The sequence below is a fragment of the Anaerococcus faecalis genome (assembly GCF_013371425.1).
In the GTDB taxonomy this organism is placed as follows: Bacteria; Bacillota; Clostridia; order Tissierellales; family Peptoniphilaceae; genus Anaerococcus; species Anaerococcus porci.
On sequence record NZ_JABVBA010000002.1, the window covers coordinates 1 to 55,213 of the forward strand.

At 30.8% G+C, this 55,213-nt stretch carries 71 protein-coding genes, 12 tRNA genes, 1 rRNA gene and 1 pseudogene (1 of these 85 cut by a window edge); 76 read left to right on the forward strand and 9 right to left on the reverse strand.

Annotation, left to right across the window (positions count from 1 at the left end):
• Positions 1–10: 10 nt before the first annotated feature.
• The 12 genes from rrf (at position 11) to HV819_RS02035 (ending at position 1,732) form a co-directional block, all read left to right on the forward strand.
• A 5S ribosomal RNA gene (gene rrf, locus HV819_RS01980) occupies positions 11–127 on the forward strand.
• A gap of 135 nt (positions 128–262) precedes the next feature.
• Positions 263–337 (forward strand) — tRNA-Asn (locus HV819_RS01985).
• Between the two features lie 4 nt (positions 338–341).
• A tRNA-Met gene (locus HV819_RS01990) sits at positions 342–418 on the forward strand.
• 3 nt (positions 419–421) lie between these two features.
• Positions 422–498 (forward strand) — tRNA-Met (locus HV819_RS01995).
• 49 nt (positions 499–547) lie between these two features.
• Positions 548–622, forward strand: a tRNA-Glu gene (locus HV819_RS02000).
• A 111-nt stretch (positions 623–733) separates the two neighbouring features.
• Positions 734–808 (forward strand) — tRNA-Glu (locus HV819_RS02005).
• 198 nt (positions 809–1,006) lie between these two features.
• Positions 1,007–1,082: transfer RNA gene (locus tag HV819_RS02010), tRNA-Val, on the forward strand.
• A 66-nt stretch (positions 1,083–1,148) separates the two neighbouring features.
• Positions 1,149–1,225 (forward strand) — tRNA-Asp (locus HV819_RS02015).
• Between the two features lie 66 nt (positions 1,226–1,291).
• Positions 1,292–1,367, forward strand: a tRNA-Thr gene (locus HV819_RS02020).
• 113 nt (positions 1,368–1,480) lie between these two features.
• A tRNA-Gly gene (locus HV819_RS02025) sits at positions 1,481–1,555 on the forward strand.
• A 15-nt stretch (positions 1,556–1,570) separates the two neighbouring features.
• A tRNA-Gly gene (locus HV819_RS02030) sits at positions 1,571–1,644 on the forward strand.
• A gap of 11 nt (positions 1,645–1,655) precedes the next feature.
• Positions 1,656–1,732 (forward strand) — tRNA-Arg (locus tag HV819_RS02035).
• A 66-nt stretch (positions 1,733–1,798) separates the two neighbouring features.
• On the opposite strand, the gene HV819_RS02040 is transcribed toward HV819_RS02035, so the two are convergent.
• Positions 1,799–2,911, reverse strand: coding sequence for a site-specific integrase (locus HV819_RS02040; protein WP_176269406.1), 1,113 nt, complete (start codon positions 2,909–2,911; stop codon positions 1,799–1,801).
• Between the two features lie 97 nt (positions 2,912–3,008).
• Between HV819_RS02040 and HV819_RS02045 the strand changes: the two genes are divergently transcribed.
• A complete protein-coding gene (locus tag HV819_RS02045) occupies positions 3,009–3,206 on the forward strand; it encodes a hypothetical protein (protein ID WP_176269407.1) in 198 nt (65 codons plus the stop codon).
• Here the strand turns inward: HV819_RS02045 and HV819_RS02050 are convergent.
• The gene (locus HV819_RS02050) at positions 3,154–4,065 is read right to left on the reverse strand and encodes a DUF6414 family protein (RefSeq protein ID WP_176269408.1); all 912 of its coding nucleotides are present in this window, start codon (positions 4,063–4,065) and stop codon (positions 3,154–3,156) included. The two genes, HV819_RS02045 and HV819_RS02050, sit on opposite strands and share 53 nt — an antisense overlap.
• 12 nt (positions 4,066–4,077) lie before the next feature.
• Positions 4,078–4,722: a helix-turn-helix domain-containing protein gene (locus HV819_RS02055; protein ID WP_176269409.1), complete on the reverse strand. Its 645-nt coding sequence runs from the start codon at positions 4,720–4,722 to the stop codon at positions 4,078–4,080.
• 175 nt (positions 4,723–4,897) lie between these two features.
• On the opposite strand from HV819_RS02055, the gene HV819_RS11690 reads away from it, so the two are divergent.
• Positions 4,898–5,023 carry a hypothetical protein gene (locus HV819_RS11690; RefSeq protein WP_262359290.1) on the forward strand — a complete coding sequence of 42 codons (126 nt, stop codon included), beginning with the start codon at positions 4,898–4,900 and terminating at the stop codon, positions 5,021–5,023.
• 149 nt (positions 5,024–5,172) lie between these two features.
• Positions 5,173–5,469: a hypothetical protein gene (locus HV819_RS02060; protein ID WP_176269410.1), complete on the forward strand. Its 297-nt coding sequence runs from the start codon at positions 5,173–5,175 to the stop codon at positions 5,467–5,469.
• Here HV819_RS02060 and HV819_RS02065 read toward each other — a convergent pair.
• Complete coding sequence (locus HV819_RS02065) at positions 5,459–5,647, reverse strand: hypothetical protein (protein ID WP_176269411.1); 189 nt, start codon at positions 5,645–5,647, stop codon at positions 5,459–5,461. The two genes, HV819_RS02060 and HV819_RS02065, sit on opposite strands and share 11 nt — an antisense overlap.
• A 243-nt stretch (positions 5,648–5,890) precedes the next feature.
• On the reverse strand, positions 5,891–6,367 hold the full coding sequence (locus HV819_RS02070; protein ID WP_176269412.1) for a hypothetical protein: 477 nt from the start codon (positions 6,365–6,367) through the stop codon (positions 5,891–5,893).
• 62 nt (positions 6,368–6,429) lie between these two features.
• Here HV819_RS02070 and HV819_RS02075 point away from each other — a divergent pair, with 62 nt between their 5' ends.
• Entirely contained in the window at positions 6,430–6,621 is a 192-nt protein-coding gene (locus HV819_RS02075; protein ID WP_154539512.1) for a hypothetical protein, read from the forward strand.
• Here the strand turns inward: HV819_RS02075 and HV819_RS02080 are convergent.
• Positions 6,600–7,265: a DUF4145 domain-containing protein gene (locus HV819_RS02080; RefSeq protein ID WP_154539510.1), complete on the reverse strand. Its 666-nt coding sequence runs from the start codon at positions 7,263–7,265 to the stop codon at positions 6,600–6,602. The two genes, HV819_RS02075 and HV819_RS02080, sit on opposite strands and share 22 nt — an antisense overlap.
• A gap of 60 nt (positions 7,266–7,325) precedes the next feature.
• Between HV819_RS02080 and HV819_RS02085 the strand changes: the two genes are divergently transcribed.
• The 22 genes from HV819_RS02085 (at position 7,326) to HV819_RS11695 (ending at position 22,116) form a co-directional block, all read left to right on the forward strand.
• Positions 7,326–7,541: a helix-turn-helix transcriptional regulator gene (locus HV819_RS02085; protein WP_176269413.1), complete on the forward strand. Its 216-nt coding sequence runs from the start codon at positions 7,326–7,328 to the stop codon at positions 7,539–7,541.
• A 68-nt stretch (positions 7,542–7,609) separates the two neighbouring features.
• Entirely contained in the window at positions 7,610–8,392 is a 783-nt protein-coding gene (locus tag HV819_RS02090) for a phage antirepressor KilAC domain-containing protein (RefSeq protein ID WP_176269414.1), read from the forward strand.
• 9 nt (positions 8,393–8,401) lie between these two features.
• Entirely contained in the window at positions 8,402–8,707 is a 306-nt protein-coding gene (locus tag HV819_RS02095) for a hypothetical protein (RefSeq protein ID WP_154539500.1), read from the forward strand.
• A gap of 2 nt (positions 8,708–8,709) precedes the next feature.
• Positions 8,710–8,958, forward strand: a complete 249-nt coding sequence (locus HV819_RS02100) for a hypothetical protein (RefSeq protein WP_154539498.1) — start codon at positions 8,710–8,712, stop codon at positions 8,956–8,958.
• Positions 8,959–9,028: 70 nt separating this feature from the next.
• Complete coding sequence (locus tag HV819_RS02105) at positions 9,029–9,235, forward strand: hypothetical protein (RefSeq protein WP_176269415.1); 207 nt, start codon at positions 9,029–9,031, stop codon at positions 9,233–9,235.
• Positions 9,236–9,246: 11 nt separating this feature from the next.
• Positions 9,247–11,199 (forward strand): AAA family ATPase, encoded by a 1,953-nt coding sequence (locus HV819_RS02110; RefSeq protein WP_154539494.1) that lies wholly within the window; start codon positions 9,247–9,249, stop codon positions 11,197–11,199.
• A gap of 10 nt (positions 11,200–11,209) precedes the next feature.
• Positions 11,210–12,169, forward strand: coding sequence for a RecT family recombinase (locus tag HV819_RS02115; RefSeq protein ID WP_176269416.1), 960 nt, complete (start codon positions 11,210–11,212; stop codon positions 12,167–12,169).
• Complete coding sequence (locus HV819_RS02120) at positions 12,169–12,894, forward strand: MBL fold metallo-hydrolase (RefSeq protein WP_154539490.1); 726 nt, start codon at positions 12,169–12,171, stop codon at positions 12,892–12,894. The genes HV819_RS02115 and HV819_RS02120 overlap by 1 nt, the downstream gene beginning before the upstream one ends.
• Before the next feature lie 24 nt (positions 12,895–12,918).
• Positions 12,919–13,770 carry a phage replisome organizer N-terminal domain-containing protein gene (locus HV819_RS02125; protein WP_154539488.1) on the forward strand — a complete coding sequence of 284 codons (852 nt, stop codon included), beginning with the start codon at positions 12,919–12,921 and terminating at the stop codon, positions 13,768–13,770.
• 86 nt (positions 13,771–13,856) lie between these two features.
• A complete protein-coding gene (locus tag HV819_RS02130; protein ID WP_176269417.1) occupies positions 13,857–14,051 on the forward strand; it encodes a hypothetical protein in 195 nt (64 codons plus the stop codon).
• A gap of 3 nt (positions 14,052–14,054) precedes the next feature.
• Positions 14,055–14,426 carry a RusA family crossover junction endodeoxyribonuclease gene (locus HV819_RS02135; RefSeq protein WP_326831229.1) on the forward strand — a complete coding sequence of 124 codons (372 nt, stop codon included), beginning with the start codon at positions 14,055–14,057 and terminating at the stop codon, positions 14,424–14,426.
• A 313-nt stretch (positions 14,427–14,739) separates the two neighbouring features.
• A complete protein-coding gene (locus HV819_RS02140) occupies positions 14,740–15,213 on the forward strand; it encodes a hypothetical protein (RefSeq protein WP_176269418.1) in 474 nt (157 codons plus the stop codon).
• 349 nt (positions 15,214–15,562) lie between these two features.
• Positions 15,563–15,748: a hypothetical protein gene (locus tag HV819_RS02145; protein WP_154539482.1), complete on the forward strand. Its 186-nt coding sequence runs from the start codon at positions 15,563–15,565 to the stop codon at positions 15,746–15,748.
• Between the two features lie 153 nt (positions 15,749–15,901).
• Positions 15,902–16,129 carry a type II toxin-antitoxin system RelB family antitoxin gene (gene relB / locus HV819_RS02150; RefSeq protein ID WP_154539480.1) on the forward strand — a complete coding sequence of 76 codons (228 nt, stop codon included), beginning with the start codon at positions 15,902–15,904 and terminating at the stop codon, positions 16,127–16,129.
• Positions 16,119–16,385: a type II toxin-antitoxin system RelE family toxin gene (locus HV819_RS02155; protein WP_154539478.1), complete on the forward strand. Its 267-nt coding sequence runs from the start codon at positions 16,119–16,121 to the stop codon at positions 16,383–16,385. The genes relB (HV819_RS02150) and HV819_RS02155 overlap by 11 nt, the downstream gene beginning before the upstream one ends.
• Before the next feature lie 225 nt (positions 16,386–16,610).
• Entirely contained in the window at positions 16,611–17,117 is a 507-nt protein-coding gene (locus HV819_RS02160; protein WP_154539476.1) for a terminase small subunit, read from the forward strand.
• Complete coding sequence (locus HV819_RS02165) at positions 17,104–18,423, forward strand: PBSX family phage terminase large subunit (protein WP_154539474.1); 1,320 nt, start codon at positions 17,104–17,106, stop codon at positions 18,421–18,423. Before HV819_RS02160 ends, HV819_RS02165 begins: the two co-directional genes overlap by 14 nt.
• Before the next feature lie 8 nt (positions 18,424–18,431).
• Positions 18,432–19,787, forward strand: coding sequence for a phage portal protein (locus HV819_RS02170; protein WP_154539472.1), 1,356 nt, complete (start codon positions 18,432–18,434; stop codon positions 19,785–19,787).
• Entirely contained in the window at positions 19,787–21,388 is a 1,602-nt protein-coding gene (locus HV819_RS02175) for a phage minor capsid protein (RefSeq protein ID WP_154539470.1), read from the forward strand. The genes HV819_RS02170 and HV819_RS02175 overlap by 1 nt, the downstream gene beginning before the upstream one ends.
• Positions 21,385–21,600, forward strand: a complete 216-nt coding sequence (locus tag HV819_RS02180; protein ID WP_154539468.1) for a hypothetical protein — start codon at positions 21,385–21,387, stop codon at positions 21,598–21,600. The genes HV819_RS02175 and HV819_RS02180 overlap by 4 nt, the downstream gene beginning before the upstream one ends.
• A 1-nt stretch (position 21,601) precedes the next feature.
• On the forward strand, positions 21,602–21,928 hold the full coding sequence (locus HV819_RS02185) for a YjcQ family protein (protein ID WP_154539466.1): 327 nt from the start codon (positions 21,602–21,604) through the stop codon (positions 21,926–21,928).
• 62 nt (positions 21,929–21,990) lie between these two features.
• Complete coding sequence (locus tag HV819_RS11695) at positions 21,991–22,116, forward strand: hypothetical protein (protein ID WP_268234515.1); 126 nt, start codon at positions 21,991–21,993, stop codon at positions 22,114–22,116.
• On the opposite strand, the gene HV819_RS02190 is transcribed toward HV819_RS11695, so the two are convergent.
• Positions 22,082–22,441 carry a hypothetical protein gene (locus HV819_RS02190; protein ID WP_154539464.1) on the reverse strand — a complete coding sequence of 120 codons (360 nt, stop codon included), beginning with the start codon at positions 22,439–22,441 and terminating at the stop codon, positions 22,082–22,084. The genes HV819_RS11695 and HV819_RS02190 overlap by 35 nt on opposite strands.
• 143 nt (positions 22,442–22,584) lie before the next feature.
• Between HV819_RS02190 and HV819_RS02195 the strand changes: the two genes are divergently transcribed.
• The 32 genes and pseudogenes from HV819_RS02195 to HV819_RS02350 all read left to right on the forward strand — a co-directional run bounded on the left by HV819_RS02195 (position 22,585) and on the right by HV819_RS02350 (position 46,554).
• Positions 22,585–22,725 carry a protein phosphatase gene (locus HV819_RS02195; RefSeq protein WP_154539462.1) on the forward strand — a complete coding sequence of 47 codons (141 nt, stop codon included), beginning with the start codon at positions 22,585–22,587 and terminating at the stop codon, positions 22,723–22,725.
• Positions 22,726–22,817: 92 nt separating this feature from the next.
• Positions 22,818–23,015: a hypothetical protein gene (locus HV819_RS02200; protein ID WP_154539460.1), complete on the forward strand. Its 198-nt coding sequence runs from the start codon at positions 22,818–22,820 to the stop codon at positions 23,013–23,015.
• 97 nt (positions 23,016–23,112) lie between these two features.
• A complete protein-coding gene (locus tag HV819_RS02205) occupies positions 23,113–24,039 on the forward strand; it encodes a BRO-N domain-containing protein (RefSeq protein WP_154539458.1) in 927 nt (308 codons plus the stop codon).
• A 45-nt stretch (positions 24,040–24,084) separates the two neighbouring features.
• Positions 24,085–24,168: transfer RNA gene (locus HV819_RS02210), tRNA-Tyr, on the forward strand.
• A gap of 81 nt (positions 24,169–24,249) precedes the next feature.
• Positions 24,250–24,816, forward strand: coding sequence for a phage scaffolding protein (locus tag HV819_RS02215; RefSeq protein ID WP_154539052.1), 567 nt, complete (start codon positions 24,250–24,252; stop codon positions 24,814–24,816).
• A gap of 10 nt (positions 24,817–24,826) precedes the next feature.
• Positions 24,827–25,876, forward strand: a complete 1,050-nt coding sequence (locus HV819_RS02220) for a phage coat protein (RefSeq protein ID WP_154539456.1) — start codon at positions 24,827–24,829, stop codon at positions 25,874–25,876.
• Between the two features lie 19 nt (positions 25,877–25,895).
• Positions 25,896–26,297, forward strand: coding sequence for a head-tail connector protein (locus HV819_RS02225; protein ID WP_154539454.1), 402 nt, complete (start codon positions 25,896–25,898; stop codon positions 26,295–26,297).
• Positions 26,287–26,643: a hypothetical protein gene (locus HV819_RS02230; protein WP_154539452.1), complete on the forward strand. Its 357-nt coding sequence runs from the start codon at positions 26,287–26,289 to the stop codon at positions 26,641–26,643. The genes HV819_RS02225 and HV819_RS02230 overlap by 11 nt, the downstream gene beginning before the upstream one ends.
• The gene (locus tag HV819_RS02235) at positions 26,643–26,993 is read left to right on the forward strand and encodes a minor capsid protein (protein WP_154539450.1); all 351 of its coding nucleotides are present in this window, start codon (positions 26,643–26,645) and stop codon (positions 26,991–26,993) included. The genes HV819_RS02230 and HV819_RS02235 overlap by 1 nt, the downstream gene beginning before the upstream one ends.
• On the forward strand, positions 26,990–27,415 hold the full coding sequence (locus tag HV819_RS02240) for a hypothetical protein (RefSeq protein WP_154539448.1): 426 nt from the start codon (positions 26,990–26,992) through the stop codon (positions 27,413–27,415). Before HV819_RS02235 ends, HV819_RS02240 begins: the two co-directional genes overlap by 4 nt.
• Positions 27,415–27,975, forward strand: a complete 561-nt coding sequence (locus HV819_RS02245; RefSeq protein ID WP_154539446.1) for a hypothetical protein — start codon at positions 27,415–27,417, stop codon at positions 27,973–27,975. The genes HV819_RS02240 and HV819_RS02245 overlap by 1 nt, the downstream gene beginning before the upstream one ends.
• Positions 27,976–28,053: 78 nt before the next feature.
• Entirely contained in the window at positions 28,054–28,431 is a 378-nt protein-coding gene (locus HV819_RS02250) for a hypothetical protein (protein WP_154539444.1), read from the forward strand.
• Positions 28,415–29,029: a Gp15 family bacteriophage protein gene (locus HV819_RS02255; protein WP_154539442.1), complete on the forward strand. Its 615-nt coding sequence runs from the start codon at positions 28,415–28,417 to the stop codon at positions 29,027–29,029. Before HV819_RS02250 ends, HV819_RS02255 begins: the two co-directional genes overlap by 17 nt.
• 17 nt (positions 29,030–29,046) lie before the next feature.
• Positions 29,047–29,739, forward strand: a complete 693-nt coding sequence (locus HV819_RS02260) for a phage tail tape measure protein (RefSeq protein ID WP_235942754.1) — start codon at positions 29,047–29,049, stop codon at positions 29,737–29,739.
• Positions 29,740–30,235: 496 nt separating this feature from the next.
• Positions 30,236–34,204, forward strand: a pseudogene (locus HV819_RS02265) (phage tail tape measure protein); the annotation flags it as partial.
• A complete protein-coding gene (locus tag HV819_RS02270) occupies positions 34,201–34,869 on the forward strand; it encodes a hypothetical protein (protein WP_154539440.1) in 669 nt (222 codons plus the stop codon). The pseudogene HV819_RS02265 and the gene HV819_RS02270, both read left to right, overlap by 4 nt.
• Entirely contained in the window at positions 34,863–38,717 is a 3,855-nt protein-coding gene (locus HV819_RS02275) for a phage tail spike protein (RefSeq protein WP_154539438.1), read from the forward strand. Before HV819_RS02270 ends, HV819_RS02275 begins: the two co-directional genes overlap by 7 nt.
• The gene (locus HV819_RS02280) at positions 38,717–38,932 is read left to right on the forward strand and encodes a hypothetical protein (protein WP_154539436.1); all 216 of its coding nucleotides are present in this window, start codon (positions 38,717–38,719) and stop codon (positions 38,930–38,932) included. The genes HV819_RS02275 and HV819_RS02280 overlap by 1 nt, the downstream gene beginning before the upstream one ends.
• On the forward strand, positions 38,925–39,347 hold the full coding sequence (locus HV819_RS02285) for a hypothetical protein (protein ID WP_176269419.1): 423 nt from the start codon (positions 38,925–38,927) through the stop codon (positions 39,345–39,347). Before HV819_RS02280 ends, HV819_RS02285 begins: the two co-directional genes overlap by 8 nt.
• On the forward strand, positions 39,344–39,565 hold the full coding sequence (locus HV819_RS02290; RefSeq protein WP_154539432.1) for a hypothetical protein: 222 nt from the start codon (positions 39,344–39,346) through the stop codon (positions 39,563–39,565). The genes HV819_RS02285 and HV819_RS02290 overlap by 4 nt, the downstream gene beginning before the upstream one ends.
• 134 nt (positions 39,566–39,699) lie before the next feature.
• Complete coding sequence (gene relB / locus HV819_RS02295; protein WP_154539430.1) at positions 39,700–39,924, forward strand: type II toxin-antitoxin system RelB family antitoxin; 225 nt, start codon at positions 39,700–39,702, stop codon at positions 39,922–39,924.
• Positions 39,917–40,180, forward strand: a complete 264-nt coding sequence (locus HV819_RS02300) for a type II toxin-antitoxin system RelE family toxin (protein WP_176269420.1) — start codon at positions 39,917–39,919, stop codon at positions 40,178–40,180. Before relB (HV819_RS02295) ends, HV819_RS02300 begins: the two co-directional genes overlap by 8 nt.
• Positions 40,181–40,256: 76 nt before the next feature.
• Positions 40,257–40,769, forward strand: a complete 513-nt coding sequence (locus tag HV819_RS02305) for a hypothetical protein (RefSeq protein ID WP_176269421.1) — start codon at positions 40,257–40,259, stop codon at positions 40,767–40,769.
• Between the two features lie 56 nt (positions 40,770–40,825).
• Positions 40,826–41,581, forward strand: coding sequence for a peptidoglycan amidohydrolase family protein (locus tag HV819_RS02310; RefSeq protein WP_176269422.1), 756 nt, complete (start codon positions 40,826–40,828; stop codon positions 41,579–41,581).
• Positions 41,582–41,791: 210 nt separating this feature from the next.
• Positions 41,792–42,127, forward strand: a complete 336-nt coding sequence (locus tag HV819_RS02315; RefSeq protein WP_216629203.1) for a toxin-antitoxin system HicB family antitoxin — start codon at positions 41,792–41,794, stop codon at positions 42,125–42,127.
• Positions 42,128–42,246: 119 nt separating this feature from the next.
• Positions 42,247–42,441: a type II toxin-antitoxin system HicA family toxin gene (locus tag HV819_RS02320; RefSeq protein ID WP_154539422.1), complete on the forward strand. Its 195-nt coding sequence runs from the start codon at positions 42,247–42,249 to the stop codon at positions 42,439–42,441.
• Between the two features lie 32 nt (positions 42,442–42,473).
• A complete protein-coding gene (locus HV819_RS02325) occupies positions 42,474–42,911 on the forward strand; it encodes a type II toxin-antitoxin system HicB family antitoxin (protein ID WP_154539420.1) in 438 nt (145 codons plus the stop codon).
• 77 nt (positions 42,912–42,988) lie between these two features.
• A complete protein-coding gene (locus HV819_RS02330) occupies positions 42,989–43,369 on the forward strand; it encodes a hypothetical protein (RefSeq protein WP_154539418.1) in 381 nt (126 codons plus the stop codon).
• Between the two features lie 698 nt (positions 43,370–44,067).
• On the forward strand, positions 44,068–44,250 hold the full coding sequence (locus HV819_RS02335) for a hypothetical protein (protein ID WP_154539416.1): 183 nt from the start codon (positions 44,068–44,070) through the stop codon (positions 44,248–44,250).
• A 111-nt stretch (positions 44,251–44,361) separates the two neighbouring features.
• Positions 44,362–45,276 (forward strand): ORF6N domain-containing protein, encoded by a 915-nt coding sequence (locus HV819_RS02340; RefSeq protein ID WP_154539414.1) that lies wholly within the window; start codon positions 44,362–44,364, stop codon positions 45,274–45,276.
• A gap of 367 nt (positions 45,277–45,643) precedes the next feature.
• Positions 45,644–45,829 (forward strand): hypothetical protein, encoded by a 186-nt coding sequence (locus tag HV819_RS02345; RefSeq protein ID WP_154539412.1) that lies wholly within the window; start codon positions 45,644–45,646, stop codon positions 45,827–45,829.
• Positions 45,830–46,362: 533 nt separating this feature from the next.
• On the forward strand, positions 46,363–46,554 hold the full coding sequence (locus tag HV819_RS02350; RefSeq protein ID WP_154539410.1) for a hypothetical protein: 192 nt from the start codon (positions 46,363–46,365) through the stop codon (positions 46,552–46,554).
• 485 nt (positions 46,555–47,039) lie between these two features.
• On the opposite strand, the gene HV819_RS02355 is transcribed toward HV819_RS02350, so the two are convergent.
• Complete coding sequence (locus HV819_RS02355; RefSeq protein WP_154539408.1) at positions 47,040–47,312, reverse strand: hypothetical protein; 273 nt, start codon at positions 47,310–47,312, stop codon at positions 47,040–47,042.
• Positions 47,305–47,592 (reverse strand): DUF2089 family protein, encoded by a 288-nt coding sequence (locus tag HV819_RS02360; protein WP_154539406.1) that lies wholly within the window; start codon positions 47,590–47,592, stop codon positions 47,305–47,307. The genes HV819_RS02355 and HV819_RS02360 overlap by 8 nt, the downstream gene beginning before the upstream one ends.
• A 554-nt stretch (positions 47,593–48,146) precedes the next feature.
• Here HV819_RS02360 and ispE point away from each other — a divergent pair.
• The 6 genes from ispE to murJ form a co-directional block, all read left to right on the forward strand.
• Positions 48,147–48,983: a 4-(cytidine 5'-diphospho)-2-C-methyl-D-erythritol kinase gene (ispE, locus tag HV819_RS02365; protein ID WP_154539404.1), complete on the forward strand. Its 837-nt coding sequence runs from the start codon at positions 48,147–48,149 to the stop codon at positions 48,981–48,983.
• The gene (gene murI / locus HV819_RS02370; RefSeq protein WP_154539402.1) at positions 48,976–49,725 is read left to right on the forward strand and encodes a glutamate racemase; all 750 of its coding nucleotides are present in this window, start codon (positions 48,976–48,978) and stop codon (positions 49,723–49,725) included. Before ispE ends, murI begins: the two co-directional genes overlap by 8 nt.
• 54 nt (positions 49,726–49,779) lie before the next feature.
• Positions 49,780–50,685, forward strand: coding sequence for a Ppx/GppA phosphatase family protein (locus HV819_RS02375; protein ID WP_176269423.1), 906 nt, complete (start codon positions 49,780–49,782; stop codon positions 50,683–50,685).
• A gap of 4 nt (positions 50,686–50,689) precedes the next feature.
• Entirely contained in the window at positions 50,690–52,861 is a 2,172-nt protein-coding gene (locus HV819_RS02380) for an RNA degradosome polyphosphate kinase (protein ID WP_154539398.1), read from the forward strand.
• Between the two features lie 233 nt (positions 52,862–53,094).
• Complete coding sequence (locus tag HV819_RS02385) at positions 53,095–54,093, forward strand: M15 family metallopeptidase (RefSeq protein ID WP_154539396.1); 999 nt, start codon at positions 53,095–53,097, stop codon at positions 54,091–54,093.
• A gap of 115 nt (positions 54,094–54,208) precedes the next feature.
• On the forward strand, positions 54,209–55,213 hold the 5' portion of the coding sequence (murJ, locus tag HV819_RS02390; RefSeq protein ID WP_154539394.1) for a murein biosynthesis integral membrane protein MurJ. The gene runs 522 nt beyond the window's last position; 1,005 of the gene's 1,527 nt are visible here — the first part of the coding sequence; the start codon lies at positions 54,209–54,211; its stop codon lies beyond the right edge, outside the window.

Genomic DNA, 55,213 nt, shown 5'->3' on the forward strand with positions numbered 1-55,213 from the left:
GTAAAGAAAATATGGTGACAAAAGCAGAAGGGATACACCTGTATCCATACCGAACACAGAAGTTAAGCCTTCTAACGCCGATGGTACTCGGAGGGAGACCTCCCGGGAGATTAGGAAGTTGCCAAACTTATTAAATATCTCCTATTTATTATAAATAGGAGGTATTTATATAAGAATGTATTTAGTATTTGACTTAGATAGTAACCTCTTACATAGGAGACTTATCATAGAATAACAAAATATTTATAAATTTAATAAGAGTGCTTAGGTAGCTCAATGGTGGAGCACCCGGCTGTTAACCGGTAGGTTGTGGGTTCGAGCCCCACCCTGAGCGCCAATATCGCGGGATGGAGCAGCTTGGTGGCTCGTCGGGCTCATAACCCGGAGGTCGTAGGTTCAAATCCTACTCCCGCAACCATGTGGCGAAGTAGCTCAGTTGGCTAGAGCATTCGGTTCATACCCGGAGTGTCAAGAGTTCAAGTCTCTTCTTCGCTACCAGATTATTGTTAGGCCTTAGGGCCTAACAAAATTTTATTTATAATGATAAGGCCCTATGGTCAAGCGGTTAAGACACCACCCTTTCACGGTGGTATCCCGGGTTCGAATCCCGGTAGGGTCACCACTTTTAACTAACTTATTTATTGTAATAAACTATAAATTTACTTATATTTTTAAATTGATTTATATATTGATATAATTGATGAAATAGACTATTTTCTATAGCCTAATTTATGGCTCTATGGTCAAGTGGTTAAGACATCGCCCTCTCACGGCGGTATCCCGGGTTCGAATCCCGGTGGAGTCACCAAGTTATGTATAATATTATTATATATTTAATACTTCGTATAAGAGGATACATCCGTTTTTACGACAGTATAGTTTTCTGGATTCGCCATTTGGCTCATCTCAGAAATTTCAAATTCATAGAATTTGAAACTCTATAAGGGATAGGATTACGAATCCTGGTGGATTTACTACTTTTTTATAATACTAATATAATTTTTTTGGAAGTATAGCTCAGTTGGGAGAGCATCTGCCTTACAAGCAGGGGGTCACAGGTTCGAGCCCTGTTACTTCCACCATTAAACAAGCCGTCCGGTTCTGAGAAGATTCGAGCGGAGTACAAATTTAGCAAAGCTAGATTTTCTGGCTTAGTAGTTCAGCTGGTTAGAATGCCGCCCTGTCACGGCGGAGGTCGTGGGTTCGAGTCCCATCTAAGTCGCCAAAAGTCCTTTAAGCATTTATTGCTACAAAAGGATAAAGCCTTTGGATTTCAAAAGAGATCCAATGTGCTGATGTAGCTCAATTGGTAGAGCAATTGATTTGTAATCAATAGGTTGTAGGTTCAAGTCCTATCATCAGCTCCAATTTTATTGTGATTCAATAAAATAAAAAAATGGAAATAGACTTTTGAATTTCCTCAATGATAGTTATCATAATTGTTTTCGGTTATTTAAATATTACTATTTCAAAGATATATGCGGAAGTGGCTCAGTGGTAGAGTATCGCCTTGCCAAGGCGAGGGTCGCGGGTTCGAATCCCGTCTTCCGCTCCAAAATTCAATTTATGTGCGGGTGTAGCTCAGTGGTAGAGCCCCAGCCTTCCAAGCTGGTTGCGAGGGTCCGATTCCCTTCACCCGCTCCATTTTTTTATGTGCGGTATTAGCTCAGCTGGATAGAGCGACTGGCTACGGACCAGTAGGCCTGGGGTTCGAATCCTCAATGCCGCGCCATTTTTTGCAAGATAGCTTATTTTAAATGTTTATAGGCTGTCTTATTTTTTATTGTTACGTTTTTTGTTACGTTAGCATGAATTTTTGGAATTTTTCGGCGCTTTTTTCTTCTTGGGATTTAGTTACGTGGACATATATATTCATGGTTGTGTTTGTTGTACTATGTCCTAGTCGATGTTGTACGTCTTTGATAGTCATTCCTGCTTCGAAGCATAAGCTTGCGTGGGTGTGTCTTAGTGAGTGGAGTTTTATTTTTCTTAGTTTGTATTTTTTGATTACTTTTTCAAATCTTTTTCTTGGACTGTTTAGGTTTATTAAATCCCCTGATTGTGTCGTAAAGATATATTGTTTTATATTTACTATTCCAGTTTCTGATTGTTCTGTATGCCATTGTTTTAAATTATTTAGGGTATCTTTATCTATTGATATTGTTCTATAGGAGCTTTTGGTTTTTGGGCTTGTTATTGCCTTTTTGCTTTCTTTTGTTTTTGATAGGTTTTTGTTTACTGTTAGTGTTTTATTTTTAAAGTCTATATCTTTCCATGTTAGGGCAAGGATTTCACCTTTTCTTAGTCCAGTATATGTTGATATTCTAAAAAATAGATACCACATTGTGGTTAGTTCTATTTTTGCTTTTTCTAGAAATTCTTTTAGTTCGTCTTTAGTCCAGTATTCTATTTCTTCTTTTTTAGGTTTTGTGTTGTTTGTAGGATAGATTATATTGGTACATGGGTTAAAGTCTGTGTAGCCTTGATTTATGGCGAATTTATATAGGATATTTAGATACATGTTTACTAGTTTAAAGTCTACTAATATTTTTGATTTTTGGTTTATTAGTTTTTGGACTGTGGGTGTTGTTATTTTGTCTATCTTTTTGTTGCCTAGGTATGGTAGTATATGATTTTTAAAGATTCCTTTTACTCTTGTAAGGCTTGTGTATTTTACTGTTGTTTCATATAGTGGAAGCCATTGTTTGTATATATCGTTTATGGTGTGGGTTGATATTGATTTTATGCCTCTTTTTTTAAGTCTAGCGTATTCTATTTGGGCTTGTTTTTTACTTGTAAAGCCTTGTCTATTGGTTCTTATTTCTTTGTTTGTTAGGGGATCTTTCCCAAGGTATATATTAAATTTATAAAGGGTTTGTCCGTCTTTGTCTTTGTAACTTGTTATTTTCATTTTTTGTCCTTTCTGGTTAAAAAAAGGCAATAGTGGTCCATGTTCTTTTGAATACATGATTTTTAAGGGTATAAAAATACTAAGAGGGGGTATAGTCATGAATCGCAATAAATTATTAAAGCTTTTCAAACAAAATTTAAAAGAATCTTTGAAAGAATCTAAAGATATTAATAACAATATAAAATCTTTTAAGAAAGATTTCTATTCTAAAAAAAGCAAATCTGAAGATTTTTCTAAGGGTTCTAATAATCTTTTAAAGAGGTTTGAAGAGGAGTTTGAGAATACAAAACTATAGGTCTTAACAATATAGTGTCATTAGGATTTATTCCTAATGCATTAGTAAGTGTTTCTATAACTATGCTATTTATCATGGATTCAATTCCTGTAAATTCTCCTGCCTTAATATCAAAACTGTTTATTGAATTTAAATTTCCTATCACTTCACCTATAATATTTAAATCATTATTGAATTTATAAGAAATTTGTTTAGGGTCACATAATAGTTTTTGTGCATCTATAGGTATAAGTAAATTTTCAGTGTAGAACATTAAATCTGTAGGCATTATTTTTGTTAGAAATTCAAGCATTTCTACTAAATTTTTAAGAATGTTAAGTTCATTTGCTGAGTTTTGCTTTTTGTCCTTGCTTAATCTTCTACGCTCTTGTCTATTAAGTTTTTCTTTTATTTGGATGCCATTTATATCTGATTTCGCCTTTTCTTTGAAAAAGTCGTCACTCATAATGGTTTTTAGTTTTTTAAAGTCTATAAGGCTTAATTCTTTATTTATTAAAACAATGCTAGAATTTTGAAATTCATTTTCTTCTAAATGTATAGTTTCTATGAATTTATTTATCTTTGCGTAAGCGTCATATGTTTTTCTTATACTTTGACCACTTGATATAGAGCTTGCGTCTTTTAATGTGTCAGTAACACTTTCACTGCCTAAGTCTATTTTAGCTGATATTATAGGAAAGTTTGTTCCAAATTCTGTATTTCTGCTATTTTGTTGTAAGTTCTTTTCGTGTTCATTTGATTTGTTTGATGATTTATTTAAAATTAAACTTTCTATATCACCTTGAAAGATTTGTGATAGATATGAATTTATTAAATTTTCATCTATATATAAGTGCTTTTTTATTTGAATTTCTTTCATTTCCTCACCTTTCTATAGTATTACTGAGTATAACACTACTTTTCCTATTATTTCTATGTTTTCGTTTATGTCAAAGATTTTATCGTAGTAACAGTCTAGGGTTGAGCTGGGTTTGAAGATTAGTTTGTTTTTGATGTGGTAGAAGTATTTGACTGCAAAGTCGTTGTCTTTGGTTTTGTATACTACTATGTCACCGTTTTTAAGGTCATAGATGCTGTTGTAATCAAGTACTCCAATTATTGACCCGTTTGGTATTATTTTGTTCATTGATTCACCATTTACTTTTATGAATGATAGGTGCTTACTGCCTGCAAATTTGCCGAGGATTTCATCTGGGATATGTATGCGTGGTAGGTTTTGCATGCCATCTATGTTTACAGGACTGCCTGCTGAAATATAGTCGTCTATATAGGGATAGGTGTACATGCTTACTGCTCTTGCTAGGGGTTCTAGGTGGTCTTTTTGTTCGCCTAAAAGGTAGTCCACGCTAACATCAAAGAACTCAGAGTATTTTATTAGAGTTTCAGTAGTAGGTGTTCTTGCGTTGCTCTCAAACATGCCAATACTAGATCTACTTGTTTGTAATCTTTTAGCTAATTCTTCTTGACTAATGTTATAGTTTTTTCTTAAATTTTTAAGTGTATTACCAATTTTCATAACTCCTCCTATCACTAATTGTGACCTTTTATTTTTATTATATCACTATAAGTGATAAAGTAAATGGCTTTATAGTCACATTTAAGGACAAAAAACGAATAAAAACATATTATTTTCTTGACATTGTCACATATAGTGATATAATATAATTAACAAAGCAAGAAAGGGGGATTGAATGAGTAAAGAAGACAATAAAAAAGATGATCAACTCATAAAATTAGCATTAGCTACTGCGGTAATCAGTTTAATAGATAAGCTAATTGAGTTAATCATCAAAATAATAGATATAGTTAGGGCATAGCCCTACTATATCAATACTATACTCATTCCATAAGAAAAATGAAAGATGATAGAAAGAAACTTACAAATGTTTTAAAAATTATAATTGGTTTGAATGTTTTTAGTATTTTGTTAAGTTTGATTAATTTGTTTAGGTAGAAAGGGGAGATAATGGAAAAAAAGAAGATTAAAGAAATTGATAAAGATGTTAATGATTTTTTAGATTTTAGGAAAAAATTTACTAGGGCAGAATGGGACGAACTTAATCATGTTGTAAATTTAGTAGAAAATAAAAGAGCCAATCAAGTTAAGTTGACTGACTCTGATATTGAAGAAATAAAGGGTAGATTATTGGGTGATTTTATTTTTCATTCTTCAAGATTTGTCAGCACAACAGAAGATGAGAAATTTGATTTACTGATGGATGTTGTAGATAAATTAGATATTTGGAAGAAGTCTAAGTATTGAGGAGCTCTTCAATCTTTTCAATGTTTGGATATGTCTTTTTTATAGAGTTAATAGTTTGTTTGAATAGTTGAGCATCTTCTTTACTAACTACAGCTCCTTCTTTAGAGTAAGTAATGAGAAGAAGCAAAAGTTTTGTTGCTTGGTGTTCTGTAAGACTAAATTCAACTTTACTAGACATTGTTATAACCTCCTTTCTGATTTTATTATAGCAGATTGGAGATTATGGAGATTTAATTTGGTGGTGTAAAAATGTCAAAGAAAAAGATAAAAAAGAGCCTTTGCTGTTAGGCTAAGGCTCGGAAGTAAAATCTTGACTGGTAAAATTTATAAAATTGGTAGAAATTAATAAAATAGGAGATAATAATGGACATTTGTTTAATAACAATATTCGCCAATTTATGGTCTTTGTTAATAATATATGTTATTGATAATTTTGAATCTCGTTATAAAAAACTTGTGATATGTCTGCTAGCTTTAATTCTCGTGATAGTTGTGATGCTTCCAGTAATATTTCCTGAGTCATTTCTATGAATGTAGTATTAATTTTATCTTTAGCATTAGAATAAGCTTTATTTCCATTACAGTATTCAAAAAAGTCTAACATAGCTAAATAATAATCTATAGCTAGCAAGGAAGAATTCTTTCCTAGATATTCAATATTTTCTAAAGTAATAGAATTTATAGTTATTGCTACTTCGGAAGTGTTTATAGGATAGGGAAGTAGGGGGAAAGACCTTGCAAGCAACTGAATATATGGGATATATACAGTCTCATATCTTTTTTGTAAAGATTCTTTCTCTAGCTTTTTGTTACTTTTTTTCATACCTAAGTAATGTGAAATAAAAATCGATATTATTGACACTAATGGGGTTATCACATTTATAAATTTAAAAATCATATTCTCACCTCCTTGTATATATTATACATTGGAGATTGAGAAAGTTTAAAGGGGGTGGTTGTTTGAAAGAGTTTGATAAAAGGTTAGGGAATAAACTTATTCCTAAAGAAATAAAAGTTACTTCTGTTGTTGAAGTAACTTATGAGATAGAAAGTGATGTTGAAGTTTTTAATAGGGAGGTTAAGGACTACTACAAGGATAATGAGTTTGTGGGAAGAGTTGATCCTATGAATCAATTTGACAAGATACTTTGAGTACCATCTAGGTAGTTTATTTCAAAAGCTATTAGTAAGACAAGATTTTCAGTAAAGTTTCTCAAGTCATCAATATCTTTTGATGGGTGAAGCTTTATAGGGTGGGTTTGGTCATTGCCAAGGTAGGCACACATTCTGGCTAAATTTTCTAATTTCTTATTTTCGATTTTAGATATAGCTGAATTTAAGGTCAATTTTAGAATTTTTTCGGAATTGTCAGGGTCTTTATATATTAAAAAATCTTTGACAAGTATTTCTACAGATTTTCTATATCCCATACCTGCTATTTGTTTTAGGTCAAGCTGATAAGCTGTTTCAGATTGAATGTAGACTTCTTCAAAGTCTTCAGATATTTTTTTTATATTATCGGGAACATTTAAGTCTACAGTTGGGGAATAAGTATATGGAACTAAGGTTTGTTTAGGATTTTGCCTTGGGTTGTTATAAATATATTCAACAGCATAAAAACTTGAACATATATTGCATCTAAGTAAGATAGCAAATACCCTATTTTGACCATAAGTTTGAAGTTCAGATTTGCTAATTATTGTAGGAATCATTTCTTTGTGGCAATGTGGGCAGAGTTTTGGGACATCTAGTTCTAAATTATCATAGTATAAGATTGTTGTTGGTATATTCGTCATAGTTTTCTCCTTGGTGTTTTATTTATATTATACCATTGGAGATGTAGAAAGTTTAAGGGGGTGGTTGTTATTGAAAAGGTTAATAAAAGGTTAGGAAATAAGTTGAGAAGGTTGAGAGTCGGTGAAGGAAAAACCCAAGAAGAGTTAGCAAGGTTGCTGGGTATTTCTACTAGTTCCATTGGGATGTATGAAATAGGTACTAGAGTACCAAGCGATAAAGTAAAGAAACAATATTCTTTATATTTTGATAAGACAGTAGATGAAATATTTTTTTAAAATAAATTGTCACTATAAAGGACTAATAATATGAAAATCCGAATAAATTGTCACAAAAAGGAGGGAAAATGAATAATATTAAAATTTTTGAAAATAACGAATTTGGAAAGATTAGAACTATTATAGATAAAAATAATGAACCTTGGTTTGTTGGCAAAGATATAGCAGAAATTCTCGAGTACCGAAATGGTAGCCGAGATATAAATAGGCATGTAGATGAGCTTGATAGAAAAAAAGAAATGGTGCATGACGGAAACCAATTAAAAGAAACTATTCTTATTAACGAATCAGGTTTATACTCCCTAATCTTTTCATCAAAAATGGATAAGGCAAGAGAATTTAAAAGATGGGTAACAAGCGAAGTACTACCAAGCATAAGAAAACAAGGGATCTATATGACTGAGCAAAAGGCAAAAGATATCTTAGCAGATCCTGATTCAATAATTGAAATAGCTAATCAATGGAAAAAGGCAGAAGCAAGACTTGCCTTAGCTCAAACAAAGATTGAAGAAGATAAACCTAAAGTATTATTCGCCGATGCAGTATCAGCATCAAGTAAGTCATGCTTAATGGGAGAATTAGCTAAGTTAATAAGTCAAGAGGCTATTAGGCAAGGTAAGAGTGATAAGAAGATTGGTCAAAATAATTTGTTTAAGTGGATGAGGAATAAGGGCTATTTGTGCAAGGGTGGAGAAAGAAGGAATCAACCTAAGCAAGTGTTTATTGAGCAAGGATTGTTTGAGATGAAGAAGGGGTCTTATATAGATAGTAATGGGACTAATGTTGTGACTACTACTACAAAGATTACTGGTAAGGGTCAGGTTTATTTTGTTAATAAGTTCTTAGGATAGGAGACGAAAATGGAAGCAAGCAAATTAGTAGGTGCCGTTCTCGAGATTGAAAATGAGAATAAGGAGCTAATTGAGTTATGCAGGTGTCTATATAGGTACAGTTTGGATTGTAAGGACGGTATTACAGATGATAAGAAGAGTTTAAGAAATAAGGATTTCTTGAAGCAGACAGAAGTGTATGACTATTTGGGGATAGGAAATGAAACTTTGATGAAAATGAGGATTGATGGTTTACCTTGTTACAGGTTATCAGAACGTAATATTTATTATAGCAAGGAAGATATTAAGAGGTTTTTATTTGAAAGGGAGGAGTAGATATGGAAAATAGCAAAAGAAAGATTAGAAAAAGAAGTGATGTTTTTAAGATGTTGGATGGTCGTAAGGTTGATGATGTTTGCGTGAAGTTTACAGCAAAACCAGAAAAAGAAAGGATTAGGGATAAGGTTTTAGGACTATTTATTGTGGGGTTAATGATGTTGTTGGCTTTATGTGGTCCTAATGAGATAACAAGGACTGCCGGAATAGCGCTTATGTTTATAGGTTCTTGCATGGCATTTTTGGCATAAGAAAAGAGCCTATGTTTATAGGCTCAAACGAAATTTTAGATATTTGTATTATACCCAAAGGGAGAAGATTATGAAAGAGTACGAGGAAATTTTGATGGATAAAGACCAAGAAGAAAGACTTCGAGAGGGAGCTAGAAGCCTTAATATAGATAGTCTTACACTAATTATTGGACATTTAGATAAACAAGGCAAAACAAGGACAAACAGTGCAACATTAAGAATCTTAGATGATGAACTAGAAAGAAAGTTAAGGCAACAAGAATTTATGCTTAGGTGAAAGGGGTTAATATGGAGATTGAAATTATAAATTTAAAATTTAAAAACTTTAAAGGATTAAAAGATTACAGCTTAAATTTTAGCGAAAATGTAACAACAATTAGTGGAGAGAACGCAAGTGGTAAAACAACAATATTTGACGGATACTGCTGGCTTTTATATGGCAAAGATAGCTTTAATAGAAAGGACTGTGATATAAAGCCATATGACATTGATGGAGAAAATATACACAATGTAGAAACTAGTGTTGAAGGTGCATTTTTATTCAATGATAAAGAAGTAAAGCTAAAGAGAATATACAAGGAAATTTGGAAGAAAAAGAGGGGATCTAACACCAAAGAATTTTCAGGACATACAACAGATTTTTATATAAACGAAGTGCCAAAAAAGAAAAAAGAATATGAAGAATTTATTTCAGAATATATAAATGAAGAAGAGTTTAATCTTTTGTCAAACCCGCTATATTTTAATGAAATAATCGATAAAAGCGAAAGAAGAAATATACTTTTAAGCTTAGTAGATGATGTAAGTACAGATGATGTAGTAAAAGAAAATAAAGAGTTAAAAGAGCTTGATTTAGAGCAATACGCCATAGAAGAACTGCAAGCTATGTCAAAGTCTAAAACTAAAAAAATAAATGAAAAACTTAAAGAAATACCAGCAAGGATTGATGAACTCAACAGTACTAAAGTTGATGAAGATTTTAAAGAACTTGAAGATGAAAAAGAAAAGATTGTGAAAGAAATTGAAGATATAGATAGGGAACTTGCAGGCAACAAAAATGTATCAGAAGAACTTGATAAAAAATATAAAAGTATAGCAGAACTTAAAGAAGAATTTAACGCTATCAATAGTGATTATGAAGAAAGTAAAAAGAATAATATACAAAAATTCGAGAATAAACATACAGAAATACAAAGGAAAATTGATGCTTGTACTTTTGAAATAACAAACACTATAGACCGTATAAATTCGCTTGAAAATCGAATTGAAGAAAAAGAGAAGCTTATAAATGATGTCAATAAAGAACTTGAACAAATGAGAAAAGACTGGGTAGATATAAGCACAAAAAAATTTGATGGTAGTCTTAATTGTCCAACATGCGGAAGAGAATTTGAAGAAGATAAAAAGCAAGAAATACTTTCTAATTTCAACATTCATAAAAGCAACGAAATAGAAAAAATGGAGAAAAAGGGTTTTGAACGTAAAGACAAAATTGAATCTTACCAATCTAATATCAAAGAGTTTGAAACTGAAAAGGAAAATCTTCTAAGCCAAGAAAAGAAATTAAAAGATAAGAAAGAAAAGCTAAAAGAAGAAGAGCTTACAGTACTTGAAATAATTGAAAGAGCTAAGGCTTTAAAGATAATGCCAAGCCTTATAAAAAGACAAGAAGAAATTAAAAAAGAGATTGAAAGTATAGAAGAATCTATCAAAAATATAGATAAAAAAGACAATACCCAATTATTGGAGCAAAAAAGGGTCTTAAATCAAAAGTTAGATGAAATTAATACAAAAGTATTAGGTATAGGCTTTAATGTGAAAATAGATACAAAAATCGAAGAATATGAGCAAGAAGAAAAGAAGCTAAGTGCTGAGTATGAAGAAGCACAAAAAATCTTATATCTATGTGATGAATATACAAAGACTTATGTAGATCTAGTTAGTAGTAAAGTAAATAATTTCTTTACTTTTGTAAAGTTTAAGTTATTTGATACTCAAATAAACGGTGGAATTCAAGAAACTGCAGAAGCTACTTTCAAGGGAGTACCTTACGGAGTTTTAAACAATGCTGCAAAGATTAACGCAGGTCTTGATGTTATAAATGCTTTATCACAAAAATATGAAAAGCAAATTCCAATTTTTGTAGACAATGCAGAAGCAATAAATGAACTTACTGAAGTGGATAGTCAGTTAGTTAGGTTAGTAGTTAGTAAAGACGAAGAATTAATTGTTGAAGATTAAGGAGAAAAAAATGACAAATAGCTTACAAAATAAAAATACTAGTACAAGTGCAACTCTAATAGTTAATCAAGCTATTGATGAAGTTACAAAGATGTTGAAATCAGGTGTGTTTGATATGCCTGAAAATTATAGCTTTAAAAATGCTATACAACAATCTAGGTATTTGTTACAAGAACCTGATAAAAAAGGAAAAAGCATCATAGATAAATGTGATCCACAAAGCATATTGAATTCTGTTATGGAGATGGCACAAAAAGGATTGAATCCATCTAAAAAGCAATGTTATTTTATTCCTTATGGTGGAAAATGTACTCTATCTATCTCTTATCAAGGCAATGTTGCTATGGCAAAAAGAAGTGGTCAAGATATTGGAGATGTATATGGATATGCAATATACAAAGATGATGAATTTGAGCTTGGATACAACTTACAAAAAGGCATAACTGAAATAACAAAATATGTTCCCGACGTCACAAAATGGACGAAAAATAATATTGTTGGAGCTGTTGCTGTAATAACTGATTGCAAGGGCGTTGTCAAGTATACAGAATATATGACTATGGAGCAAATAAAAGATTCTTGGAATATGGGTTATGCAAAAGGCGATTCTAAAGCACATAACATGTTCCCTGATCAACAAGCTATAAAAACTGTTAAGAATAGAGCGGTTAAGTCTTTTGTTAATACTTCAGATGATGGCGAAATAATGAGTGAAGATGATAAGCTAACAGCCTATGTAGATGAAAGTTTTAATGAAGAAAAAGAAAGCGAAGCGAATTTATTAGAGCTTGACACTAATTCTCTTGAAAATAATGAAGAAGCACAATTTGAAGAAGTGAAATACGAAAAAAAGGAAATTCCAAGCAATGTCGATTCAGAAACTGGAGAAGTGCTTGAAGAAGATAATATTGAAGGGCAATCTGACTTCTTTGATAGTGACTTTGAAGCTTTAGATAAGGCACCATTTTAATGAATATAGAAGTTCTAGGCACAGGTTCTAGTGGTAATTGTTACAAAGTTTCTGATGGTGAGTCTACGCTCTTATTAGAGTGTGGACTACCTTATAAAATTATACAGAAAAAATTAAGGTTTAAAATGCACAGTTTAGACGCTTGTTTAGTCACTCACGAACATATGGATCACGCTAAGGCTTGTAAAGATATGCTAAAAAATGGAATAGACCTATATATGACTTATGGGACTAGTAAAGCTTTAGATTTAAAAGGTCATAGATTGCACAATTTTAGAGGGGTTAAAAAAGATGAGCTTGTATCTTATAAAGCTGAAAAAATAAAGACTTTTAAGGTATTAGCTTTTGAAACAATACACGATGCAGATGAGCCTGTAGGTTTTTATATAAAAAGCGTAAAAAATGGAGAGTCTTTGGTCTTTATAACTGATACGGCTTATATGAAATATAAGATTCCTGATTGTGATTATCTAATGGTTGAGTGCAATTATGTGAAAGATAGGCTTGATTATAACTTTAAACAAGGACTTATAAATATAAGTTTAAGAAATAGGATTGTGAAAAACCATTTATCATTAGAAACATTGCTTGAAGCCTTAGATATGAATAGGTTAAGCAAACTTAAAAAAATATATGTATTACATTTATCAGATGGAAATAGTGATGAAAAAGTTATTGAAGAGAGCTTAAAGGCTAAAACAGGAGTTTTGGTTTATATATGTTAGCAAAGAAAGGGGTTAAGAAACTAGATGGCAGGTATAAGCTGGATTAAGTTATCAGTTAATATCTTTGATGATGAGAAAATAAAACTTATAAGGTCTATGCCGGAGGGCGATGTCATTATACTGATTTGGATTCAGCTTTTATGCCTTGCTGGTAAGACTAATGATGGTGGTGAGGTTTATATAGGACAACACATGAATTATACGGATGAGATGTTAGCTACTATATGCAATCAACCGCTCAATACCGTAAGGCTTGCTCTTAAAACATTTGAACAGTTTGAGATGATAAATCTTGGCGATGATGGTCTTATAAGTATTGCTAATTGGGAGAAACACCAAAATATAGATGGTATGGAAAGGGTTAAAACTGGAAATGCTGAAAGACAAAAGCTTTATTATTGGAGAAAAAAACTTTTAAGTGTTGGTATTAACGCATATCAAGATGGTTTTACAGAAGATATAGATGAACTTAAGAAGATGTATGAGGATAAAAACCTAACGTTAGGTCTAACATCATCTCACAGACCAGATATAGATAAGAATAGAATAGATATAGATAAGATAAGAATAGATAAAGAATTAGACAATAATAATATAACTGGTTTATCCGAAGAGGAGAAGAGGACTATTATTTATTATTATCGTTTTATTAAAAATAATACTAGCACTAATGATTTAGGTATGATTGTAAACTCTGTTAAAGAGTATGGTTGGCAGGAGGTTATATATATTCTTTGGTATCTGAAAGAGGAGCAGAAGGCTAATATTACAAGTTTTAAGTATGTGAATACTGTTCTTAGGAGAAAAAAAGATTTAGATGAAGGAATAGTTGAGTTTATTTCTAAGAGAGAGCTTAAAATTGTTGAAGGGATATGATGAAGATGTTGTTTTAGAAAGTTATAGTAACTGTCAACTAATACTTGACTGTTACTATAATTATGATGGTGATTTAAGGGCTGATTGTGATGATAAAACAAAAATTTGACGTGAAGCTAGCAGTAGAAGATATAGATATAATTTTAGAATTGATTGATTGGATATATAAGCCTAATCAAAGTGATGTAAAATACAGCGATAAAAAAGCAAGGGCTTTGAATTTATACAAGTATTTAATGTGGACTAAGAACGAAATAAAAAGGGGTCAAGGAGGATGTTGAGAAGTGCAGCTGGTTTTGTATGGCAATCCTGCCACTAAGAAAAACTCTATGCAAATTTTTAGGAATAAAAAGACGGGGCAATCTTTTTTGTCTCAGTCTGCTAGGTACAAGGAATATGCAGAAGATTGTGGCAGACAAATTACGGGGAAATATAAGAAAGGGATTGATTATCCTATTAATCTTAAGTGTGTTTATTACAGGAAAACAAAACATAGGGTTGATCTTATAAATCTTTTGGCTGCTACTTGTGATATTTTGGCAGATTATGGGGTTATCAAGGATGATAATTGTAAAATTGTTGTTGGGCATGATGGTTCTAGGGTTTTGTATGATAAGAATAATCCTAGGGTGGAAATTGAAATAAAGAGGGTTTGAAGGCGAGGATAAGAAGGATTGAAGGAGGTGTTAGGTGAGGTTATGTTGTGTTTGTTTAAGTTTTGTTATATAGGTTTGCTTTTGTCTTTTGTAGGTTTGCTTTTAGCAAAGCTGGAGGAGAATAGGTATGTTGATTTTATGGTGGGGGTTGTTTTAGGTTTTGTTTTATCGATTTTTTTGATGTATGTAAGTGTTTATTCTTATTTGGGTTGATTTTGGAGGTATTTAAGGGGTAGGTGACGTTTATATGGTTTTGGCGATTGATTGGTCATCTATCTTTTTGATTCGCTTAGAGCTTGATTTAGGAGGTTTAATGGATTATAGAGGTAATTTTGAGAAGAGGAAGAATCGTTTTAGGGTTGATTTTGTAAAGGCGTTTTTGAAAGGGTATGGGTGGTCTTTGGAGGTTAGGGAGGAGATTAAGCAAGAGCTTGGTTGTAAGAAGGACAGGCTGGATATGCTTAGGACTGGTTGGTCTAGTTCTGTGCCGGTTCATGGTGGTGGGTCTAGTCAGGAGGATGCTATTTGTTTTATTCTCGATGAGGTTGGTGATTTGGAGGATGTTATGGAGGAGATTAAGGAGGTTTATAGACCGATAAGGCTTGCTATTAGGTCGCTTGATGATTGTATGCTTATTAATATTGTGCTTCGCTTGTGGGTGTATAAGGATGAGTCTTGTAGGTCTTTGGCTAAGAAGTATAAGGTTTCTAAGAGTGCTATATGGAACAAGAGTAATGTTGCTTTGTTGTGTATTTGGAGGTTTTTGGTTAATTATGATGAAGATTAGGGTGGTTTTTTCCACTCTTTTTTTATTTGATTTTTTTCAAAAAAAGTGTTGATTATTATATAAGTTGGTAGTATAATATAAGTATGAAAGGAGGAAAGTATAATGGTTAAGAAAAATAAAAAGAGCCTTAACGTCAAAGAATTCGAACTTGAGATAAGATTCTTTGGGTTAAGGCTCATAATCAAAATAGTTAGGGGTTAAGCCCCTAGCTTTTGATACCATTATACTAATAAAATTATGAAAATCAAAGTAGATTTATCTTGGGAAAAACCAAGCATTAGAGAAGTCTTTGAATCCTTAGCTATGATTGGAGCCATCGGATTAATAATTTATTTATTAAGGAGGTAGTATGACTGAGAACAAGACAAGTGATGCTCAACTTAGGGCTAGCAGAAAATGGGATGCTAAAAATCCTGATGTTAAGAAAAAGTCTAGAAACAAATCGGGTTGTAAGGCTTATATTAGGGATTGGGCAAATGAAGAGGATTTGCTTGAAGTTGAAGAATGGATTAGGCTAAGAAGAGAAAATTTATAAAAGGTGGACAAAAAAGGTTTTTTGTGGTATACTTTTTGTAGGATTAGAAGTGTATATTTTTTTTAAGGCGAACGAATGGGTTCGTCTTTTTTATAGCTTATTGACTTTCTTATCATGATGTATTACAATGTAAACAAAGATAAGGAGGATTTTATGAGTGTTGTATCATTAAGGTTAAATGAAGAAGAAAATAAGCTTTTTAAAACTTATTCTAAGCATACTGGTAAAAGTTTATCTGAACTTTTCAAGTCAGCTTTGGCTGAACAAATTGAAGATGAACTTGATTATGAAACGGGGATAAAGGCTTTAGAAAATTTCAAAGAAAATCCAAAGACTTATTCTATTGATGATTTGATTTCGGAACTTGAAAATGACTTATAGGCTTTTGATTTCTGATGATGTAAGGAAAAAGATTAAGAAGATGGATAAGCATTTAGGTCTTATGTTAGCTAGGGATATGAAGGCTAAACTAGATGGTCTTGAAAATCCTAGAAGTATTGGTAAGGCTCTTGTTGGTCAATATAATGGACTTTGGCGATATAGGATTGGTGCTTATAGGGTTATTTGCGATATTAGAGATGATGAACTTATTGTTGTTGCTATTGATATTGGACACAGAAAAAATATATACAAGTAAGGCGAGTTTAGGCTCGTCTTTTTTTATATAAATTTATGAGCTAAGCTGCCAAATGTTTCTCCTAAAATTATTATATTATTTTTTTAAAATGTGCGTTTGTATGTTTTTTTCATTTGTTTTTTGGCAGCCTAGTTGATGGATTTAAGAAATATTTAAATAACATTTTTAAGACAAGTTGTAAAAGGCTTGTCTTTTTTTGTACATAAAAGAAAGAGGTGATGTACTTTGAAGAAATTGACAATTAAACAAAAGAAGTTTGCTGATGAGTACATCAAGACTGGGAATGCTACTGAAGCATATAAGAAAGCTGGTTATAAGTATAGTAGCGATAATATGGCTAGCGTTGAGGCTCATAAATTACTAAGAAATCCTAAGGTAAAAGCTTATGTTGATAAAAAATTATCAGAGTTAGAAGCTGAGACCATCGCTGAATCAAAAGAAGTCCTGCAGTACCTAACTTCTGTTTTAAGAGGTGAAACCCACGATGAAGTTTATTATAAGACTGAGTTTGGAGGAGAAGCCTTGGGGCAAGTAAAGGTTCAGAACAAAGATAGGCTTAAAGCTGCTGAACTTCTAATGAGAAGATTTGGGCTTAATGATTCTGATCTTGAAAAAGAAAAACAAGAAATCCAAATTCAAAAGACTAAGACAGAAATTGAAATCATGAAAGGTATATCAGAAGAAGTTGAAGATTTAGACGATATAGATGGGATGATTTATGGAAAATATTAGAAAAAGAAAAACAATCCCTTTTAATTTTTCTGATAAGCATATTGATTATATAAGAAAGTGTGCAAGTAACACTTATAACATAGCAGAGGGGGCTGTAAGAGCGGGTAAGACTGTAGATAATATCTATGCTTTTGCACACGAATTACGAACTACAAAGGATAGAATCCACCTTGCCACAGGTTCTACTGGGGCTAATGCTAAGCTTAATATTGGTGATGCTAATGGTTTTGGTTTGGAGTATATTTTCCGAGGTCAGTGTAGATGGGGAAAGTATAAGGGGAATGAGGCTTTAATTGTTAAAGGACTTTTTACTAATTTTAGGGAAAGGGTAGTGATATTTGCGGGGGCAGCTAAGGCTGATTCATACAAGAAGATTCGTGGTAATTCGTTTGGTATGTGGATTGCTACGGAGATAAATTTACATCACAAAGATAGTATCAAGGAAGCTTTTAACCGTACTGCTGCAGCTAAAAAGCGTAAGTTTTTTTGGGATTTGAACCCGTCAAGTCCTAATCATTATATATATTTAGATTATATTGATAAATATCAAAATATGTTTGATGAAGGGGTTGATTTTGGTGGATATAATTATAAACATTTTACAATCGATGATAACATCAATATTTCAGACCAAAGAAAGAAGGAAATAAAGCTACAATATGACCCTAATTCTGTTTGGTACAAAAGAGATATATTGGGACTTAGGGTTGTAGCTGAAGGTCTAATTTATAAGCAGTTTGCTGATAGTCCTGATGATTATTTAATTGAAGAAAAACCTCACGAACTACAGATGATACAAATTGGAGTGGACTTTGGTGGTAATAATTCGAAGCACGCTTTTGTATGTACAGGTATAAGTCGAGGATTTAAAAAGGTATATGCGTTAAGGTCTGAGAGATTAGAACCTGATAAACCTACAGATCTATACAATCAATTAATAGATTTTGTAAGAGTTATCCAATCTACTTATGGTAATGTTGATCTTGTTTATGCTGATAGTGCTGAACAAGTTTTAATCAAGGGTATGCAAAAAGCTCTATTAGATGCAAATTTGAATATAAAGATTAAGAATTCTATCAAAAATCCAATCAATGACAGGGTAAGGCTTGTCAATACTTTGATTGCTTCTGATAGATTTTTTTATACAAAGAATTGTGAAAGCTTAGTAGATGCTTTATCTACTGCGGTTTGGAAGGAAGAGGAAATGGAAGATATAAGGCTTGATGATGGGACAAGTGATATAGATACACTTGATGCCTTTGAATATTCTATTGAGAAATTTATAAAAGTGTTGATGAATACATAGGAGTTTATATGTTAGATAGAGAAATTAGAGAAAGGCTGGGTAGTCTTTCTAATAACATTGACAATAATTATAAGATTTGGCTTGATTGCTATCATGGAGAGCCATATTGGTTAAAAAATGATTATGATATTGATAAGTCCCAATCTTTGAATTTGTGTGCATCTATATCAAGCGAGCTTGCAAGACTTGTAACAATGGAGCTTGAAACAAAGGTAGATGATGAGAGCATTGATTTGATTTATCAAAGATTTATAAGACATATTAGAAAGTTTACTGAATATGGATTAGCCTTAGGTGGAATTATCATAAAACCTTATGTAGAAGACTATTCAAAAAAGCTTATTGATATTGATATAGTACCTGCTAATAAGTTTATAATCTTAGGGTTTACAAGCTTTGGAGACATCAACCACATTGTTTTTATAGACAGGATTAAGAAAAAAGATAAGAAAGATAAAGATATATATTTTACAAGATTAGAAGAACATCAAATTGATGATAAATATATAATAACCAATACTGCCTATATGTCTAATACTGCTGAAACTTTGGGCGATAAGGTTAATTTAAACCTAATAGATGAGTGGGCAGATATGGCAGATGAAATGATTGTAGAATCGGATAGACCTTTATTTTCATATTTCAAAAATCCTCAGGCTAATAATTTAGATCTAGATTCTAATGAGGGTATATCTTGCTTTGCTAGAGCTTTATCTTTAATCCAAGATGCAGACGAGCAATATCAAAGGATAATGTGGGAGTATGAGGGCAGTGAGCTTGCAATAGATGCGGATATAACAGCCCTTAAAAATACTGATCAACTTCCAGTTGGAAAAGAAAGATTATTTAGAAATTTAGGATTAGATATGGGTTCAGGTAACAAAGATTTCTATAATGTATTTAGTCCTGCAATTAGGGATTCATCTCTTTTCAATGGTTTAAATGGAATAATTAGAAAGATTGAATTTATTTGTGGACTTGCCTATGGAACACTTTCTGATGTAGAATTTACTGCAAAAACAGCAACTGAAATTAATACAAGTCAGCAAAGATCATATTCCACAGTAAAAGATATACAAAATGAATTAGCAAGGTGTCTTGAAGATTTTGTTGATATATTAAAATATTGGTTTAAGGAATTATCAATTCCATTTAAGGATAATTGCCAAGTATCCTTTGATTTTGACGATAGTCTTGTAGTTGATTCTGAAACAGAACAAAAAATAAGGCTTCAAGAAGTGGCAGCAGGAATTCTTAAGCCTGAAGCATATCTTAAATGGAGATATGGTGTAACTGATGATGAGTTAGGGGAAATTCAGGCGAATGTTACTGAAAATAGAGATGATATAGCTGAGGAAGAATAATGCTTAGTCCAGAATATATGGGAAGAGTAACTGATAATTTAATAGAGTTATACCAAGATTTAGAAGATGAAATAATTGAAGATATAGCAAATAGGATAAGTAAGAATGGGTATTTAACGGCGACAGCCCAAAGGCAAGCAGAAGTTTTAATTCAGAATGGATATACTACAAGTGAAATTGAAAGTTTAATTGAAGATAGGCTTGAAGAAATTGATGGAGAGCTTAATAATATTATTGATATATCAGCTATTAAACACTATGAGGATGAACAAAAGGCTTATAGGTTAGCTAATAAAGAGATGGTGGATTATAGTAAGAATAGGAATGTTGAAAATACTGTAAATGTTGCTAGGGATAGGCTTATAGAAGGTAATGGGAATATTACTAAGTCGCTTGGGGTTGTAGTTAATGGTGAGGATATACTGTTAAATGATTTTTATCGAAAAACATTAAATCAAGCGGTTTTTAAGGTATCAAGTGGTGCTTTTAGTCGTGAGCAAGTGGTTAGAGGGTTAGTAAATGATATTTCTAATTCAGGTATTAAGTCTATTAATTATATGGGGAGTGGACGTAATTATACATTAGAATCAGCAAGTAAGATGATTGTAAGAACTACTTTAAATCAAATGACGGGTGAGATATCTATGGATAATGCAAAGGATATGGGGCAAGATTTGATGGAGATATCGGCTCATGCTGGAGCTAGACCAAGCCATGCGGTATGGCAAGGGCAAGTTGTTTCTATATCGGGTGAGAATAGTAAGTATTTAAGCTTAGATGATATTGGATATGGAGAAGTTACTGGATTTATGGGTGCAAATTGCAGGCATAATTGGTATCCATTCTTTGAGGGGATATCAGAAAAAGAGTGGACTAAAGAAATGCTTGACGATATAGATCCAGAGCCTTTTGAGTTTGATGGAAAGGAATATACTTATTATGAAGCAACCCAAAAGCAAAGACAGATTGAAAGAGCTATAAGAAAATATAAGCATAGGGTTATGATGTATGAAAGGCTTGGAGATGATGAAAGTAGGCTGATTGCACAAGTAAGGTTACAAAGGCAAAGACAACTTTATAAAGATTTTAATAAGGCTGGTAATTTAAGGGCTAAGCCTTATAATTTAGCTAAATATGGGTATAATAGGAGTAAGGCAAGTAAGGAAGTCTGGGCGGCTAAAAAAGCACAAAAGAAAGCCAACGAGATTTATAATCTAGGGTCTGATAAAAAGAATTTAGATATATACTTAAAAGATAGACCTCTTAGAAAATATATAAAAGAGAATAAAGACTTTGATAAATTAAAAGTCGGAAAACAAGAGAACCATTTAAATAATATGGAAAACATCAAAAAGAAGTCTCAATTTAAAAATACTATTGAAGAAATAGAATTAGTCTATAAAGAAAACAGGGGCAGTGGAGAATTTATTAGAAGAGATAAATCTCAATTGACTGAATTAATTGAGGATAATAGACTTGATGGATACTGTATTAATAGAGAAGGTAATGTAGTTACTACAATGAGGGCAATAATACATTATTCTAAAAATGGATATCATATAGTCCCAACATTAAGAGAATTCAAGGAATTAAGAAGATGAACAAATATACAGGATTAGAAAATCTTAAAAAATATTCTAATAAAAAAATAAGAGTTATTACTAAAAATCAAAATGTATTTACTGGAGTTTATTCTATATACACACCAGCAGGTGATAATGATCCTGAAATAGAAAGTATAAGCTTAGAAACCCCAAAAAGATATTACGATATTAATACACCTGATATCATAAATATAGAGGTGGTAGATTGATATGATTGAAAACTTTAAAATAATACTAAAAATTCTAACATCTTTAAATAAATCGCTTGACGAAGAATATTTTGATCCAGACTTAATATCAGCTAGTACACTAGGTATTACAGAAATCAGAAGAAACAATCTTCTTGAAATGTTATATGATGCTGGCTATATTAAAGGATTATCTATTAAATATTACGTGGACGGAGATTTTGTAGTTACTAATTTAGATAAAACTAAAATAACTTTAAAGGGTTTAGAATATTTAGAAACTAATACTATTTTTAAAAGAATTCAAAAAGCAGCTAAGGGAATTAATGAAATGATTCCTGGAGTATAGAAATATTAAATTAAGCACACTAGCAATTGTTAGATGTGCTTTTTAATTATAGGAGATATTATATGTATAAGGACGAAGAAAAAATCAAAGAGAGAATAGAAGAAATAGATGAGAATATAGTTATACCAATAGTGGTGTCAATTTTCACAAGCCTTATAACCAATGTCCTTCTGTTATATATTTTATAACAAAAGTAGTTAGAATTGTTGTTATAAAAGAAACTAGAATCGGGGTTAAGATTGAATGTTTGAAAAACTTAAACCTTTCGTAACGCTTAATATTTTCATAGTCTAAACCATATTTAGTGATTTTTACCATAAAGTCTCCAGATACGTATGGTTTGTATTTTATTAAGCCTAAATCATCAAGAAATTTAAGATTGATTAATAGTTCATTAATATCAAATGTGGATATTACTTTGTTTTTCAAGAATTTGTCTGAATGTATTATATCAGTAGTATTCATTTTCTTTAACTCTTTAAGAATCTTTTTAGAGTTTTTGGATAGGTACATAACTTTAACTCCTTTTTTAGTCTATTATACATTAATTAAAAGGAATATTTAATTATTTTCTTGACTTATGTGGGTACATAATGTATAATATAATTACAATAAGAAATTAACTTATTGAATACGAGCGAGAGAAAGGAGAAAATATGGACGAAGATATGAATACAAGCGAACTTCTAAAAGAGGTTGTGGAAGAAAATCAAACAAGAAAGATACTTGAAATTTTAAAAGAAAGTAAAAATCTTGAAGAAGCAATCAAAAAAATAGAAGCTTTACTAAATAAGTAAAACTTCTAAAACTTCTAAAGTACCAACGGGGACTCGCTCCCCTGTTGATACTTACATTTTACTTTAAGAGCGAGAGAAAGGCAAGGCATTATGTGAGTAAAGAAAAAAAGAAAATGGGTAGACCAATAGTTGGAGATGAACCTAAAGATATACAAATAAAATTCAGAATCTCAAAAACGGATAACGGAAAGTTGAAAAAAATATCTAAAATTACAAAGATGAATAAATCTGAAGTACTGAGAAATGGAATTGACATACAATATAACCAATTAGAAGATAAAAATAAGTAATAAAAAAGCCCCGTGGGCAAACACGGAGCAAAGTAGTGTAATAATAACCACTCATTGTTATTATACTACTTTAATATCAAAAATAAAGGAGTATAAAATGTTAAATTTAATGAAATATAATAGTAATGATGTTGAGATAATAAAATATAATGACAAAGTACTTTTTAATCCTTATGATGTTGGAAACTGTTTGGATATGAAAGAAGAAACAGTTAGATACCATATAAGAAATTTTAATGAAAATCAAGTTATAAAAATAAAAAAATCAGATGTTGGTTCAACAAACAATTTGAATATTCCACCATCTGGACGTAGTTTTTTAACTGAAAGTGGAGTATATAAATTATCTTTTAAATCTAGAAAACCAGAAGCAGAAAAATTCACTGATTGGGTAACTGATGAAGTGTTACCAAGTATAAGAAAGACTGGCAAATATGAAATAGATGGCGAACAACTAGAACTAGAACCTTATAAGCTAGAAAAGAAAACTTACAAGGGTAAACCTGTTATGACTGTAAGAGATATAGTTTATTTAACTGGACAAAGTAGAGATTCTTTAAATTGGACAATTAAAAGAGATGGTTTAGGTTTGTTACTTCAAGGTAGATCTCTTGAAGATTTTAGAGAAGAGAATAATTTTATTTCAAAAGCAACAAGAAGAATAAATATTCTTTATTATGATGATGTTTATGAGCTAACAAAAAAGCATAATATACCTGGGGAAATGAAATGTGAAATAGATGATTATTTTAATGATCCAAGTATTCCTATAGGAGAAAAGAAAATCAAAGTAAAGGATGTTGAAATTTTACAAAAGGTAGAAAGATTAAAATGTTTATATTTTCTCATTCAAAGAATGGGTATTGATGATAAGATGAAAGGCGACATGACTGAAATTATTTCTGAAAGATATGTTGAATTTGGATTTCTTAATAATAAGTGCAGAAGTTTAAGTATTAATAGTCTTGAGGGCTGGAATTTTGATTGTGTGTATGGAGATTTTAAAAGAATGATTAGAAATTAATTGAATAATATTAAATTAGGAAGCTTTCGGGCTTCCTTTTTTTATGGGAAGATACCGAAGTGGAAAACGGGACGGTCTGTAAAACCGTCAGCTTAGCTTTCGTGGGTTCGAATCCCACTCTTCCCACCATGGTCAAAGCAGACCTAAAATGCAAAAAAACAAATATCTAAGTCAGAGCAACGACTTAAAAAGCTTAAAAGGAGATGTTTTATGAAGACGGAAGAATTAAAAGAGATAGGTTTAAATGATGAACAGATAGCGGCAGTTTTTAAGTTAAGAGGAAAAGAAGTTGAAGATTATAACCAACTTAAAAATAACTTTGAAACTTTAAAAACTGAAAATGAAAATTTTAAAAATCAAGTTGCAAGTGCAAATGAGCAGATAGAAGCGTTTAAGGATATGGATATTGAATCAATTAAGGCAAGTGCTGAAGAATATAAAAACAAGTATGAACAGGCACAAATCAAAGCTAAAGAGGATATGGACAATATAACTTTAAATAATGCTATAGATTTAGGCTTGGTTAATGCTGGTAGTAGAAACTTAAAGGCAGCTAAGGCTTTACTTGATATTGATAGTCTAAAGGATTCTAAAAACTTAAATGATGATTTAAAGGCACAAATTGAGGGGCTAAAAGAAAGTGATTCATACCTATTTAAAACTGAGGAAGAACCAAAGCAAAGAAGCATGGGTAAGTCTGGATCTATAGGAGAAAAGGAATTAAAAGATATGACTTATGAGGAAATGCTTGAAGCTAACAAGAAAGGTATTTTATAGGAGGATTTAGATGCCTAAATTATTTGATAAGACATATTTTAATGCAGAAGTATTTGAAAAATACGTTGATACAATCGAAAGAGAAAGAACTAATGAATTACTTAATTCATCCGCAATTGTAGAAAGAGCAGATTTAAAAACTAGAATGGATGAACAAGTTGGGGGAAATATTATTGTTACTCCAATCGCTGGAATTCTTTCTGGAGATGCTGACAATTACGATGGACAAACAGATATTAAGTCTGATTCTACAAATACTTTTTATCAAAAAAGAGTTGTAATTGGTAGAGCTCACAGTTGGACTGAGAAAGATTTTGTGTTTGATATTACAGGTGGACATGATCCAATGAGAACTGTAGCTAATCAATTATTAGATTGGTGGGCGGATTTAAAACAAGATTCATTGTTAGCTATTATTGAGGGGATTTTTTCTATGACTGGGGGAGAAAATAAGAAGTTTGTTGATACACATACTTATAAAGAGGATGTGTTTGGTCAAGTTACTTTAAATAATGCTTTACAACAAGCTTTCGGGTCTAGGAAGAAGAGTTTTGCGGCGGCTATTATGAATTCGGCGGTATCAACTCAATTAGAGAATTTAAATTTAATTCAATATGCAAAATATACTGATTCTAGAGGAATTGAGAGACCTTTACAATTAGCTAATCTTAATGGTAGACCAATTATTATTGATGATTCACTACCTGTAAGCAAAGAGGGAGAATATACAACATATATCTTTGGTCAAGGTGCTTTTGAATATACAAAAGCAGGTGCTAAAGTACCATATGAAACTGATAGAAACCCAATGAAAAATGGTGGAGAAGATACTTTGTACACAAGAGACAGATTCTGCTTTGCACCAAGAGGAATTTCTTTTACTGAAAGCTCTATGGTTTCTCTATCACCAACTGATGAAGAATTAAAGAAAGGTGCTAATTGGGAAGTTGTTAAAAACGAAGATGGAGCTTTTCCACTTAAACAAATTCCAATAGCTAGAGTTATTACTAAGTTAGGGGCAGATAAAGCAGTTTCAACTACACCATCTGGGACTATTTAAAGTAGGAAGGGGTTAATGTATGTTAACCTATAAAGAGTTTAATGATAAATACCCTGAGATTGATGTATCTGAGGGTATTTTTTATTCACTTAATAGAAGAATAAGGACAAGGATAGATTTTTTTACATTTGAGAGAATTAAAGATGATGATGTGAGGTTACAAAAAAGAATTGATGATGTAGTTTGTGATATCATTTGTGAGCTTTATTTTAGCGATATAGGGATTAAAAAAGAAAAGGAAGGTAATTCCCTATCTAATATTAAATCTGAAAGCGTAGGCGAATATAGAGTCGAATATGGCAGTAAGAATGAATTAGATACAGATAAGAAGATTAATCTACAAGATAGATTGATTGATGATAGGATAAGGGAAGCTTTTATTCATACAGGTTTAATGTTTAGAGGATATTATGAGAACTAACGCAAGCGTGACAATTATTAAAAGAATGGTGGTAAATAGGCAGGATGTTTATTCGGAGTTGGGAACTTATCCTTGCCATTGGGAAGAAACAAGGGGGATAAATGCAAATCGTACTGGAAGAAGTAGAGACGATATTGATAAGATAACTTGTTATATTCCTAATCATTTATTAAGAATGGTTGATGTTGAAGATTTAATAATAAGAAATGATAATTTAAAAGAAATAAAGCAATTAAAAACATTTAAAGAGTATGAGAAAGAATATGGAGCTAGAAAAATAACAGTCTGTGATGTGTTTGATTTTGGCTCTAAAAATATGCAATATACAAGGATAGGGGCGAAGTGATGATAATATTTAATAGATTTGAATTTAATCAGGTGCAAGCCCTAAAGAAAAGAGATTTAGAAACGGGTGGAAAGGTGCAAAGCTTTATAGATAGCGAATGTATAAGATTAATGGCACCTTATACACCTATGGATATAGGAACTCTTATAGGTTCGGCGACTGCTCAGACTGCAATAGGAAGTGGGAAGATAGTACAACAAACGCCTTATGCCAAGAGATGGTATTATGAAAGAGCTAATTTCCAAGGTGCACCAATGAGAGGGAACAAGTGGTTTGAAAGGATGAAAGCAAGCCATAAAGATTCGATTTTAAGGGGTGCTGCAAGTATAGCAGGAGGTAGAGCAGGTTGAAAACAATAATCGAAAGTATAAGAGAGTATTTTTTAGAATGTCCATATTTAGAAGATGATGTAAGGCTAAATATAGATTTTTTAGGAGATAAGGCTCTTGAATATGGAATATACACTGAACCTATTAATCCTTTGATTAAAAGATATGTAGATGGCGATGAATTAAAGCAATTTGCTTTTATATTTGCCACTAAAAGCGTGATGAGTGGGGATTTAATTACACAGTTAGAAAATTCTGCTTTTTTTGATAATTTGATTGAATGGATTGAAGAACAAAATTATAAAAAAATATATCCTAAATTAGATGGAGAAAGATATCCTACTAAATTAGAGATTGTAACGAATGGATATTTGTCTAGTGCTGATGTAGGGACTGGACAGTATCAAATACAAATGCGATTAGTATATATGGAGGTTAATTAATGGCTACTAATACAAAAGAATTACAAAATTTAAAAGAATTTAAGGGGTTAGTTTTAAGGGCTGATGTGGTTTCTTTTATGGAAATTGGTGAAAATTACTATAGAATGAAAGGTTTTACAGATTTACCAACTTCAAAGGAAACTGAAGAATATTCGAGAAAATATGTAGATGAAAAATCAGAAAGAACTTCTGTAACTGGTATGACTTCAACTACTGATTTTACACTTGATAGATATAAAGACAATCCAGTACACAATAGAATACAAGAGGTTTTTGATAAAGAACAACTAGCAGATGACGCTACAGTTAATATTGTTACGGTTGATTTTTCGAAGAAATTAGCTGAGGGAAAATTTTATGCGATTAAGAGAAATCATACTATAGTGCCTGATTCAGCGGGAGATGGTACGGATGCATATCAATATTCTGGATCGTTTAAAGCAAATGGTGCACCTATTGATGGATATGCAGAACTAGGAGAAGGAGATAAGGATTGGTTAACTATTAAATTTACTGAAGGAAGTCCATCAGGTTCTGTTTCGGGAGTTGGATCACATTAGATAGGTAATAGTTAAAATTATAAGGGGGCGTAAGCTCCCTTTTTTATTGGAGAATTTAAGGAAAAAGGAAATATAGATATGGTATTTAAGAGAAAAAATAACAACATAAAGTTTGAGTTTGAATGTATAGATGGAGAGATTCTTAAATTTGAAACGATATTAAGTGAAGATTTAGCTAATAAGCTTATAGATATAGGGAAGATAGATTACAAAAATTTAAGTGATGAGGAATATAAAAATATTTTAATTAAGGCATATGATCAAATCCTTGGCAAGAATGCGATGGATGATATAAAAGAATTGGTTTTTGGTGGAGATGATTTAAGTTTAGTAGATATTATCGATATAGGGGTTTATATAGCTGGGGAAGTGAATAAATATAATGATAAAATAAATAACCTTCATGGTGTGTTAGATAAGTATAATGGTGAAAAAATGAATGCTTTATCTAAGTAGTGGTTTACCCACTTTTATTAAAGTTAATGATGTAGAAATAAACATAAATACAGATTTTAAAATTTGGATAGAATATGAAACTATAATGCTTGATAATGATATTAGTTCGATTGAGCAGATAGAAAAAGTTTTAGATTTATGTTTGAAAGATGATATACAGTTAGAAAGTTTAGGAGAACTTGAAGAATTGTTTAATGGTCTTTTATGGTTTTATGGTTGTGGAAAAGAAAGAAAAGAGAATAAGAAAGACAAAGATGATAAGGAATCTAATTCTAATAGTTCAAAAATGATTTATTCATATGAACATGATTGGTCTTATATTTATTCTGCTTTTAGAGAATGTTATAACATTAATTTATTTGAAGAAAATCTACATTGGTGGGAATTTAAATCACTTTTTGAATCTTTGAATGATAAGTGTTTATTTTCTAAAATTTTATCTTATAGGTCTATGACTATATCTTCTAAGATGAGTAAGGAAGAGAAGAAATTTTATAGGGAGATGAAAAAAATTTATGCTTTACCTGATATGCGAAGTGAGGAAGAAAAAGAATCTTCTTTTGCAAGGGCTATGATGGAAAGTATGAAAATTGAATAAGAAAGTGGGGTGAGAATATGGCTAGTGATGGTAAATTGCTATTTGATACTAAACTTGATACCTCAGGTTTTAAGTCGGGTTTATCTGCGTTATCAGCTATGGCGAATGCTGCTGGAAATGGTTTAAAGGATATAACAAGCAAAGCGGTAGGTGCGGTTAAAACAAGTATGAAGGCTGCTGGATTGGCTGTGGGTGCTTTTGGCGGATATTCTATAAAGGCTGGTATGGATTTTGATTCAGCAATGAGTCAAGTTGAATCTATTTCGGGAGCTTCGGGGAAGCAATTACAGGCTTTGAGAGATAAAGCTAAGGAAATGGGTGCTACTACTAAATTTTCTGCTACACAGTCGGCTGAGGCTTTAAAATATATGGGTATGGCTGGCTGGTCTAGTCAAGAAATGTTAGATGGGTTGCCTGGAGTTATGAATTTAGCGGCAGCAAGTGGCGAAGATTTGGGATTGGTTTCGGATATAGTTACGGATTCATTGACGGCTTTTGGGTTAACGGCGAAAGATACCAATAGGTATGTTGATATTTTGGCGGCAACTTCGACAGCATCAAATACTAATGTATCAATGCTGGGGGAGTCTTTTAAGTATGTAGCTCCATTGGCTGGGTCTTTAGGTTATAAGGCACAAGATGTTGCGGTTGCTTTAGGCTTGATGGCTAATGCTGGTATTAAAGGGTCGAGTGGCCCTGCTATTAAGTAATTAATAGAAAAACAAACCTTTTGAATTCGGGGAAAGCTAAGTTATATAATGGATAATGCAGGAATTAAGAGTATAATATACTATATAGAAAGGCATTATCTAATGAAAAAATTAACTCACGCAGAAGTGCAATCTAGAATAGATGAAGCACATGGAAAAAATAAATATATATTATTAGAAGAATATAAAAACAGGAGAACTAAAATCTTAACTAAACACACAGAATGCGGTTATACTTATCGAATCTATAATATATTATATAATAAGCTAATCCCGAGCTAAGCCTAGTAGAAATACTAGGAAAGTGTAACGACTAGATTAAGTAAGCTAAGTAAACTAACACGATGAAAGTCGTGTTTTTTATATGCAGAAATATCCACGAGCGGAAGGCACCGTACTATTAAATTAGCGGTGAAGATATAGTCTGAACTTATAGGAAACTATAAGAAGTAAAAGATAAAGAACTTTTACGATAACATAAGCACAAGCTGGTACTTCCTTAAAGGCGGCTTTAGCAAGGCTTGCAGATCCGACTAAACAAGTGCAAGAGCAAATGAATGCTTTGGGGATTTCGATTACTGATTCAAATGGGAAAATAAAACCATTTAACCAATTGATGAGGGAAATGCGTACGAGTTTCCAAGGGTTAAGTGAGGATCAAAAAATTCAGGCGGCGTCAACGTTGTTTGGTAAAGAGGCTATGGCTGGAATGTTAGCTATTTTAAATGTTAGTGATGAAGATTTTGATAGCTTAACTAATTCTATTAATAATTCGGCTGGTGCAGCTGAAAGAATGGCTAAGACTATGAATGATAACCTAAAGGGGGATATAACAATACTTATATCTGCTTTAGAGGGTCTAGGTATAGCTTTATTTGAGAATGTAGATACACCTTTTAGAGAGGTTGTACAATCAGTAACTAAACAGGTTGATAGGCTTAATACAGTTGTACAAAGAGATATAAGTCAATTGCCTAAAGTACTTGGGGATATGATAGCTGAGGGTGCGGTTTATATAGCTGAAAAAGCACCTAAATTTATTGAGGCTGGAAAAGGTATAATTTTATCTTTTTTACAAGGATTGCAAGATAATTCGAGTAAATTGGCAGATAGTGCAACTAAAATAATAACAAGTCTTGCGTCAGCTTTTATGGAAGTGGGGGCAAAGCTTTTTGAAGTTGGAGGAGAAATTCTTGTAAAATTAGGCGAGGGTTTAATAGATAATGCACCTATATTAGTACCAAAGGCTATAGAAATATTAGGAAAACTTGCTGAAACTTTTAATAGAAATGCGGTTAAACTTTTAAAAGTGGGGATAGATTTATTAAAAGCTATAGCACAAGGAATAGTTAATAATCCTGATGTGGTTGTTAAGGCGGTTCCTCAAATTTTAATGGCTTTATCTATTGCTTTTGCAGCTTTCAAAGGTCCACAAGTAGCTAAAAAGATGATGGCTTCGCTAGTTAAAGGGCTATTAGGGGAAAAGCCTGCTGTAAGTAAAGCTTCTGATGGGATTATGGATACTTTATATAGGAGTTTTACGACTAAAGGAAATGAGCTTAATGAGGCTGGTGGAAAGTTAATATCTAAATTAATTGATGGTATTAATGCTAAAAAAATACCAATGATGAATGCTGGAGCAAAAGTTATTGGTCCACTTATAGATGGAGTATCTAAGGGGGCTGGTAAGCTTAATGCGACTGGTGGAAAGATTATTGATATTTTATCTGCGGGAATGAGTAAAGTTGGTGGCTCGAAGTTTATTACTATTGGTAGTGGAATAATAAGCAAACTAATTGGTGGTATGACGAGTGGATTTGGTGCTATAGCTGGTGTTGTGGCAAAGATAATACCATTAATAGCGGGATTGTTGTCTAATCCGGTTGGGCTTGTAATTGTAGGAACGATTTTAATTGGTGCTATTATAAAAGGGTTTAATGTTGACATAAATAAGTTGGCAAATAGTGCTGGTAAGATAGTAGGTTCTATCGCTAATAAAGTTAAGCAAGGGGCTTCTAAACTTATTGATGTGGGAAAATCATTAGTTGGTAAAATTGGTGATGGAATCAATGCTGCAAAAGGTTTATTCGCAGAAATACAAGCTAAAGGCTTAATAGGAGTGTTAGGAGATAAGCTTAAGGCTGGAATTAATAAGCTAAAGTCTATTGGTAAAAGTTTTATTGAAGGTATTAAAGAGGGCTGGGACGAAAATGAAAATAAAGTTTCGGACAAGGCTAAAGAATTGCCTGAAAAAGTTAATAGCGAAGTAGATGGGTCAAAAACAAAACCAACTGGCGAAAATATGGTTGGTGGAGTGGTTGATGGACTTAAAGATGGAACTACAGATATATCAACCGCCTATAAAGATTTGATTAATAATGGAATATCAGATACGGATGCTAGAGCTATTTTAAGACAAGAAGGCAAGGCGAGTGTAGATGAATATGCTCAAGCGGTTTATGAGGGTTCAGGAAATGTAAGAAGTGCATATACAGCTATAAGAACATCAGGTCTTGATACTATGGAAGCTGCTGAAAAGTTTTTTGAAATTGCAGGTCTAAATATTGATGGATATGTAAATGGAACTGAAGAAGGTGGGCAAACATATAGAGAAAAGCTAAAAGAGTTGATGGACGGTGGAATGAGTGAAATCGAAGCCGTTGAAGAAATGACCAATATAGCTAAGAAGAATATGGATGGCTACAAAGCTGGAGCTTCTGAAAGTGGTACAAGTATAGTTGATGAATATAAGACTATGATTGATATGGGTCTTAATGAACTTGAAGCTTTTGATGAAATGTTTGTAAAAGGTCAAATAAATGTTGATGCTTTTGGTCGTGGTTCTTCCGCTGGAAAAGAAGCTGTAATAGGAATATACCAACAATTAAGAGAATCTGGACTAACACAATTACAAGCTATTGAAGCACTACAAAATATAGGTCTTTTAAATATGAAAGGCTTTGGAGCTGGAACTAATGCTGGAAAAGTAAATGCTGAACAAGCTTATCAATCTTTAAAGCAATTAGGATTAGATGAATCAAATATAGCTGAAATATTAAGAGGTATAGGCTTTGCAAATGCTGATGCTTTTAGTCAAGGTATAAGTTCTGGTCAAGGTAATGTTTCAACTGCTTATACTAATACATTTTCTAATCCTTTAGAAGCAAGGTCAAGTATGTTAACAGGAACTGCTAATGCTCAAGGTTTTAATACTGGTACTTCGTATGCTGATGGTATAGAATCAACGACTATGGATGTAACGTCTAGGTCTCAAATGCTAGGGGCTAGTGCGGTTAACAATCTTAAAGGTGGCGAAGGTGTAGCAAATTCAAAAGGTCAAGAAGTAGGTGCTGAATATGCGACTGGTATTGGGCAATCAAAAGCGGGAGTTGATACAACAGCCATTGGGGTTGGACAAAGTGCGGCGACACAATTAAATAATCAACAACAAGCTTTTGCTAATGCTGGTAATGAATCTATGGATAGTTACCAAAATGCTATAAGTGTAGGTGCTAATAAAGTTACTAATGATATAGGTGTGATGGGAAATAATATTACATCTTCTTTAAGCAATACTACTAATGCAGTTAGAGCAAGTGCTAATTTGATGATGAATAGCTTAGTTTCATCAGTTTCTAGTGGAGCTAGTAGAGTAGATACTGTGTTTAGAAGTTTAGGAAATAATGTAGGTTCTACTTTTACAAACTTAACATCTAAGGTATCAAGTCAATCAAGGCAAATGATGAATAACTTTACTAACGCAGTTACTCAAGGAACTAATAAAGTTAGAAATTTATTTGAAGCTATGACTAATAACATGAAGTCAAAGATGAATAGTACTTCAAGCCAAGTTAAAAGCCAGGCTAGATCTATGATGAATGGTTTAGTATCAAGTGTTAGGAGTGGGGCAAGTCAGGCAAGGTCTACGATTTCTTCTATGTGTTCAAACATGGTTGGTATTGTAAATTCCTATAGTGGCTCATTCTCTTCTGCTGGATATAATCTTATGGCTGGATTAAGAAATGGTATTTATGGGGGTAGGTCTGGAGTAATATCCGCTGCTATTTCCGTAATGAGGTCGGCTGTAGCTGCTGCAAAAAGAGCTGCAAGTATACATTCACCTTCCAGAGTTTGGAGAGATGAAGTCGGTGCAATGTTAACTAGAGGTCTAGGAATTGGTATAGAAGATGAGGAAGGTTTTGTAGTTGATAAAATAAAATCCACTATGGAAGCTATAAGGAATAAGGCTAAAAATGCAGTTTTATTTGATAATAATAAAATGGGAGCAAATTTAGCATATAGTTTTGCTGGTGGTTATATACAAAATAAACAAGAAGTTGAAGTACAAGTTACTAATGGAGCTATAACAAGCGTTATAAACCTAGATTCTAGAGAAATCGGAAAGGCTGTAGCTCCAATCGTAAGCCAAGAAATAAGTAAGGATGGAAGACGTAGGAGAGTATGAAATCAATTAACTTAATAAGAGATTTAAAGATATATAATGCTCATGTTTTAGCCTATCCTGAGATAGGGAATACAGAGATTGAGCGTGATACATTTGAATCGGATACAGGCTTAATATTTTATAGTGAAAAGAGGTTGGCATTTACGCCAGTCTCTTTTGTTATAGAGTTTAAAGGTGGTAAAGATGAAATAAGGAAAAATAGAAATAAGTTATCTAAAGAGTTAGAATTAGCTAAAGTAACGTTTAATGATGAGGTGTACTATAAAGGCAGGTTTTTAGCAGAAAGTGTAGATACAAGATATTATTTTCAAAATGTAACTTATAAAGGTAAGGCAATAGCAATGTTGAATGTGCAAGAAATTGTTGTACCTATTAATAAGACTATAAAGATTTATAATAATGGGAATCTACCCACACCTTGTAGGTTATGTTTGAATGGAAGTGGTGATAATATAAATATTAAAGGATTTGATGATGATATAAATATAAAAAAATTATTAAATGAGATTATAATCGATTCTGAGAGAGGGGTTTATAGCTTAGAGGGTAATAGTTTTATTGATATAAAAAGCTTTCCTTATATTGAGGATAAGGTGGAAATATTGGTATCAGGTAGTGGGGATTTTATTTGTGTAATTGAGTTTGAGGGTAGGGTTTTATGTTAGTTTATGAAAATAAAACAAAGAATAGAAGTTTTTTTTCTTTTTTTAAACATTTAAAAATAAAAAGTGAAATAAATGAACTTGACCGACTTATATTTGAAATACCTAAAGAATATAGATACCTTTTTAATGTTGAAGCTTATGTATTGGAAAATAAACAATATTATGATATCAAAAATATTGAACCATATTATGATGGATATAAGGTTGAGTGTGAGCAAAAGATATTAGAGTTTAAAGAAAAGTTTAATAAAAGTATTAATTTCTCTTATAAGACAATAGAAGATGTTTTAAAGGCAATTGTAGTATCTCTAGGATATACTTATAAGATTATAGGTAAAATAGATAAAAAAAGAGTTATAACGGGAGATCACAAAAGTAGTTGGGAAATTTTTCGAGAAGCTATAAAAAAATATGGTGTTGAGTATAGGGTTGATAATTATAATAAGGTTATAACTATAGCGGAAAAATTAGGAAATGATAAGGGAGCATACTTTATAGATGATTTTAATATAGATGATAAAGATATATCTGTAGAATCGTTTGACTTTGCTACAAGAATTATTCCTGAAGGAATGAATGGTCTTAAAATTAATCAAATTAATGATGGAAAGGATTATATAGAAGATAAGTCTTATTCTGATAGGACTATAACTTATTATTGGAAAGATAAAAGATATACTAATATTGAAAATCTTAAGAAAGATGCAGAGGAGAAGTTAAAACAGTTAGCTAGACCTAAGATTGATATTAAATTAAAAGTTAAGGATTTATCTAGTGCGATAGATGTGTATGCTATAGATTATGATGTTGGGGATTTAGTTTATTTAATAGATAAGGATAGGAAGACGAAAGAAAGGTTTAGGGTTGTTTCTATTATTAAAAGACCTTATAAGCCATTTGAAAATGAGATTTCTCTAACTAATAAGCCTGTTGATTTAATAGATGATAAAGAAAAGATAATTGAATTAACAGATAAAATGTGGGAAGAAACAAGGGGCAGATTTGAAACTACTGATAAATCTATTGAAGCGAGTGTAGCGACAGCTAAAAGGTATACAGAGGATAGTTTTAAGATTTATAAGAGTGAAAGAGAACAGACGGATAGCAAGATATATGAAGTTATTAAAGAAACAACTACTTATATTGACCCTGAAACTGGTCAAACAAAGCCGATTGTAAATAGGCAGTTGGAAATTGATAAGAGTTTGAATGGAATTAATATTTCGATTGAAGCTCAGGGGAAGATAAATAATAAATTTACTGAAGAAATTAAAGATAGATTATCAAAGGATGAAATTTTAAATGATGAGGAAATTATAAAAGTTTTAAAAGGAAAAGATGGGAAAGATGGTCTACCTGGAAAGCAAGGGACACCTGGTCGAGATGGTAAAGATGGTATGCCAGGTAAAGCTGGAGCTGATGGGAGAACATCATACATGCACTTTGCCTATGCTGACAGTCAAGATGGAGCTGTTGGATTTACATTAACAGCAACTAATGGCAAGAAGTATATAGGCTTTTATACAGATTTTGAAAAAGCTGATTCTATAAATCCTAGTAAATATGAATGGTCTAAGTATGTTGGAGATGATGGAAAGCCTGGCAAAGATGGAAGTCAGGGAATACCTGGTAAGGCTGGAGCTGATGGTAAGACACCATATTTTCACACGGCATGGGCTAATAATTCTACAGGAACTAGTGGATTTTCAACTTCTCAAGCTGGTGATAAGGCTTATATTGGTACTTATACAGACTATATTAAGTCTGACTCTACTGACCCTAGTAAATATACTTGGCAATTGGTTAAAGGTAATAAAGGGGATAAGGGAGAGGCTGGAAAGCAAGGGATACCCGGTAGAGATGGAGAATCTAGTATATATACTTGGAATATGCTCCGCAATAGTCGAAACTTCACAAAATTAACAGCATATAAGGATTGCACCTATAAAATTTTAGATAATAAATATAAAATATCAAATACTAATATTAATGATGGTATTCATGTTACAACTTCTGGAGGAGATTCACTTTTAAAGGTTTATTTAGGATTTTCTAACGATGATGTTGACGAATTAATAGCTGGAGAAAAGTATACATTTTCACTTTACGTATTAAATTTATCAAATCAAAGCTTCTTTTTAAGAATAAATGGATTCCTTTTTGAGCGTTATGAAATAATAAGTGGGTACTCGGGTCGTATAAGTATATCAGGTGTGTATTTAAAGGATTTAGTTCCACAAATACAATTCCAGGCGTCTAATAAAGATGATAGGTTAGATTTAGTTTATGCTGAATTGAAAGTAGAACCAGGTGAGATAAAGAATACAAGTTGGACACCACATAAAACTGAAATAAATGGCAAAGATGGCAAAGATGGAAAGACAGGCAAGATAGGTCAAAATCTTTTGAGAAAGTCTAATGTGCCTATTGTAGATAATGTAAATTATGTAGGAGGCACATGGAAACTATGTGAAAGTTTAAAAGATGATGAGCTTGTAACTTTTACTTGCAAAATAAAGACACAAAAGAGAGATGGCTTTAATTTATATAATTCAGGTGGTTCTATAATTCTTAAAGGTAAATATATTTATCCAAGCGATGATTATATAATAGAATCTTTTACTTTCCCTTGGAAGACTTTTGCTGATGTATCTTGGGGAGCAAAACATTATGAACAAACTAACCCACCATATATTAATTTATATGTTTGGAGTAATGGTAATGGAACTGATAAGAATAACAATAAAGTATCGATAGAATGGGCGGTATTAAGCCGAGGTGATATTCCCGCTATTGAGTGGTCTCCTTGTTATAAAGACCTAGAAGACATAGTATCAGTAAGCCAAGAAGAAATTGAAAGAGAACTGATAAAAGTAAAAGCAGATTTTAAAATAGAAAATGACAAAATAAAGGCAAATGTAGAATCCCTAAGTGTGGGGACTATAAAAGAATTTGGGAAACTAAGAGATGATTTTGATAAATCAATAAATGACGCTAAAAACAAGGTATATCTAGGCACAAAAGAATTTGTAGAAAAGAACTTTACAAGCAAGGAACAAACAGATAGACAAATAGCAAATATAGCTGAACAAATAAAAGTAACAGTAGGAGAGAGATTTGATAGCCTACAAACAACAATAATCCAAAATAAAACAAGCATAAAACAGCTAAGTGATAGTATAAATTTAACTGTATCAAGCGTTAGAAAAGACATAGATACTAATAAGAATGATATAAGGCAAAGAGTAAAAAAGAGCGAATTAATATCTGAAATAAACTTAACACCGGGTACAGCCCTAATAAGAGCTGATAAAATAAGATTTGAGGGGGCAAATATAGATGTACAAGGAACATTTAGCACTTTAAACGGGTCTAATCAGGTAGGGGTTTATATTAACTACAATCAAATTCAATTTAGAGATAATCGTTGGAATGGTAAGACATTTGGAATGATATCAGTTTCGAAATTTATAAATCATAGTGGAATGGATTTAAATATAGGACATTATGCAACTGGATCTTTGGGGATTGCGTATTTTGAAAATGATTTATGGCATAATTATATAACCTTTGATAGGTGGGGGTTAAGTCCTGATAAGGTATATAACGATAGCAGTATTATTTTTAACGAAAACGCAAGTATGCAATATAACGCCCTAAGATTTGGAAAGATGGAAATATTAGCCAGCTCGTCTAATGTATTAAAAATTAAACACATTGATAAAAAATTAGGATATTTATTTTATTTTGGAGATAACGAAACCAATTTTTATTATTATTACGCAGCAGATAACAAAGACCATCTACAACCTGTAAGTTGGGATAGTCCGAAAGGAGAGACATTATAATGGATAAGTTAACACAATTGTATATTGACGAACTGGCACAAGCCACACATAAAAGCTTGCTATTGCAAGCAGAGGTAGAAAAGCTACAAGAAGAAAATAAAAAACTACAAGAAGATATAGACAAAATAAGAGAAGAAAACAGACCGTTAGTATTAGACCAACCAGCAGAAAAGACAAAAGAAAAAAGTGAAGCAAAAGAGGTAAAAAATGTTTAAAATTGAAAAAATGTATTATAGTGGATTGAATGAAACAAAAGTAAGACTAATGCAAGAAAATCCATACAGGGATTTTGTAGTAAGCCTAATAGGAGATAGGACAAAAGATAACGATGATATCCTAAGGCAAGAGGCTATATCAATATTAAATCTAGAATTAAATCCGACCTTTGCAATAGGAGAAATAAAAAAGGAATTAATAAAACAAAAAAAGATGATATTAGACCTACAAACTACCATAGTAGGTGGAAATCTGACAGATAGTAAAATAGATGATATGTTAGGGGATATAAGCGATAAATTAGGGGTGGAGGAAACACCAAAAGAAAAAGAAACCCCTAATCCAACTGAAAGTAAAATCACCATAGAAGACACAAAAAATCTAGATACAGATAAGAAAGAAGGACAACAATGAGTATAGCTTTTTTAAGAGTAATAACATCAAATTTTGTATATAGAATGTATTACAAAGGTGAGGATTTAGAAGATATAATGAATTCTTTTTCGAAAGTTAAAAATAATGAAAAATTAAAAGCGATAATAAGAAAATCTGTAGAAATATATATAGAAGAAAATAAATTTGACTTAGAAATAATAAAAATGAAAAGATTAGCGGGAATATTAAAATATTAAAATATAAAAGAGTAAAAATGCGAACATCCGATATTCCCCCACTCTAAGACAGACATATATTTATTTGCATATATTGACAAGGCTATACTCTTAATGTATAATTGTATTACAAGTAATACAATAGGGAGGTCAATATGGCAAGTATATCTTTTAGAGTAAGTAAAGATGAAGAAAGGCTAATTAAAGATTATGTAAAAGTTAATAATCTGAATTTATCCGAAACTTTAAGAAATTTGATACTAGATGAAATTGAAGATGATTTAAAATTAGATGAAGAAAGAATATTGGAAGCTCAAAATAGGATAGGCAAGGAAAAAGCCTATGACCATACAGAAGTCTGGGAGAAGTTAGGTGTATAAAGTAGAAATCTTAGAAAGTGTTTATAAAAAGCTTTCTAAGATGGATAAGCAGACAGTAAGGGTTATTAAAAATTGGGTAATAAAAAACTTAGTAAATATAAAAGACCCTAGAACCAAAGGAAAAGCTTTAAAAGGTGATTTAAAAGGCATATGGAGATATAGGGTAGGGGATTATAGGATGTTTGCTAAAATAGAAGATGACAAAATGATAATCTTTATTATAGACCTAGGACACAGAAGAGAAGTTTATAAATAGAGTAGTTGGCAATTAAGACAGTTTAAAGGCTGTCTTTTTTAATGTAAAATATAGCAAATATAAAAAGGAGTGATAAATGAGTACTCCAACACCAAAAGAAGTAAATACAATAATAACCGATAATGGGGCATTACAGGCAATAGCAGTGTTTGTTATTGCTATTTTAGTGTTTTATTTTGTCGGAAAAATTTTAATGGAAAGACAAAAAATTAAACAAGAACAAAAAATGAAAGATGAAGATCGAGCGTTTGAGAGAAAGCAAAGAGAGGAGGACAGAAAAGAACAAAGAAAAAGAGATGAAAGGGAAGAAAAAACAAGGGAAGAAAATACAAAAGCCTTGCAGGATTTAATAAAAGAAGTGACAAAAGCAGTAGAAAATAGCAACTCTAGTGTTTTAGCATTAGGGGATAAGCTTACAATACACGAAAGTAACGCTAATTGTAACTTTAAAGAAGTAAATGAAACTATAAAAGATTTAAAAGATATGCTTAATATAGCTATAAATGTGCAAGATGACCTTGCAAAAAAAGAGATGATAGAAGAATTAGACAAAAAAATAGATAAGTTGTTTGATGAATTAAAAAAATAATAGGGACTAGGGTAGAAACCTAGTCCTTTTGTATAGCAAAAAATTAGGAGGATTTTATGGCAAATGTAGAAAATATGATTACTTATGCTAAAAGTAGATGGCATGTACCTAAGTATGTAATGGGTGGTGGACGAATAGGGGCAGAAGCTTCTTATAATTCTAATACAGACGATTGCTCATCTTTTGTTTATAAGTGCTTAAAAAAGGGCGGATTTATCCCAGAAACAATGTGGAATGGCTCTACCGAGGATTTATTTAAGCTTGCTAGACAAGGCAAATATCTTAAAGAAATCTCTTATAAAGAGGTAAGACGAGGTGATATATTCGTAAAAGGACGTGAGGGTGGTTCTGGTGGTGAATATGGACATACAGGTATATTTTTAAGAAAAGGTGAAATAATACATTGCAACGCTGGGCAAAATTGGACAGTAACAACAAACAACGAATCCGAGGGATATTGGTATTATTTAGACAATAGCTATTATCCTGTAAGATATTTTAGACCGATAGGCAATGTAGATAATACTACAGAAAGAACAGAAATAAAACAAGAAGAATATAGTGGTGGAAAGAAATTTATTAAAAACGAAAATTGGTATGGTATAACCCAAGCTGTATGTAACGTAAGAGCGGATGCAAGCACAAACTCTGCAATAGTTGCACAATATGGCAAAGGACAAAAAATAAACTATGACAGTGTGTATGAGGGTGATGGTTTTAGGTGGATATCTTATATTGGATATTCGGGCGAAAGAAGATTTGTAGCTTATAGACAATTAACAGGAGATACTACACCTTGGATAAAGTTTTAATTGACTTATAGTATTATATGTAGTATTATTTAATTAAAGAACAAACCCATTTATACTAGAACAGTTTAACCACGCTGTTCTTTTTTTATGCTTAATACTTGAAATATGATATCATATATAGTATTATATAAATAGGAAGGAGGTATAAATGGGTAAAAAAGTGGTTAAACTCATTATTAACCCACCTATTTATGACATATGAAGAAGGATTTGCAATACTATTTATCATTACCATATACTATAATTACTAAAGAAATTAATGATGAAACAGGTCATTATTATGCTGGTAGAGTGGAAGAATTATACGATGTAAAAACAGTTGGTGGTACAATAGAAGAATTGTATAAAAATATTCGTGAATTATTAGAAATGGCAATTGAAGATAGAATCGAAGATGGTGAAGAAATACCAGAACCAATTGAAGAAAAATACTCTGGTAGGATATTAGCAAGAATCCCTAAAAGTTTGCATAAGTTTTTAGCGGAGCAAGCACAAAAAGAAAATACATCATTAAATCAATTAATTTTGTATAAATTAAGTAAATAAGTTTTAAGCGATTACATAAGTAGTCGCTTTTTTAATGAGAAAATATTAAAAAGGTTTTAAAAATTATTTGACACTATGCGTATTAATGTGTATAATAATAGTGTAAGGAGGAAATCATTATGCCAATGACGTCAAAGCAAATGATTAAGTTCTTAAAGAAAAATGGATTTACCTATATACCATCTGGTGATGGTTCTCACAAGAAATTCAAAAACTTTAAGACAGGTAAGATTACAACAGTACCTGACCATGGAGGAAAAGACCTACCTAAAGGTACAGAAAATGTAATCTTAAAACAAGCGGGGCTAAAATAGCCCCTCCTTACTAAATTTAAAGGAGTGTATTTATGTTTATATCTTATCCAGCTGTATTTTTAAAAGATAAAGAAAGTAATGGCTATACAATTTTATTTCCAGATTTACCAGGATGTATTTCATGTGGGGATGATATAAAAGATGCCTTATATATGGCTAATGATGTCTTGGGTGGCTACTTATTTGATGATTATTCTAAATTAGAAGATCTACCCAAATCATCAAGGTTAGAAGATATTGACATTATGAATAGCATTGATGAAAATGGTAAAGAATATTTTTCTTATGAAGGAAGTTTTAAATCATATGTAGGTCTTGATTTGACAGATTATGTTAAAAAATATGATAATAGAACGGTAAAAAAGAATGTAACTATACCATCTTACTTAAACGAAATGGGGAAAAGTGCTAATATAAATTTTTCTAAGCTTTTAACAGAAGCTTTAGAAAAGGAATTTGAAATAGAATAAATTAAGTAAATAAAAAAATTTTAAGCGATTACATAAGTAGTCGCTTTTTTAGTGTTTAAATTTAAAGGAGTTTAAAAATGGAAAATATATTAAATAATTTAGGTCTAACTATTGTTACTATAGCTTTATTTGCAGTAATTAAAATTGCTGTAGATCAAGTTAAAGAGTATACAAAAAATAATATTAAGAATGAGAAAGCAAAGAGGGCTATTGATAAGGCTTTGGAGATTGTAACTCTTGCTGTTAATACTACTAATCAAACTTTTGTAAAAGAGTTAAAAGATAAAAATGGATTTGGTAAAGGAGAAGCAGAAGAAGCTTTTAATTCATCTAAAAGGGCAGTATTAGATATGTTGGATAAAGAAACTAAAGAAATCTTAGAGGAAGAGTTTGAGAATACTGATAAGTTTTTGAATTCTGCTATTGAGTCTAAGGTTTGGGAGAGTAAGAGAACTTGAAAAAAGATTAAGGGGGTATTATAATGTTTGTAAGAGAAGCAACCTCTTAGACCACAAAAAAGCCCTTGATCAACCCTCAAGGAAATTAGATAAGATACGATTCTTCATGAATCAAAGACAAAAAAAGACGGTAGCTGCAACTACCGTCTTGTCTTTTACTTGTTTTTGCTTTTCTTATTAATATATCTTAAGATAAGAGCAACTAACAAGGGAAAAATAAAATTTTCCATTAGATAAGATACTATCTCCATATAATCACCTCCTTTATAGGAGATGATAATATAATAGCATATATTATTATGGTTTAAAAGGATATATATTATCAGTCCCCTTAAGTGGGGGCTTTTTTTGTGCGAAAAAATAAAAAAGTTTTAAAAAGTGCTTGACTTATGGGTAGCCTTATATTATAATATAATTAACAAATAAGAAAGGGGGCAGTAAAATGACAAATGAACAGTTTCAAAAGGTAATTCAATTGATTTTAATAATACTTGAAAAAAGTAAAAATCTTGAAGAAGCCAAAGAAGAAATAAGAAAGTTACTATAAGGCTAGGGGCTTAGCCCCTTAGCTAATTGTTAGGAGGATATTATGACAGATAAGGAATTTAAAGAGTTTTTAAAAAGTGTTTTGGAGCTTTTAGAAGAAAGTAAAGACTTAGAAGAAGCTAAGAAAAAACTAAAAGAAAAATACTTAAAATATGAAAGATAAAAAGAAAATGGGTAGACCAATTAAAGGTGATTATCCAAGAAATAAAAGACTTTCGTTGAGGATTTCTGAAAAAGAGATGAAAGATATAGAGTATTGCTCAAAAAAATTAAAGAAAACAAAAATAGATACTGTAATGGAAGGTATTTATTTATTAAAAGATAAAATTAATTAAAATAAAAAAAGAGATAGATTGACAAATGAACAAAATAGGCAAACTATCTCTTAGGTAACGACATATAAAATATCGTTACTCTTATTATACCATATAGGAGTTAAAATATAAATGAACAACATAACAATTAACAATAACAGTATAGAAAGAAAATTATACAATAACCAACCAGTAGTAACTTTTAAAGATATAGACTTGGTGCATGAAAGAGTATCAGGAACAGCAAGAAGAAATTTTTATAAGAACCAAAAACATTTTATAGAAAATGAAGATTATTATCTTGTAACTGTTGAAAATGCTAAATGTACGAAATTCGTACATTCAAATATACCACCTAAAGGGCAATACTTTTTCACAGAAAGCGGATACCTAATGTTAGTAAAATCTTTTACTGATGATTTGGCTTGGGAGGTTCAAAGGCAATTAGTAAATTGTTATTTTAGAGAAAAAGAACAAACTTATCAACAATTAGAACTAGAGCCTTACAAACTTGTTAAGAAAACATATAAGGGTAAGCCTGTTATGACTGTAAATGATTTGGTTTATTTAACTGATTTTGAAAAATCTACTTTAAATCTTCACATTAGAGCGTATAAGATAGGAACTTTACTTGAAAAGTCTGAATTATATAAATTTAAGCTTGAGAATACTAATATTTCTAATAGAATAAGTAGTTTATATGTTTTAAACTTTGATGAGGTTAAAAATATTTTGAAATATTTTGGTCTTTTAGATAAGTGCAATAATGAAGTTGATAAGTATTTCAATATTTTTGAAGTAAAAGAAAATAAGGATAGCAAGGCTATTACTCTTTTAAGATTTTACAATTTGATAAACCTTGAAAGGTCATTGAATATGTTTTTTGTGGATAAGAAGTTAAAAGAAGATTTGACCGAGGTTATTTCCAAAAAATATATTGAACTTGGTTTATTGGATAAGCCTTGTAGAAATTTGAGTATTAATACCTTAGAGGGGTGGAATCTTTTTGTAAAGAAAGATGAATATAAACGTGATTTGATTAAGTAATTGTAGAATGACCACTGGCTTTTTGCTGGTGGTCTTTTTTTGTGTGCTTGTTTTTTATAAAAGCACTTGATATATTTTACTATCGATAGTATAATATAAATATAGAAAGGAGGTAAGCAATGGATATTATTGAAAAAATAATAAGCCTTGTAACTGCGATAGTAACACTAACAACTGCTATCATACAGTACAAGGCAAGCAAGAAGGATAAATAATTATCCTTCCCCCTTATGGGGTCAATAATATAATACTTCATCCATTGTTAAAAGCAAATGACTTTAAGGATTATAACTTTAATAATATCAGTAGTAGCTTTAGTTATCTCAATAAAAGCTTATAGCAATTCTAAGAAAAGGTAGGAGAATGTATGAATAAGAATAGTAGTCAAACAGAAGCTAATAAAAAATGGCAGGATAAGAATAGGGAGTATACAAGATATCTTAACGCTAGGAGTGCAGCTAGGGGGTTTATAAGAAATAAAGCTACACTTGATGATTTGGAGGAGTTGAGATTATTGATTTCTGAAAGGGAAGAAAAGTTAAAGGATAATTAAGTTTAAATAGCCGCTATTTCATTATAGTGGCTATTATTGATTTAATAAATTTTAATAAAGCCATACGCTATATATAGATATTTTTTTGTATTTTATATGTAATTGCTTATTTTTAAATTAAAGTAATAGGATAAGGTATACTCACTAAATAAATTGTCTTAAATCATAAAATATGAAGTGTTATTGGAATTTCAAGAATAAAAAGCATAATAAAAATAATTTATCAAAATATTTGACAATATATACCCTATAGGGTATACTAATAATGAAAGGAGGATAGTATAATGATTGAATTAAAAAAATGGAAAATAAAGACTTTGAAAATTACCATTACAATCTTTATTTTCCAAATTGAACTAGAAATAGTTAAAGGCTCTTAAGCCTTTGACTATTCACAATCATTATACTTATGAAATTATGAAGTTCAAATTTGAATGCAAACTAGTAAAGCCTACAGTTGAAAGTACAATTAATTTCATTATATTTATATTAATTGTTATCTTGATTAAAAAAGTATATTTCTAGGAGGTATTATGTCAGAGAATAAAACAAGTGAAGCACAAAGAAAAGCCAATGAAAGATGGAGAGAAAAAAACAAAGAGAAGAATAAAATCTATCAATTAAGGTCTCAGGCTAAAAGATTTATTAATGAATATTCAGATGAGAAAGATCTAGATGATTTAATTGAATTGTTAGAGGAAAGAAGAAAAATATTAAATAAATGAGGGAGCTTGTTTGCTCCCTATATTTTACTATTGTCTTTTTGTTACGTGTTACGATTGTTGTTACGTTATTTAATATTATATATGGTAATATGGTTTTAACGGTTTTAATTAAATATTCATTTTTCTATATATAAAGCTATATATGGTTATATAGAATTTAGTTTATGAGAATCCTCAATGCCGCGCCATTTTTTGCAAGATAGCTTATTTTAAATGTTTATAGGCTGTCTTATTTGTGACTTGCCATTGTTTTCAGAACCTTTCTGTAGTTGTTATATTTTAATTTTTAAAGGATAGTATAGGTTTACACTATATTTTGTCTTTTTAATATCCATAATTGAATGTTTTGCGGTATTTCTTTCATGTTTCATCTTTTAAGTTTTTAAACAAATAAAAAAACAGTAAACCTTTTTTGATTTACTGTTAGACTCATTTGGATTAAGTTTTTTAATCACAAAATCAGTTGCAACGTTAAATTTATGCTATTACAAATTCTTTATTTTCATTTTATCAGCAGCGGTATTTTTTCTGATAAAAAAACAATCCTCAATGTAAAAACAAATTATCATAAGCGCTTGTAATAATGATGGGAATGCTACTAATGTTAGAGAATATGGAATTGCAACTATAATAGAAATAGTCCAAACAATAATTGGCAAAATCCATCTGTTCATTTTCTTCTTTTTTACAAGTTGAATCTCAAGTCCTGCAAATATAACTCCAAAAATTATAACAAGTATCAATAATTCTTTATTCATTTTCTTGACTCCTTTCCCTATATTTATCAATTAACTTTTTTGTTGTGTCATAATCATATTTATCCTGTAATGCTAAAGATTTGATAAATTTAATATATGGATCTTCATCTGTTTCCATAAGCTCTATTTTTTCAATTAGCTGATTGAGATTATTTCTAATAATGTGATAAGAAGTATCATAATACTTCGCTATACTCTTCAATGAACCTGATTCTAAAATAAATTGCTTTATAAAGGATATCTCATTGTCATCAAGATTAAATATCCAATCATTTTTCATAATCTTATCACTCCTTTTTGTTTTATTTATTATATCATATTTTAAAAATAATTCAAGTTTTTGCTATATTTTTAAATTTTATTTAATTAATATTTTATTTTTTTGTATTTCATATTCTCCTTATTGTAGTTCTAATATTTAATTGTATAAGTTTCTTTTTCTCTTTAAAAATTTTGTAGCTTTCAATATGATTTTCTCTATTATTTAAGGATAAGATTTTCAAAAACTCCTATTAAATTTTCTTTTTGTGGCGAAGTAGATTTATTATTTTATATTTTTGGCGTTTTGTAATTGCCATTTTTTAAATTTATTTTCTAATTATTTTCATAAAGAATATATTTTTTGATTTTTCTTTCTGTTTTTTATATTCCTTTAATGTAACATTATTAGTTGAATATGACAATGCGGTTTTTATCTTTCTTATCGTTTAAGCAATATCTAAATAAATTCTGATTTTTACTAAATTTTCTTTAATACGTTTTTTACATGCTGATTAGCTAAATAATCAAGTTTTTATTGGAAAATCCTTGTGGTATAATTGTAATGAGGTAATTATGGAAAGAAAATGTTATGCTAAAATTAACTTAAGCCTTGATTCTCTTTACAAAAGAGAGGATGGTTATCATGAGATTGATAGCATTATGACAAGGATTAGTTTATATGATAAGTTAATAATAAATAAAAATAAAAATGGAAAGTTAAATATTAAAACAAATAAAAAAGAATTAGATAATATTAGTGATAATCTTATATATAAGGCTTGGGATTTACTTAAGGACAAGGTAGAAGATCCAGGTCTTGATATTGTACTTGAAAAAAATATACCCATAGCAGCGGGTCTTGCAGGAGGTTCAACCAATTGTGCAGAAACTTTAATGGCTTTAAACGACTTATGGAATCTAAATTTATCCATGGAGGGTTTATTTAATTTAGGAAAAAAACTTGGTGCAGATATACCTTTTTTCTTTTTAAAAAAGTCAGCAAGAGCTCAAGGTATTGGTGAGATTTTGACTCCATTTGATATAAATCTTGATATGAAAATACTTCTTATAAATGATGGGACTCAAATATCATCTAAGTTTGTTTACGATAGGCTTAAAGATTATGGCACAATTGATAATATTAAACTTATAAAGGGTCTCGAAAATTCTCGAAAATCTGTTGTAAAAAAATTTGAAAATGTCATGGAAGATGTGGTGTATGAAGCATATCCTCATCTTAGAGAAATAAGAGATAGTCTTTATAATTTTAAATGTGAAAAAGCTCTTCTAAGTGGGAGTGGTGCAAGTATTTTTGCTATATTTTTTGATGAAGATGATATTAGTAAGGCATATGAAAATCTAATAAATAAGTATAAATTTGTAGAAAGGGTGAGTTTAATAGATGACTAATATAGGAGTTTTTGACTCGGGACTTGGTGGTCTTACAGTACTTAGAGAGTTAGTAAAGGAAAAAAGGGCAAACTATTACTATCTTGGAGACAATAAAAATATTCCATATGGTAATAGGACTAGAAAAGAAATTAAAGACTTATCTAAAAAAATTGTTAAATTTTTAGATAAGAAAGATATAGATTTTTTTATAGTTGCTTGTAATACTATGTCTGTTCTTGCCCTAGATGACTTAAAAAAATATTTTAATAAAAAATTCATATCTATATCTGAAGCAGGTGTAAAAGAGGCTTTAAATGTCGATGGTGATGTTTTTGTAATGGCAACAAAAGCTACTTGTGAAAGGCATTTTTATAAAGAAAAAATTGAGGAAAATTCAAATAAAAAAGTTTATGAAGTAGCTTGTAAAAAATTAGTAGATTATATAGAAAGCGGTTATATAGAAGGTGAGAAGCTTGATAGAGATCTAAAAAATTACTTAAAGCTTGCTAATGAGAAAAAAACAGAGAATATAATTTTGGCTTGTACTCACTATCCAATTATTGAAGACCAGATTAGAAAAAACTTGTTATATGAAGCAAATATAATTGATCCTGCTAAGGTTCTTAGTGAAAATATTAAATTCAAGGAAAGCAAAGATACAAATATAGAGATTTATATGACTGATGCAAATGATGTAACTGAAAAGATGGTTCAAAAAATTATGAATATGGACATAAGTGTAAAACAAGCCAATATTTAAAAAATATTACATAGATTTTACATGAATTTAAATTAAATAAAAAGGGGAATATATATGATATATGCAGTTATAGATATAGGATCAAATACAATTAGGCTTTCTGTTTATAAGGAACGAAATGGCAAAATTTATAATCTTTTTAATGAAAAAGAGGGAGCAAGTCTAAGGTCATATATAGAAAATGGAAAGTTAAATGATAAAGGAGTAGAAAGGCTTCTTCAAACTTTAAATGAATTTAAGTTACTTATTAATAATTTTGATGAGATTAACAATGTTTATCCATTTGCTACAGCTACAATTAGAAATTCTTCAAATAGGACTGAGATTTTACAAAAGGTAAAAGATGAGATTGGTTTTGAAATAGAAATTATATCTGGTGAAGAAGAATCAAAGCTTGCCTTTATTGGTGCCAACTCATCCCTTGCTATTGATAAGGGAGTTTTAACTGATATTGGTGGTGGTTCTAGTGAAGTTGTGATTATTGAACAAGGAAAGGTTATCAAATCAACTTCTTTAAATACAGGTTCACTTTCAGCCTATAATGATTATGTAGATTTTTTATTTCCTAATAAAAGGGATATGAAGAATATAGAAGCAGAAATTGAAAATTCTTTAGTTGAAAATAAGTTTTATAAGGAATATCATGATACACTTTGTGGTGTAGGTGGATCAGCAAGAGCTAGCCTTAAACTTTATAATGAATATTATAATTTAGATAAGTCTAATTCAAGTATGGATAGAAAAAAGCTTAAAGATATGACTAAGGATATTATAGATTATGATAGTAAGAAACTTTTAAATTTGATTTTATCTGTAAAAGCTGATAGAGTTCATACTCTTATACCAGGAATGATTATACTTAATAAGATTGCTAAGTACTTTGATTCAGACATTATAAATATTAGCCAAACAGGTGTAAGAGAGGGGTATGTATATAGCAAAGTTTTAAGAAAGGAATAATTTTATGGATATATCTTTTACTCAAAATAGAGAATTATCATGGCTTAAATTTAATGAGAGAGTTTTAGATGAAGCAGACGATAAAGAGGTTGAACTTTTTGAAAGGCTTAAGTTTTATTCAATTTTTGATACAAATTTAGAAGAGTTTTTTATGGTAAGAGTAGGATCTTTAGAAGATTTGACCAGACTCAAGAAAAAAGCTGTTGACAATAAGTCAAATATGACACCTGAAAAGCAACTTGAAGCTATAATGATTGAATGTAAAAGATTATATCAAAAAAAAGATGAAGTCTATAAAAGGATTATTAATGACTTTAAGAGTGAGGGAATCTTTATTAGCAAGGTATCAGACCTTGATAAAAAAGACTATGATACAGCAAGATTCTATTTTGATTCAAAAATAGAGCCCATCTTAAATTTTCAAGTGGTAGATAGGGTAAGGCCATTTCCAAGACTACCAAACCTATCAATAAATGTTATTTTTAACCTAGTCAAGGAAAGACTCAACAAAAAAGATAGGAATTACTTTGGAATAATTTACGTACCAGATAAGATTGATAGATATCTTAAGGTAAGCCAAACATCAATTGTATTACTTGAGGATATAATTAAAGAGTTTGGAGAAAATGTATTTGATAATTATAAGTGCCAATCTAAACACATAATGTCAGTTACAAGAAATGCAGATATTTCCTATGACGATGATGATTATGATGTAGATCTTGATTATAGGTCTTATATGAAAGATGTGCTTAAAAGGCGCAAAAGACTTCAACCTGTAAGACTTGAATTAGATGAACAGATAGAAGAAGAGGTATTTAATCTACTTTTAGAAAAATTATCTCTTAAGAAAGAAAGTGTTTTTATCACATCATCTCCCATGAGGGCAGGATTTATTTATGATATGCTAGAAGATATGCCTCAAAGTCTTATTGATAAATGCTCATATAATAGATTTTCTCCACAAGAATCCTTTATGGTAGATAAGAATAGGCCAATGATTGATCAAATAGATGAAAAAGACATACTCTTATCTTACCCCTATGAGTCAATGGATTCAGTAATAAGACTTTTAAATGAAGCAAGTGAAGATGAATCAGTTATATCTATTAAAATAACCTTATATAGGATAGCAAAAGATTCAGAAATTGCTAAGGCCTTAATAAGGGCAGCTGAAAATGGTAAAGAAGTATTTGTTCTAATGGAACTTAGGGCAAGATTTGATGAAAATAACAATATAATATGGTCATCTAGACTTGAGAATGCTGGTTGTAAGATTGTATATGGTTTTGATGATTATAAGTGTCATTCTAAAGTTTGCCTTATAACAAGGATTAAGAATGATAAGATAAATTATACATCCCAAGTTGCAACAGGCAATTACAACGAAAAAACTGCCAAGCTTTATACTGACTTTTCTTTTATGACATCAAATAAAGAAATTGGCATAGATGTTAAGGAAGTCTTTGACAATATAATGATTGGAAACCTTGAAGGAAATTATAAGCATCTTTTAGTTTCTCCAAAGCCTATGCAAGAAAGACTAGATGAGTTAATAAATGAGCAAATTAAAAGGCAAAAAGAAACAAAAGATGGCTATATAAGACTTAAGATGAATTCTATATCAGATAGAAAACTTATAGATAAATTATCTGAAGCCTCAAACGAAGGGGTTAAAATTGATCTTTTAATCAGAGGAATTACTTGTATTTTACCAGGAATTAAAAATAGAACAGAAAATGTTAATGTTCATCAAATAGTAGGAAGATTTTTAGAACATCACAGAGTATATCAATTTGGGAAAAGTGATAATTGTAAATTGTTTATATCATCTGCTGATTTCATGACAAGAAATATAAGAAATAGGATGGAAGTTGCTTGCCCTATTTATCAAAAAGATATAAAAAAGAGAATACTTGAATTTATGGATATAATGTTTGCAGACGATGTAAAGACTAGGATGATGAACTCTAAAGGTGAGTATAAAAAGGTTGAGAAAAAAATAGGCCTTATTGCTCAAGAAAAATTCATAGAAATTTCCATAAAAAGAGCTAGAGAAAAAAATAAGGTTAAGGAATCCAGAATAATTCCAAATAATATAAATCATAATAAATTCAAAAATTCTAAAAATAAGAAAAATAACTTTTTTGATAGATTGAAACATTTATTTAAATAACTATAAAAGCTGCTATTTCAATAGCGGCTTAAATTTTAAAAAAATATTCGATAAAATATGATTATAGTCTATATATTTATTCTTACTTGTGTTATAATAGATTTGAAGAAATATTTAATAAATTTTTAAATGAATTTTACTTATAAATTGAAATATATTTATAGTTTATTTAAAAATTTCCCTTTAGATGTAAATTTTTATTATATTGAAATAAATGTAAGGAAGATAAAAGAATGGCTAATAAAAGCATTAGAGATTTAAGACGCAAAAAAAGAAGAGAAAAAAAGAAAAGACTAAAAAATAAGATAATAAAAGTAGGAATAGGCATAGGACTTTTAACCGCTGCCTTTAACATAGATTTAAACTCTGATAAAACAGAAATTCCAATAAGAAGAAGTGTTGAAAATAGAACAGCACAAGCAAATAAGAAAGATGAGATTGAAAAAAAGAAAGAAACTAAAACTCAAATAGCAACACCACTTGGCTTTGAGAAAGTTGAAGTAAAAGATGGGCTTAAAATTGAAAATGATGGATATGAAAATGTTCAAAAATCATTTGTAAGAGCTTTAAATACCCAATATTGTTATCAAAAACCAGAAGATTTTACAAAAACTGACCAAGTTATTGAAAAGGGAGATTATGTAGCTTACTATGGAACTGAAAACTCTTTTTCTAAAATTAAAGTTGGTGACAATTTTTACTATGTAAATAGATATGGATTATCTAAATTAGATGAGGAAAGTCAAATAAATGTAATAAAGGGAATAGTTTTTGTAAATGAGAACAATCCCTTGCCAAAAGACTTTAGACCAGGACTTGATGCTACAAGTAAGAGTGCCCTAGCTACTATGATTAATAATATGCAAAGAGAAGGTCTAGATTTAAGAGTTGCATCCGATTATAGACTTCCAGAGACAGAAGAAAAATTAAATAATCAAGACCATGTAGATAAAGATTTACCTTTTACAAGTGAACATCAAACAGGTACAGCTTTTGACTTTTTTACTGATGAGGATAATAAATATTCTGAAAAGTTCAAAGATACAGATGAATATAAGTGGCTTAAGGAAAATGCTTATAAGTATGGTTTTATAGAAAGATATCCAAAAGAAAAAGAGTCTATTACAAAGCACAAGGAAAGGTGTTGGCACTTTAGGTATGTTGGTGTAGAAAATGCCAAATATATGTATGATAATAACCTTTCACTTGAGGAATATTTGAAAATCAAATAAAAATTAAAGCACAGGAAGGAATTCTTGTGCTTATTTTTAATTTATTATTATAATTTGATATAATATCTAAGTGATACTAAATTATAATAAATTTTATAATTAAAGAGAGGTAATTATGGGACAAACTGCTTTTATGTTAATGTTAGTTACAATTCTATCCAAAGTATTTGGCTTTGCTAGGGAATCTGTAATGGCATATTTTTATGGTACAGGGGATGTTGTAGCGATTTATGCTGTAGCAAATACTCTACCAGTAGTTATAGCAAACTTTGTTGCAAGTGGTATTATTTATGGATTCATACCCATATATACCAAGGCTAAAAATGAAGAGGGAGAAGCTGCAGCAGAAGAGTTTACTTCAAATATTTTTAATATACTTATGATATTTGGACTTGTTGCAGTAGTATTTGGCTTTATTTTTGCAAGGATATTTTGTAAGATATTTTCGCCTGATCTTGAAGGTGACCTTTTAGATATGGCAGTTATATTCACAAGGATAATAATGTTTGCGATATTTGCATACCTTTATTCTGCTGTATTTAGGGGATATCTAAATTTAAAGGGTAATTTTTTTATTCCAGCAATTACAGGAATAATAATGAATGTAATTATCATAGCTTTTACTATAGTAAGTGGTCTTAGCAAAAACCCATATTTTCTTGCTGTAGGTTGTCTTCTCGGTAATGCATTACAATATATATTATTTCCTAAAACTGCAAGAGAGCATGGATATAGGCATATTAATAAAATAGATATACATAATAAGTATATAAAATCACTAATAATGATAGCAGTTCCGGTTATAGTTTCTTCAGCTGCAGGTGAAATATCTCTTACAGTAGATAACTCTATGGCATCTTACTTTTTTGGGAATGCTTCAATATCATTTCTAAGATTTTCAAAAACCTTACTTGCTCTTATAACAGGTGTTATTACAGTTTCAGTGACCACATCTATATTTCCAACTATTTCAAATCTTGGACAAAGTGGAGATATTAGAAATATGAAAATTCATTTAAAATCTGCTATAGTTACGACTATGCTTTTAGTAATTCCAGCAACTCTTGGAATGATGAGCCTATCTGAACCTATAATCAGGTTGGTATTTCAAAGAGGAGCC

What these genes read in the sequence shown, in the direction of transcription:
- HV819_RS02050 (WP_176269408.1), bottom strand. Translation starts at nt 4,065, where the DNA reads ATGAAAGAAATTCAAATAAAAAAGCACTTATATATAGATGAAAATTTA.
- HV819_RS02080 (WP_154539510.1), bottom strand. Translation starts at nt 7,265, where the DNA reads ATGACGAATATACCAACAACAATCTTATACTATGATAATTTAGAACTA.
- HV819_RS02125 (WP_154539488.1), top strand. Translation starts at nt 12,919, where the DNA reads ATGGCAGGTATAAGCTGGATTAAGTTATCAGTTAATATCTTTGATGAT.
- HV819_RS02260 (WP_235942754.1), top strand. Translation starts at nt 29,047, where the DNA reads ATGGCTAGTGATGGTAAATTGCTATTTGATACTAAACTTGATACCTCA.
- HV819_RS02195 (WP_154539462.1), top strand. Translation starts at nt 22,585, where the DNA reads ATGGACGAAGATATGAATACAAGCGAACTTCTAAAAGAGGTTGTGGAA.
- HV819_RS02350 (WP_154539410.1), top strand. Translation starts at nt 46,363, where the DNA reads ATGTCAGAGAATAAAACAAGTGAAGCACAAAGAAAAGCCAATGAAAGA.
- HV819_RS02165 (WP_154539474.1), top strand. Translation starts at nt 17,104, where the DNA reads ATGGAAAATATTAGAAAAAGAAAAACAATCCCTTTTAATTTTTCTGAT.
- HV819_RS02205 (WP_154539458.1), top strand. Translation starts at nt 23,113, where the DNA reads ATGTTAAATTTAATGAAATATAATAGTAATGATGTTGAGATAATAAAA.
- HV819_RS02175 (WP_154539470.1), top strand. Translation starts at nt 19,787, where the DNA reads ATGCTTAGTCCAGAATATATGGGAAGAGTAACTGATAATTTAATAGAG.
- HV819_RS02090 (WP_176269414.1), top strand. Translation starts at nt 7,610, where the DNA reads ATGAATAATATTAAAATTTTTGAAAATAACGAATTTGGAAAGATTAGA.
- murI (WP_154539402.1), top strand. Translation starts at nt 48,976, where the DNA reads ATGACTAATATAGGAGTTTTTGACTCGGGACTTGGTGGTCTTACAGTA.
- HV819_RS02235 (WP_154539450.1), top strand. Translation starts at nt 26,643, where the DNA reads ATGATAATATTTAATAGATTTGAATTTAATCAGGTGCAAGCCCTAAAG.
- HV819_RS02115 (WP_176269416.1), top strand. Translation starts at nt 11,210, where the DNA reads ATGACAAATAGCTTACAAAATAAAAATACTAGTACAAGTGCAACTCTA.
- HV819_RS02040 (WP_176269406.1), bottom strand. Translation starts at nt 2,911, where the DNA reads ATGAAAATAACAAGTTACAAAGACAAAGACGGACAAACCCTTTATAAA.
- HV819_RS02310 (WP_176269422.1), top strand. Translation starts at nt 40,826, where the DNA reads ATGGCAAATGTAGAAAATATGATTACTTATGCTAAAAGTAGATGGCAT.
- HV819_RS02095 (WP_154539500.1), top strand. Translation starts at nt 8,402, where the DNA reads ATGGAAGCAAGCAAATTAGTAGGTGCCGTTCTCGAGATTGAAAATGAG.
- HV819_RS11695 (WP_268234515.1), top strand. Translation starts at nt 21,991, where the DNA reads ATGTATAAGGACGAAGAAAAAATCAAAGAGAGAATAGAAGAAATAGAT.
- HV819_RS02185 (WP_154539466.1), top strand. Translation starts at nt 21,602, where the DNA reads ATGATTGAAAACTTTAAAATAATACTAAAAATTCTAACATCTTTAAAT.
- HV819_RS02285 (WP_176269419.1), top strand. Translation starts at nt 38,925, where the DNA reads ATGTTTAAAATTGAAAAAATGTATTATAGTGGATTGAATGAAACAAAA.
- HV819_RS02290 (WP_154539432.1), top strand. Translation starts at nt 39,344, where the DNA reads ATGAGTATAGCTTTTTTAAGAGTAATAACATCAAATTTTGTATATAGA.
- HV819_RS02110 (WP_154539494.1), top strand. Translation starts at nt 9,247, where the DNA reads ATGGAGATTGAAATTATAAATTTAAAATTTAAAAACTTTAAAGGATTA.
- HV819_RS11690 (WP_262359290.1), top strand. Translation starts at nt 4,898, where the DNA reads ATGAGTAAAGAAGACAATAAAAAAGATGATCAACTCATAAAATTAGCA.
- HV819_RS02340 (WP_154539414.1), top strand. Translation starts at nt 44,362, where the DNA reads ATGAACAACATAACAATTAACAATAACAGTATAGAAAGAAAATTATAC.
- HV819_RS02060 (WP_176269410.1), top strand. Translation starts at nt 5,173, where the DNA reads ATGGAAAAAAAGAAGATTAAAGAAATTGATAAAGATGTTAATGATTTT.
- HV819_RS02355 (WP_154539408.1), bottom strand. Translation starts at nt 47,312, where the DNA reads ATGAATAAAGAATTATTGATACTTGTTATAATTTTTGGAGTTATATTT.
- HV819_RS02250 (WP_154539444.1), top strand. Translation starts at nt 28,054, where the DNA reads ATGGTATTTAAGAGAAAAAATAACAACATAAAGTTTGAGTTTGAATGT.
- HV819_RS02220 (WP_154539456.1), top strand. Translation starts at nt 24,827, where the DNA reads ATGCCTAAATTATTTGATAAGACATATTTTAATGCAGAAGTATTTGAA.
- HV819_RS02375 (WP_176269423.1), top strand. Translation starts at nt 49,780, where the DNA reads ATGATATATGCAGTTATAGATATAGGATCAAATACAATTAGGCTTTCT.
- HV819_RS02045 (WP_176269407.1), top strand. Translation starts at nt 3,009, where the DNA reads ATGAATCGCAATAAATTATTAAAGCTTTTCAAACAAAATTTAAAAGAA.
- HV819_RS02305 (WP_176269421.1), top strand. Translation starts at nt 40,257, where the DNA reads ATGAGTACTCCAACACCAAAAGAAGTAAATACAATAATAACCGATAAT.
- HV819_RS02360 (WP_154539406.1), bottom strand. Translation starts at nt 47,592, where the DNA reads ATGAAAAATGATTGGATATTTAATCTTGATGACAATGAGATATCCTTT.
- HV819_RS02225 (WP_154539454.1), top strand. Translation starts at nt 25,896, where the DNA reads ATGTTAACCTATAAAGAGTTTAATGATAAATACCCTGAGATTGATGTA.
- ispE (WP_154539404.1), top strand. Translation starts at nt 48,147, where the DNA reads ATGGAAAGAAAATGTTATGCTAAAATTAACTTAAGCCTTGATTCTCTT.
- HV819_RS02325 (WP_154539420.1), top strand. Translation starts at nt 42,474, where the DNA reads ATGTTTATATCTTATCCAGCTGTATTTTTAAAAGATAAAGAAAGTAAT.
- relB (WP_154539480.1), top strand. Translation starts at nt 15,902, where the DNA reads ATGAGTGTTGTATCATTAAGGTTAAATGAAGAAGAAAATAAGCTTTTT.
- HV819_RS02065 (WP_176269411.1), bottom strand. Translation starts at nt 5,647, where the DNA reads ATGTCTAGTAAAGTTGAATTTAGTCTTACAGAACACCAAGCAACAAAA.
- HV819_RS02385 (WP_154539396.1), top strand. Translation starts at nt 53,095, where the DNA reads ATGGCTAATAAAAGCATTAGAGATTTAAGACGCAAAAAAAGAAGAGAA.
- HV819_RS02270 (WP_154539440.1), top strand. Translation starts at nt 34,201, where the DNA reads ATGAAATCAATTAACTTAATAAGAGATTTAAAGATATATAATGCTCAT.
- HV819_RS02145 (WP_154539482.1), top strand. Translation starts at nt 15,563, where the DNA reads ATGACTGAGAACAAGACAAGTGATGCTCAACTTAGGGCTAGCAGAAAA.
- HV819_RS02380 (WP_154539398.1), top strand. Translation starts at nt 50,690, where the DNA reads ATGGATATATCTTTTACTCAAAATAGAGAATTATCATGGCTTAAATTT.
- HV819_RS02190 (WP_154539464.1), bottom strand. Translation starts at nt 22,441, where the DNA reads ATGTACCTATCCAAAAACTCTAAAAAGATTCTTAAAGAGTTAAAGAAA.
- relB (WP_154539430.1), top strand. Translation starts at nt 39,700, where the DNA reads ATGGCAAGTATATCTTTTAGAGTAAGTAAAGATGAAGAAAGGCTAATT.
- HV819_RS02275 (WP_154539438.1), top strand. Translation starts at nt 34,863, where the DNA reads ATGTTAGTTTATGAAAATAAAACAAAGAATAGAAGTTTTTTTTCTTTT.
- HV819_RS02120 (WP_154539490.1), top strand. Translation starts at nt 12,169, where the DNA reads ATGAATATAGAAGTTCTAGGCACAGGTTCTAGTGGTAATTGTTACAAA.
- HV819_RS02180 (WP_154539468.1), top strand. Translation starts at nt 21,385, where the DNA reads ATGAACAAATATACAGGATTAGAAAATCTTAAAAAATATTCTAATAAA.
- HV819_RS02230 (WP_154539452.1), top strand. Translation starts at nt 26,287, where the DNA reads ATGAGAACTAACGCAAGCGTGACAATTATTAAAAGAATGGTGGTAAAT.
- HV819_RS02335 (WP_154539416.1), top strand. Translation starts at nt 44,068, where the DNA reads ATGAAAGATAAAAAGAAAATGGGTAGACCAATTAAAGGTGATTATCCA.
- HV819_RS02345 (WP_154539412.1), top strand. Translation starts at nt 45,644, where the DNA reads ATGAATAAGAATAGTAGTCAAACAGAAGCTAATAAAAAATGGCAGGAT.
- HV819_RS02055 (WP_176269409.1), bottom strand. Translation starts at nt 4,722, where the DNA reads ATGAAAATTGGTAATACACTTAAAAATTTAAGAAAAAACTATAACATT.
- HV819_RS02255 (WP_154539442.1), top strand. Translation starts at nt 28,415, where the DNA reads ATGCTTTATCTAAGTAGTGGTTTACCCACTTTTATTAAAGTTAATGAT.
- HV819_RS02155 (WP_154539478.1), top strand. Translation starts at nt 16,119, where the DNA reads ATGACTTATAGGCTTTTGATTTCTGATGATGTAAGGAAAAAGATTAAG.
- HV819_RS02215 (WP_154539052.1), top strand. Translation starts at nt 24,250, where the DNA reads ATGAAGACGGAAGAATTAAAAGAGATAGGTTTAAATGATGAACAGATA.
- HV819_RS02245 (WP_154539446.1), top strand. Translation starts at nt 27,415, where the DNA reads ATGGCTACTAATACAAAAGAATTACAAAATTTAAAAGAATTTAAGGGG.
- HV819_RS02070 (WP_176269412.1), bottom strand. Translation starts at nt 6,367, where the DNA reads ATGATTTTTAAATTTATAAATGTGATAACCCCATTAGTGTCAATAATA.
- HV819_RS02320 (WP_154539422.1), top strand. Translation starts at nt 42,247, where the DNA reads ATGCCAATGACGTCAAAGCAAATGATTAAGTTCTTAAAGAAAAATGGA.
- HV819_RS02100 (WP_154539498.1), top strand. Translation starts at nt 8,710, where the DNA reads ATGGAAAATAGCAAAAGAAAGATTAGAAAAAGAAGTGATGTTTTTAAG.
- HV819_RS02280 (WP_154539436.1), top strand. Translation starts at nt 38,717, where the DNA reads ATGGATAAGTTAACACAATTGTATATTGACGAACTGGCACAAGCCACA.
- HV819_RS02140 (WP_176269418.1), top strand. Translation starts at nt 14,740, where the DNA reads ATGGATTATAGAGGTAATTTTGAGAAGAGGAAGAATCGTTTTAGGGTT.
- HV819_RS02170 (WP_154539472.1), top strand. Translation starts at nt 18,432, where the DNA reads ATGTTAGATAGAGAAATTAGAGAAAGGCTGGGTAGTCTTTCTAATAAC.
- HV819_RS02105 (WP_176269415.1), top strand. Translation starts at nt 9,029, where the DNA reads ATGAAAGAGTACGAGGAAATTTTGATGGATAAAGACCAAGAAGAAAGA.
- HV819_RS02330 (WP_154539418.1), top strand. Translation starts at nt 42,989, where the DNA reads ATGGAAAATATATTAAATAATTTAGGTCTAACTATTGTTACTATAGCT.